This window comes from Streptomyces sp. NPDC045021, assembly GCF_056432645.1.
Genome location: NZ_JBWKIQ010000002.1, coordinates 115,344 through 170,493, shown reverse-complemented (window position 1 = coordinate 170,493; position 55,150 = coordinate 115,344). Strand labels below are relative to the sequence as shown.

General features: G+C 70.8%; 55 protein-coding genes and 1 pseudogene (2 of these 56 only partly in view). 30 read left to right on the top strand and 26 right to left on the bottom strand.

Annotated features, from left to right (window positions below; genetic code table 11):
- Together AC07DC_RS07810 and AC07DC_RS07805 are read left to right on the top strand one after the other, a co-directional pair.
- Positions 1-675, top strand: partial view of a carbon-nitrogen family hydrolase gene (locus tag AC07DC_RS07810; RefSeq protein WP_478912949.1) — the 3' portion only. 102 nt of this gene lie to the left of the window's left edge; 675 of the gene's 777 nt are visible here — the last part of the coding sequence; its start codon lies off the left edge, out of view; its stop codon occupies positions 673-675.
- A gap of 99 nt (positions 676-774) precedes the next feature.
- On the top strand, positions 775-1,611 hold the full coding sequence (locus AC07DC_RS07805; RefSeq protein WP_478912947.1) for an SGNH/GDSL hydrolase family protein: 837 nt from the start codon (positions 775-777) through the stop codon (positions 1,609-1,611).
- Positions 1,612-1,662: 51 nt separating this feature from the next.
- On the opposite strand, the gene AC07DC_RS07800 is transcribed toward AC07DC_RS07805, so the two are convergent.
- The gene (locus AC07DC_RS07800) at positions 1,663-2,157 is read right to left on the bottom strand and encodes an LURP-one-related/scramblase family protein (protein WP_478912945.1); all 495 of its coding nucleotides are present in this window, start codon (positions 2,155-2,157) and stop codon (positions 1,663-1,665) included.
- 39 nt (positions 2,158-2,196) lie between these two features.
- Between AC07DC_RS07800 and AC07DC_RS07795 the strand changes: the two genes are divergently transcribed.
- Positions 2,197-4,020: an NHL domain-containing thioredoxin family protein gene (locus AC07DC_RS07795; protein WP_478912943.1), complete on the top strand. Its 1,824-nt coding sequence runs from the start codon at positions 2,197-2,199 to the stop codon at positions 4,018-4,020.
- 43 nt (positions 4,021-4,063) lie between these two features.
- Here the strand turns inward: AC07DC_RS07795 and AC07DC_RS07790 are convergent, their stop codons facing one another.
- The 3 genes from AC07DC_RS07790 to AC07DC_RS07780 form a co-directional block, all read right to left on the bottom strand.
- The gene (locus tag AC07DC_RS07790; protein ID WP_478912941.1) at positions 4,064-4,288 is read right to left on the bottom strand and encodes a DUF6458 family protein; all 225 of its coding nucleotides are present in this window, start codon (positions 4,286-4,288) and stop codon (positions 4,064-4,066) included.
- A 169-nt stretch (positions 4,289-4,457) separates the two neighbouring features.
- Positions 4,458-5,747 (bottom strand): M18 family aminopeptidase, encoded by a 1,290-nt coding sequence (locus AC07DC_RS07785; protein ID WP_478912939.1) that lies wholly within the window; start codon positions 5,745-5,747, stop codon positions 4,458-4,460.
- A 142-nt stretch (positions 5,748-5,889) separates the two neighbouring features.
- Positions 5,890-6,417 carry a GNAT family N-acetyltransferase gene (locus AC07DC_RS07780; RefSeq protein ID WP_478912937.1) on the bottom strand — a complete coding sequence of 176 codons (528 nt, stop codon included), beginning with the start codon at positions 6,415-6,417 and terminating at the stop codon, positions 5,890-5,892.
- 140 nt (positions 6,418-6,557) lie between these two features.
- Between AC07DC_RS07780 and AC07DC_RS07775 the strand changes: the two genes are divergently transcribed.
- The gene (locus AC07DC_RS07775) at positions 6,558-6,812 is read left to right on the top strand and encodes a hypothetical protein (RefSeq protein ID WP_478912935.1); all 255 of its coding nucleotides are present in this window, start codon (positions 6,558-6,560) and stop codon (positions 6,810-6,812) included.
- Between the two features lie 55 nt (positions 6,813-6,867).
- Entirely contained in the window at positions 6,868-7,710 is an 843-nt protein-coding gene (locus tag AC07DC_RS07770) for a hypothetical protein (RefSeq protein ID WP_478912933.1), read from the top strand.
- A gap of 30 nt (positions 7,711-7,740) precedes the next feature.
- Here AC07DC_RS07770 and AC07DC_RS07765 read toward each other — a convergent pair whose 3' ends face one another.
- From AC07DC_RS07765 to AC07DC_RS07755, 3 genes are all read right to left on the bottom strand, one after another.
- Positions 7,741-8,373: a hypothetical protein gene (locus tag AC07DC_RS07765; protein ID WP_478912931.1), complete on the bottom strand. Its 633-nt coding sequence runs from the start codon at positions 8,371-8,373 to the stop codon at positions 7,741-7,743.
- Between the two features lie 40 nt (positions 8,374-8,413).
- The gene (locus AC07DC_RS07760; RefSeq protein WP_478912929.1) at positions 8,414-9,901 is read right to left on the bottom strand and encodes a PE-PGRS family protein; all 1,488 of its coding nucleotides are present in this window, start codon (positions 9,899-9,901) and stop codon (positions 8,414-8,416) included.
- A 209-nt stretch (positions 9,902-10,110) separates the two neighbouring features.
- On the bottom strand, positions 10,111-11,937 hold the full coding sequence (locus AC07DC_RS07755) for an acyl-CoA dehydrogenase (protein ID WP_478912927.1): 1,827 nt from the start codon (positions 11,935-11,937) through the stop codon (positions 10,111-10,113).
- A gap of 140 nt (positions 11,938-12,077) precedes the next feature.
- Between AC07DC_RS07755 and AC07DC_RS07750 the strand changes: the two genes are divergently transcribed.
- Together AC07DC_RS07750 and AC07DC_RS07745 are read left to right on the top strand one after the other, a co-directional pair.
- Positions 12,078-12,515, top strand: coding sequence for an SseB family protein (locus AC07DC_RS07750; RefSeq protein ID WP_138351254.1), 438 nt, complete (start codon positions 12,078-12,080; stop codon positions 12,513-12,515).
- 100 nt (positions 12,516-12,615) lie between these two features.
- On the top strand, positions 12,616-13,569 hold the full coding sequence (locus AC07DC_RS07745; protein WP_478912925.1) for a pirin family protein: 954 nt from the start codon (positions 12,616-12,618) through the stop codon (positions 13,567-13,569).
- 83 nt (positions 13,570-13,652) lie between these two features.
- Here AC07DC_RS07745 and AC07DC_RS07740 read toward each other — a convergent pair whose 3' ends face one another.
- Positions 13,653-15,713 carry an ATP-binding SpoIIE family protein phosphatase gene (locus tag AC07DC_RS07740; RefSeq protein ID WP_478912923.1) on the bottom strand — a complete coding sequence of 687 codons (2,061 nt, stop codon included), beginning with the start codon at positions 15,711-15,713 and terminating at the stop codon, positions 13,653-13,655.
- A gap of 122 nt (positions 15,714-15,835) precedes the next feature.
- On the opposite strand from AC07DC_RS07740, the gene aspS reads away from it, so the two are divergent.
- From aspS to AC07DC_RS07720, 4 genes are all read left to right on the top strand, one after another.
- Complete coding sequence (gene aspS / locus AC07DC_RS07735; RefSeq protein ID WP_478912921.1) at positions 15,836-17,602, top strand: aspartate--tRNA ligase; 1,767 nt, start codon at positions 15,836-15,838, stop codon at positions 17,600-17,602.
- Positions 17,603-17,708: 106 nt separating this feature from the next.
- Positions 17,709-18,227 carry a SigE family RNA polymerase sigma factor gene (locus AC07DC_RS07730; protein WP_478912919.1) on the top strand — a complete coding sequence of 173 codons (519 nt, stop codon included), beginning with the start codon at positions 17,709-17,711 and terminating at the stop codon, positions 18,225-18,227.
- Complete coding sequence (locus AC07DC_RS07725) at positions 18,214-18,987, top strand: hypothetical protein (RefSeq protein WP_478912917.1); 774 nt, start codon at positions 18,214-18,216, stop codon at positions 18,985-18,987. Before AC07DC_RS07730 ends, AC07DC_RS07725 begins: the two co-directional genes overlap by 14 nt.
- Positions 18,988-19,048: 61 nt before the next feature.
- Positions 19,049-19,834 (top strand): L,D-transpeptidase family protein, encoded by a 786-nt coding sequence (locus AC07DC_RS07720; protein WP_478912915.1) that lies wholly within the window; start codon positions 19,049-19,051, stop codon positions 19,832-19,834.
- 70 nt (positions 19,835-19,904) lie between these two features.
- Here AC07DC_RS07720 and metG read toward each other — a convergent pair whose 3' ends face one another.
- Complete coding sequence (gene metG / locus AC07DC_RS07715) at positions 19,905-21,632, bottom strand: methionine--tRNA ligase (protein ID WP_478912913.1); 1,728 nt, start codon at positions 21,630-21,632, stop codon at positions 19,905-19,907.
- A gap of 306 nt (positions 21,633-21,938) precedes the next feature.
- Here metG and AC07DC_RS07710 point away from each other — a divergent pair, with 306 nt between their 5' ends.
- A complete protein-coding gene (locus tag AC07DC_RS07710) occupies positions 21,939-22,172 on the top strand; it encodes a DUF397 domain-containing protein (RefSeq protein ID WP_478914058.1) in 234 nt (77 codons plus the stop codon).
- 12 nt (positions 22,173-22,184) lie between these two features.
- On the opposite strand, the gene AC07DC_RS07705 is transcribed toward AC07DC_RS07710, so the two are convergent.
- Entirely contained in the window at positions 22,185-22,676 is a 492-nt protein-coding gene (locus tag AC07DC_RS07705; RefSeq protein ID WP_478912911.1) for an ATP-binding protein, read from the bottom strand.
- Positions 22,677-22,857: 181 nt separating this feature from the next.
- Here AC07DC_RS07705 and AC07DC_RS07700 point away from each other — a divergent pair, with 181 nt between their 5' ends.
- The 4 genes from AC07DC_RS07700 to AC07DC_RS07685 all read left to right on the top strand — a co-directional run bounded on the left by AC07DC_RS07700 (position 22,858) and on the right by AC07DC_RS07685 (position 27,998).
- The gene (locus AC07DC_RS07700) at positions 22,858-23,724 is read left to right on the top strand and encodes a helix-turn-helix domain-containing protein (RefSeq protein WP_478912909.1); all 867 of its coding nucleotides are present in this window, start codon (positions 22,858-22,860) and stop codon (positions 23,722-23,724) included.
- A 64-nt stretch (positions 23,725-23,788) separates the two neighbouring features.
- Entirely contained in the window at positions 23,789-25,246 is a 1,458-nt protein-coding gene (locus tag AC07DC_RS07695) for an aldehyde dehydrogenase family protein (RefSeq protein WP_478912907.1), read from the top strand.
- 236 nt (positions 25,247-25,482) lie between these two features.
- On the top strand, positions 25,483-25,881 hold the full coding sequence (locus AC07DC_RS07690) for an STAS domain-containing protein (protein ID WP_478912905.1): 399 nt from the start codon (positions 25,483-25,485) through the stop codon (positions 25,879-25,881).
- A gap of 125 nt (positions 25,882-26,006) precedes the next feature.
- Positions 26,007-27,998 carry a transglycosylase domain-containing protein gene (locus AC07DC_RS07685; RefSeq protein WP_478914056.1) on the top strand — a complete coding sequence of 664 codons (1,992 nt, stop codon included), beginning with the start codon at positions 26,007-26,009 and terminating at the stop codon, positions 27,996-27,998.
- Positions 27,999-28,073: 75 nt separating this feature from the next.
- On the opposite strand, the gene AC07DC_RS07680 is transcribed toward AC07DC_RS07685, so the two are convergent.
- Positions 28,074-29,345, bottom strand: coding sequence for a polysaccharide deacetylase family protein (locus tag AC07DC_RS07680; protein WP_478912903.1), 1,272 nt, complete (start codon positions 29,343-29,345; stop codon positions 28,074-28,076).
- A gap of 123 nt (positions 29,346-29,468) precedes the next feature.
- Here AC07DC_RS07680 and AC07DC_RS07675 point away from each other — a divergent pair, with 123 nt between their 5' ends.
- Positions 29,469-29,642 (top strand): hypothetical protein, encoded by a 174-nt coding sequence (locus AC07DC_RS07675; RefSeq protein ID WP_478912901.1) that lies wholly within the window; start codon positions 29,469-29,471, stop codon positions 29,640-29,642.
- A 210-nt stretch (positions 29,643-29,852) separates the two neighbouring features.
- Here AC07DC_RS07675 and AC07DC_RS07670 read toward each other — a convergent pair whose 3' ends face one another.
- Positions 29,853-30,725: a YhjD/YihY/BrkB family envelope integrity protein gene (locus tag AC07DC_RS07670; RefSeq protein WP_478912899.1), complete on the bottom strand. Its 873-nt coding sequence runs from the start codon at positions 30,723-30,725 to the stop codon at positions 29,853-29,855.
- Complete coding sequence (locus AC07DC_RS07665) at positions 30,722-30,961, bottom strand: hypothetical protein (protein WP_478912897.1); 240 nt, start codon at positions 30,959-30,961, stop codon at positions 30,722-30,724. The genes AC07DC_RS07670 and AC07DC_RS07665 overlap by 4 nt, the downstream gene beginning before the upstream one ends.
- Positions 30,962-31,178: 217 nt before the next feature.
- Between AC07DC_RS07665 and AC07DC_RS07660 the strand changes: the two genes are divergently transcribed.
- Genes AC07DC_RS07660 through AC07DC_RS07650 form a run of 3 tightly spaced genes read left to right on the top strand, consistent with a single transcriptional unit; the run spans position 31,179 to position 34,108 of the window.
- Complete coding sequence (locus AC07DC_RS07660) at positions 31,179-31,598, top strand: DUF6325 family protein (RefSeq protein ID WP_478912895.1); 420 nt, start codon at positions 31,179-31,181, stop codon at positions 31,596-31,598.
- Between the two features lie 52 nt (positions 31,599-31,650).
- Entirely contained in the window at positions 31,651-31,947 is a 297-nt protein-coding gene (locus AC07DC_RS07655) for an SHOCT domain-containing protein (protein ID WP_478912893.1), read from the top strand.
- Between the two features lie 34 nt (positions 31,948-31,981).
- Positions 31,982-34,108 (top strand): SpoIIE family protein phosphatase, encoded by a 2,127-nt coding sequence (locus tag AC07DC_RS07650; RefSeq protein ID WP_478912891.1) that lies wholly within the window; start codon positions 31,982-31,984, stop codon positions 34,106-34,108.
- Between the two features lie 26 nt (positions 34,109-34,134).
- Here AC07DC_RS07650 and AC07DC_RS07645 read toward each other — a convergent pair whose 3' ends face one another.
- Positions 34,135-34,359: a hypothetical protein gene (locus AC07DC_RS07645; protein ID WP_478912889.1), complete on the bottom strand. Its 225-nt coding sequence runs from the start codon at positions 34,357-34,359 to the stop codon at positions 34,135-34,137.
- Positions 34,360-34,371: 12 nt separating this feature from the next.
- On the opposite strand from AC07DC_RS07645, the pseudogene AC07DC_RS07640 reads away from it, so the two are divergent.
- The 3 genes and pseudogenes from AC07DC_RS07640 to crcB (AC07DC_RS07630) form a co-directional block, all read left to right on the top strand.
- Positions 34,372-34,629, top strand: a pseudogene (locus tag AC07DC_RS07640) (hypothetical protein); the annotation flags it as partial.
- A 145-nt stretch (positions 34,630-34,774) separates the two neighbouring features.
- A complete protein-coding gene (gene crcB / locus AC07DC_RS07635) occupies positions 34,775-35,254 on the top strand; it encodes a fluoride efflux transporter CrcB (protein ID WP_478912887.1) in 480 nt (159 codons plus the stop codon).
- Positions 35,251-35,625, top strand: a complete 375-nt coding sequence (gene crcB / locus AC07DC_RS07630; RefSeq protein ID WP_478912885.1) for a fluoride efflux transporter CrcB — start codon at positions 35,251-35,253, stop codon at positions 35,623-35,625. Before crcB (AC07DC_RS07635) ends, crcB (AC07DC_RS07630) begins: the two co-directional genes overlap by 4 nt.
- A gap of 30 nt (positions 35,626-35,655) precedes the next feature.
- Here the strand turns inward: crcB (AC07DC_RS07630) and AC07DC_RS07625 are convergent, their stop codons facing one another.
- Positions 35,656-36,810, bottom strand: coding sequence for a magnesium and cobalt transport protein CorA (locus AC07DC_RS07625; protein ID WP_478912883.1), 1,155 nt, complete (start codon positions 36,808-36,810; stop codon positions 35,656-35,658).
- A gap of 240 nt (positions 36,811-37,050) precedes the next feature.
- Between AC07DC_RS07625 and AC07DC_RS07620 the strand changes: the two genes are divergently transcribed.
- Positions 37,051-37,455: a DUF6344 domain-containing protein gene (locus tag AC07DC_RS07620; RefSeq protein WP_478912881.1), complete on the top strand. Its 405-nt coding sequence runs from the start codon at positions 37,051-37,053 to the stop codon at positions 37,453-37,455.
- 216 nt (positions 37,456-37,671) lie between these two features.
- Positions 37,672-38,286, top strand: coding sequence for a hypothetical protein (locus tag AC07DC_RS07615; protein WP_478912879.1), 615 nt, complete (start codon positions 37,672-37,674; stop codon positions 38,284-38,286).
- Here the strand turns inward: AC07DC_RS07615 and AC07DC_RS07610 are convergent.
- A complete protein-coding gene (locus tag AC07DC_RS07610) occupies positions 38,274-39,377 on the bottom strand; it encodes a hypothetical protein (RefSeq protein ID WP_478912878.1) in 1,104 nt (367 codons plus the stop codon). The genes AC07DC_RS07615 and AC07DC_RS07610 overlap by 13 nt on opposite strands.
- A 163-nt stretch (positions 39,378-39,540) precedes the next feature.
- On the opposite strand from AC07DC_RS07610, the gene AC07DC_RS07605 reads away from it, so the two are divergent.
- Complete coding sequence (locus AC07DC_RS07605; RefSeq protein WP_478912876.1) at positions 39,541-40,434, top strand: RNA polymerase sigma factor SigF; 894 nt, start codon at positions 39,541-39,543, stop codon at positions 40,432-40,434.
- A 64-nt stretch (positions 40,435-40,498) separates the two neighbouring features.
- On the opposite strand, the gene AC07DC_RS07600 is transcribed toward AC07DC_RS07605, so the two are convergent.
- Positions 40,499-41,002, bottom strand: a complete 504-nt coding sequence (locus AC07DC_RS07600) for a DUF5949 family protein (protein ID WP_478912874.1) — start codon at positions 41,000-41,002, stop codon at positions 40,499-40,501.
- Positions 41,003-41,380: 378 nt separating this feature from the next.
- Between AC07DC_RS07600 and AC07DC_RS07595 the strand changes: the two genes are divergently transcribed.
- Positions 41,381-41,638, top strand: a complete 258-nt coding sequence (locus AC07DC_RS07595; protein ID WP_478912873.1) for a chaplin — start codon at positions 41,381-41,383, stop codon at positions 41,636-41,638.
- Between the two features lie 107 nt (positions 41,639-41,745).
- Here AC07DC_RS07595 and AC07DC_RS07590 read toward each other — a convergent pair whose 3' ends face one another.
- A complete protein-coding gene (locus tag AC07DC_RS07590) occupies positions 41,746-42,615 on the bottom strand; it encodes a tyrosinase family protein (protein ID WP_478912871.1) in 870 nt (289 codons plus the stop codon).
- Between the two features lie 20 nt (positions 42,616-42,635).
- Entirely contained in the window at positions 42,636-43,109 is a 474-nt protein-coding gene (locus tag AC07DC_RS07585; protein ID WP_478912869.1) for a tyrosinase family oxidase copper chaperone, read from the bottom strand.
- Between the two features lie 413 nt (positions 43,110-43,522).
- Between AC07DC_RS07585 and AC07DC_RS07580 the strand changes: the two genes are divergently transcribed.
- The 3 genes from AC07DC_RS07580 to AC07DC_RS07570 all read left to right on the top strand — a co-directional run bounded on the left by AC07DC_RS07580 (position 43,523) and on the right by AC07DC_RS07570 (position 47,057).
- Positions 43,523-45,430: a glycoside hydrolase family 26 protein gene (locus tag AC07DC_RS07580; protein WP_478912867.1), complete on the top strand. Its 1,908-nt coding sequence runs from the start codon at positions 43,523-43,525 to the stop codon at positions 45,428-45,430.
- A gap of 150 nt (positions 45,431-45,580) precedes the next feature.
- Positions 45,581-45,991 (top strand): rodlin, encoded by a 411-nt coding sequence (locus AC07DC_RS07575; RefSeq protein ID WP_478912865.1) that lies wholly within the window; start codon positions 45,581-45,583, stop codon positions 45,989-45,991.
- Between the two features lie 295 nt (positions 45,992-46,286).
- Positions 46,287-47,057, top strand: a complete 771-nt coding sequence (locus AC07DC_RS07570) for a hypothetical protein (RefSeq protein WP_478912863.1) — start codon at positions 46,287-46,289, stop codon at positions 47,055-47,057.
- 112 nt (positions 47,058-47,169) lie between these two features.
- Here the strand turns inward: AC07DC_RS07570 and AC07DC_RS07565 are convergent, their stop codons facing one another.
- The 7 genes in view from AC07DC_RS07565 to AC07DC_RS07535 are tightly spaced (at most 27 nt apart) and all read right to left on the bottom strand, a layout consistent with a single transcriptional unit that may run on beyond the window.
- Positions 47,170-48,324, bottom strand: a complete 1,155-nt coding sequence (locus AC07DC_RS07565) for a GNAT family N-acetyltransferase (protein WP_478912861.1) — start codon at positions 48,322-48,324, stop codon at positions 47,170-47,172.
- Positions 48,324-48,989: a YveK family protein gene (locus AC07DC_RS07560; protein WP_478912859.1), complete on the bottom strand. Its 666-nt coding sequence runs from the start codon at positions 48,987-48,989 to the stop codon at positions 48,324-48,326. Before AC07DC_RS07560 ends, AC07DC_RS07565 begins: the two co-directional genes overlap by 1 nt.
- A gap of 27 nt (positions 48,990-49,016) precedes the next feature.
- Positions 49,017-50,132 (bottom strand): glycosyltransferase, encoded by a 1,116-nt coding sequence (locus tag AC07DC_RS07555; RefSeq protein WP_478912857.1) that lies wholly within the window; start codon positions 50,130-50,132, stop codon positions 49,017-49,019.
- A complete protein-coding gene (locus AC07DC_RS07550) occupies positions 50,129-51,037 on the bottom strand; it encodes a polysaccharide deacetylase family protein (RefSeq protein ID WP_478912855.1) in 909 nt (302 codons plus the stop codon). The genes AC07DC_RS07555 and AC07DC_RS07550 overlap by 4 nt, the downstream gene beginning before the upstream one ends.
- Positions 51,027-52,739 (bottom strand): murein biosynthesis integral membrane protein MurJ, encoded by a 1,713-nt coding sequence (gene murJ, locus AC07DC_RS07545; RefSeq protein WP_478912853.1) that lies wholly within the window; start codon positions 52,737-52,739, stop codon positions 51,027-51,029. Before murJ ends, AC07DC_RS07550 begins: the two co-directional genes overlap by 11 nt.
- Positions 52,736-54,166, bottom strand: coding sequence for an O-antigen ligase family protein (locus AC07DC_RS07540; protein ID WP_478914055.1), 1,431 nt, complete (start codon positions 54,164-54,166; stop codon positions 52,736-52,738). Before AC07DC_RS07540 ends, murJ begins: the two co-directional genes overlap by 4 nt.
- Positions 54,163-55,150, bottom strand: the 3' portion of a protein-coding gene (locus tag AC07DC_RS07535) for a sugar transferase (RefSeq protein ID WP_478912851.1). Its footprint extends 488 nt past the window's final position; 988 of the gene's 1,476 nt are visible here — the last part of the coding sequence; its start codon lies off the right edge, out of view; its stop codon occupies positions 54,163-54,165. Before AC07DC_RS07535 ends, AC07DC_RS07540 begins: the two co-directional genes overlap by 4 nt.

The following is a 55,150-nucleotide window of genomic DNA, read 5'->3' as shown; positions in this document are numbered from 1 at the left end:
CTGGTCGTACTGCCGGAACTGTGGCCCGTCGGCGCCTTCGCGTCGGACACTTTCGCGACGGAGGCCGAGCCGCTGGACGGGCCGACGGCCGACGCGATGTCAGCGGCGGCGCGGGACGCGGGAGTCTGGCTGCACGCCGGTTCGATCGTCGAGCGCGACCCTGACGGCCCCCTCTACAACACCTCGCTCGTCTTCGACCCCGACGGGGAGCTGCGGCACACCTACCGCAAGATCCACCGCTTCGGCTTCGACCGGGGCGAGGCCGCGCTGATGGCCCCCGGCGAGGAGATCGTCACGGTCGCCCTCCCGGAGACCGTGCTGGGCCTGGCGACCTGTTACGACCTGCGCTTCCCCGAGCAGTTCCGGCTGCTCGTCGACGCGGGCGCCCAGATGCTCGTCATCCCGGCCGGCTGGCCGGCGAAGCGGCTGGAGCACTGGCGGCTGCTCGCGCGGGCCCGCGCGGTCGAGTCCCAGACGTACGTCCTGGCCTGCGGCACGGCAGGCACCCACGCCGGTGTCGAGCTCGCCGGCCACAGCATGGTCATCGATCCGTGGGGCGACATCGTCGCCGAGGCCGGCACCGCCGAGGAGACCCTCACCGTCGACCTCGACCCCGCTCTCGTCGCGAAGACCCGCCTCGACTTCCCGGTGCTGCGGGACCGCCGCCTCGGCTGAGCCGCGGCGCGGCGGTGGGGAGGGTGCTTGACTCGCACGTGGCGCGACAACACGATCACGCACAGTAATGATCGTCGTTCCAGCGTCAGGAAGCCCCTCGTGCCGCACACCCTGTCCCGAGCCGCCGCCCTTCTCGCCGCCCTCGCCGCGGCCGCACTGATCGGCGTCCCCACCGCCGGGGCGTCGGCCGCCCCGCCGCCCGTCCGGTACGCCGCCCTGGGCGACTCCGCCGCCTCCGCGCCCGGCGTACCGGACGAGGCGGACGCGAGCTGTATGCGCTCCACGCACAACTACCCGCACCTGGTGGCCGCGCGGCTCAAGGCGGCCGCGTTCGCGGACGTCACGTGCGCCGGCGCGGACACCGGCACCCTCGCCTCCGAGGGCCAGTTCGACGCGCTCACCAAGGACACCAACCTGGTGACGCTCACCATCGGCGGCAACGACGTCGGGTTCACCGGGATCATCGTCAAGTGCAGCGCCCTGGGGCTGCTCGACCCGTCGGGCCAGCCCTGCGCCAACAGCTACGGCAGGGGGCTCGACGACCGGATCAGGGCCGCCGAGCCGAAGGTCGCCGCCGCGCTCCGGACGATCCATCAGCGCTCCCCGGGCGCACGGGTCCTGCTCGTCGGTTACCTCAACCTCATCCCCGACGACGCCAGGACCTGCCGCCCGCGGGTCCTGTTCACCGGCGGCGACATGGCCTTCCTGAACGGCTTCGAGAACACCCTCAACGACATGCTGGCCCGCGTGGCCGTCGCCGGGGGCGCCGACTTCGTCGACAACCACCCGGCCGGCGCGGCCCGCGACGTCTGCCGCGACGACGCCACCCGCTGGACCGAGGGCCTCATCCCGACCAACCCGTCGATCCCGTTCCACCCCAACGCCCGGGGCGAGCAGGCGATGGCCGACGCGGTGCTGGCGGCAGCCGCGCGGTAGCGCGGCGGTCGTGGGGGAGGGCGCAGGCTCTCCCCCTCAATTTCAGCCGGCTCAGTCGTCCCCGTGCTCCTTGTCGACCATCCGGTCCACGCACACCGCGATGGCGATGAGCATCCCCGCGTCCGCGTCCTCGCGCTCCACATCGATCGCGTACGTGTCCCGCATCCGGAACCACTTCCGGGAGATCCGCGCGAGCCGCTCCCCCTCGTACTCGATGTCGAACTCCTTGTCGACGATGTCCCCGCGGACCTCCAGCTCCTCCCCCGAGGCCAGCTCCGCCCGGAACACGTCGCGCAGCAGCGTCAGCCGCTTCTTCCTGACGGTCACCAGCACGTCCCCGCCGCGCTCCACCGTCATGGTGTCCCGCAGGCTCACCAACTTCTTCCGGATCACCGCGACCTCGTTCCCCCGGGCGTCCCGCAGCTCCAGCGTCTCCCGGACCCGCATGACCTTCCCGTCGACGTAGAACGCCCGTTCACCGCGGTCGTCCTCGATCCAGTAGTCGTCACCGATCGCGAACAGCTTCTCCCTCACGAGGTATTTCATGGAGGAATGTCTACCCCGAGCGTGCTGTTGGATGGGGGTATGACTGCACGTGCGCGCGTCCGGGCCCCAGAACTCATCGGCAAGGGCGGTTGGCTCAATACCGGTGACCAGCAATTGACCCTCGCTGACCTGCGAGGACGCATTGTCATTCTGGATTTCTGGACGTTCTGCTGTGTGAACTGCCTGCATGTGCTCGATGAGCTGCGCGAGCTGGAGGAGAAGCACCGGGACACCGTCGTGATCATCGGGGTGCACTCGCCGAAGTTCGTGCACGAGGCGGAGCACCAGGCGGTCGTGGACGCGGTGGAGCGGTACGAGGTGCACCACCCGGTGCTCGACGATCCCGAGCTGGCGACGTGGAAGCAGTACACGGTGCGGGCGTGGCCGACGTTGGTGGTGATCGATCCGGAGGGGTACGTCGTCGCGCAGCACGCCGGCGAGGGGCATGCGCACGCGCTGGAGGCGCTGGTCACGGAGCTGGAGGCGGAGCACGGCGCCAAGGGGACGCTGCGGCGCGGTGACGGGCCGTATGTGGCACCGGAGCCGGTGGCGACGCATCTGCGGTTCCCGGGCAAGGCGCTGGCCTTCCCCGACGGCGGTTTCCTCGTCTCGGACACGACCCGGCACCAGCTGGTGGAACTGGCCGCGGACGGCGAGAGCGTCGTTCGGCGGTTCGGCGACGGGGAGCGCGGGCTGGTGGACGGCGCGCCGGACGTGGCGCGGTTCAGCGAGCCGCAGGGGCTGGCGCTGCTGCCGGACGGCTCCGTCGTCGTCGCGGACACGGTCAACCACGCGCTGCGCCGGCTGGATCTCGCGACCGGTGCGGTGACGACGCTCGCCGGGACCGGCGGCCAGTGGTGGCAGGGGTTCCCGACGGCGGGGCCGGCCCGTGAGGTGGCGCTGTCGTCGCCGTGGGACGTGGCCTGGTTCGCCGGCCGGGTCTGGATCGCGATGGCGGGTGTGCACCAGCTGTGGGCGTACGACCCGGTGACCGACACCGTCGAGGTGGCGGCCGGCACGACCAACGAGGGACTGGTCGACGGGCCCGCCGACGAGGCGTGGTTCGCGCAGCCGTCGGGGCTGGCGGCCGCGGGGGACCGCTTGTGGGTCGCGGACTCGGAGACGTCGGCCGTGCGCTACGTCGAGAGCGACGGCGACGGGTTCGTGGTGCGGACCGCGGTCGGAACCGGGCTGTTCGACTTCGGGCACCGGGACGGCGCCGCCGAACAGGCGCTGCTGCAGCACCCGCTGGGCGTCACCGCGCTGCCCGACGGATCGGTCGCGATCAGCGACACGTACAACAACGCGCTGCGCCGCTTCGATCCGGAGACCGGCGAGGTGACGACGCTCGCGACCGATCTGCGGGAGCCGTCCGACGCGGTGCTCGTCGGCGGTGATGTCGTGGTGGTCGAGTCGGCCCGGCACCGGCTCACCCGGCTGCGACTGCCCGAGGAGGCGGTGCGGGTGGAGTCGGCCGCGCACCGGACGCAGCGGCCGGCGACCGAGGTGGCCGCGGGACCGTTCCGTCTCGAAGTGGTCTTCACCGCGCCCGCGGGCCAGAAGCGCGACGAGCGCTACGGCCCCTCGACCCGGCTGCTGGTCAGCTCGACCCCGCCGGAACTGCTGGTGGAGGGCGAGGGGAAGGGCACGGACCTGGGGCGGGACCTGGTGCTGAATCCCGAGGTCGCCGAGGGTGTTCTGCATGTGTCGGCGATGGCCGCCTCATGCGACGACGACCCCGACAACGAGTACCCGGCCTGCCATGTGCACCAGCAGGACTGGGGTGTTCCGGTCCGGCTGGCCGCCGCCGGCGCGGGCCGGCTGGCGCTGGTGCTGGCGGGGATGGACGAGCCGGACGAGTGAGACGAATGAGGGGACCGGGGCCGCATGACGGCCCCGGCGGTCGTCACTCGTAGTACCGGCGTTCCTCGACCATCGGCTCCACGCCGCCCCGTACGGTCTCCAGCCGACGCCGCTTGAAGATGCTGACGTAGGCCGCGACTCCGAGCGCCCCGACGGCCATCATGATCAGTCCGACCAGGTCGAGATTGACGCCCGACATGTGCCAGTCGGTCGCGAAAGTGAGGATCGCGCCGACCGCGATCAGTGCGATGCAGCCGCCGATGCCCATGGTGTCCGCCTCCGTCGTGCCTCGGCCGTTCCGGTTGGTTCCGGTTGGTTCCGGTTGGTTCCGAGGGGGCGCCTACCCCCGACCGGAACGGCCATGCGCGGCAGCGGAGTTGGCAGGGCCCCAGGGGGCCGCCCCGGGGGTTCGTCCCGTGGCGCCGCCGAACCGGCGCTCAGCTCTCGACGAAGGACTTCAGCGCGCTCGCCAGCAGGTGCGGGTCGTCCGCGCCGCTCAGCTCGCGGGCGGAGTGCATCGACAGGATCGGCACACCGACGTCGACGGTGGTGATGCCGTGCCGGGCCGCGGTGATCGGACCGATCGTCGTGCCGCACGGCATGGAGTTGCTGGACACGAAGTGCTGGAACGGCACCCCGACCCGCTCGCAGGCGGCGGTGAAGATGCCGCGCCCCGAACCGTCGGTGGCGTACCGCTGGTTGACGTTGGACTTGAGGATCGGACCGCCGTTGGCACGCGGGTGGTGCGTGGGGTCGTGCCGCTCGACGTAGTTGGGGTGCACCGCGTGCCCGGAGTCGGACGAGACGCACACCGTGCCGGCGAGCGCGCGCTGCCGGTGCTCGTAGTCGCCGCCGCGCGCGTGCACCGACCGCGACAGGACGTTGCCGAGCAGCGGGCCCTGCGCGCCGGTGTCGGACTCGCTGCCGTTCTCCTCGTGGTCGAAGGCGGCGAGGACGGGGATGTACGTGAGCTCCTGCCCGGCGACGGCCGCCAGGGCGGACGTGGCGGCGTGCACCGAGAGCAGGTTGTCCATCCGGGGCGAGGCCAGCAGTTCGCGGTCGCGGCCCAGGTAGGCGGGCGGCTGCACGTCGTGCGCCATCACGTCCCAGCCGACGACCTCGGACGCGGTCACCCCGGCCTCGTCCGCGAGGAAGTCGACCACGTCGCCGTCGTTGACCTCGCCCAGGCCCCAGATCGGCTGCATGTGCCGCTGCTTGTCCAGGTTGAGGCCGTTGTCGGTGACGCCCCGGTCCAGGTGGATGGCGAGCTGCGGGACCCGCAGCAGCGGCCGGTCGACGTGCACCAGCCGCGAGCTGCCGTCGCGCAGCGTCAGCCGGCCGGAGAGCCCGAGGTCCCGGTCGAGCCAGCTGTTGAGCAGCGGCCCGCCGTACAGCTCCACGGCGATCTGCCGCCAGCCGGCCGAGCCCATGTCCGGGCGGGGCTTGACGCGCAGGTTCGGCGAGTCGGTGTGCGCACCCATGATCCGGAACGGTGTTTCGGGGCGTGCACCCTCGGGGACGTACCAGGCGATGATCGCGCCGCCGCGCAGCACGTACTTGCCGCCCGTCTCGCCGTCCCAGGAGTCCGTCTCCCGGACCTGGCGGAACCCGGCCTTCTCCAGCCGTTCTGCGGCGCTCGCCACCGCGTGATAGGGCGACGGGCTGGCCTGCACAAAGGCCACCAGGTCATCGGTGTGGGCGCGGGTGAAGTGAGGGTGGACGCTCATGGGGCCCAGCATAGAAGTCCCACGTCGCCGGGTGCTTCCGGCGGGGTCCCCGGCGCGGTACTCAGGGGTCCCCTACCTGCCAGGACGTCCGGATCCGGCCCGGTGCGGTGTGATCCGGCCGAATTCGCGCCGGAGCGTGGCGCTACGGGCGGATCCGGAACAGCACGTTCGGGCGCAGCGGGCCTTCGGGGGCGTCCGGGTCGTCGAAGTCGTCGGCCGGATCGCAGGTCATGCCGATCCGGCGCATCACGGCCTGGGAGCGCAGATTGCCGGCGGTGGTCACCGCGAGGATCTCCGGCAGGGCGAGGGTCTCGAAGCCGAAGGCCAGTACGGCCCGGGCGGCTTCGGTGGCGTAGCCGTGGCCCCAGGACTCGCGGGACAGCCGCCAGCCGATCTCCACGCCGGTGAAGGCGAAGCCTTCGTCGACCGGGTCCAGCCCGGCGAAGCCGATGAACCGGCCGGTGGCCGGCACCTCGACCGCCCACCATCCGAACCCCCGCTCCTCGAACCCCTTCTCGAAGCGGGCCACCGAGGCCGCGCTCTGCTCGGGGGTGAGCAGCTCACCGAGATGTTCCCGGACCTCGGGATCGGCGTTCATCTCCGCCCAGGGCACGAGGTCGGAGTCCCGCCAGCGGCGGAGCAGGAGCCGGTGGGTACGCAGTTCGGGCATGCGCGCGACGCTAACCCGCCGCCGCGGTCGGGGCGATCGGTTTTCGTGCGCCGGCGGGAGTCCGGCAGGCCGTGCCGTGCCCCGGGTCACGCGTTTGTCACGCTATCGTGAAAGCGTATGACTCACGGGGAGGACATGTCATGCCGTCACCGGATGTGCAGGAGTTGAACTCCAAGGCCGTCCAGCTCCGCAGCCTCGCGGAGCACGTGGAGTCGCTTCCCGAGAAGGCGCGCCTCTTCGCCACACAGTCGATGAAGGACTGGCAGGGGCCGCACGCGGACCGGATCAGGACCGAGATCAACGGATGGCGCACGGCGTGCAAGAACGCGGCCGAGGCGTTGCGCACCGAGGCCGGTCAATGCGAGCAGGACGCCAAGGACCTGCTGAAGAAGTAGAGCCGCTCGCCCCACCTGCCCGCCGGCCAGAGACTCACAGGGAGCCCTGAACCACATGCCCTCGTACGACAGTTCCCGACACCGACTCCGGCTGGCCGACCGGCACATCGCCGTACTCGGATATCTCGCGGAAGCCGCCGATCTTCCCGAGGAGCTGGCGGAGTCGCTCGGCGAGCTCTCGGCCGCGGGGCTCGTGGGGGAGTCCGCCGAGGTCTCACCGGTGCTCGGCGACCTGGTGCTGACGCTGGCCAACCCCGTCGTGCTCGTCCAGACCGAGATCACAGGTGATCACGGCCTGCTCACGGCGGGAGTCGTGGTGGGCGACGACGCCACCGTCGCGCACGAGGGCTGGCCGGGCGAGGAGGAGTCCGAGTACTCGGTCATCGCACCGGCCACGCTGGTGTGGGAACTCGCCCGGCAGGTCGATCTGCGGGACAAGTCGGCCCCGGAGACCGCGCAGCCGGGGGCGGCACAGATCGAGACCACGATGGGTGTGCTCGACGCCGCGTTCGTCGCGGGGGGCGCGCTGCCGCCCGAGGCCTCCGCCGACCTGGCATCGGCCCGGCTCCGTGAGGTGCTCGCGGAAGCGGGGGGTGTGCGCGAGCCGCAGCTCTCCCAGTTCGCCGACCTCGTGACTCACCTCACCTGCACCTGGCGGATCACCACCGCGTGGCGGGGCCGGGAGGGCGAGCCGGAGACGCGAGTCCGGGGCATCGCGGTCTGGGACTGCGGCCCGTACGGCTACTGGCAGCGTGAGCTGCCCGCCGAGCCGGTTCTGGAGGGTCAGGTCGGGCCGGACAGCGCCCTGCGGCTGGCCCACGTGCCCGCCGGGAAGCTGTGGGACATGATCGCCGACCTGCTGCCGGACGCGGCGGACCTGCGGCGTCCCGGGGCCTGAGGGGCCCGACGGGACGGGTCCCGCGGGTTCTCACCCCGGCGTCTCGCCGTTCGAGCGCAGGAGCCGCAGCGGGAGGTTGAGCGCGGTACCGACCACGCCGAGCAGGTCGATGTCCACCTGCTCGAAGAGGACGGCGAGGGCGATGTCCGTCGGATCGACGGGTCCTTCGGCGACGCCCGCGGTCGCGAACGCGCCATGGGGAACTGGCCTGCCGACCGTGCAGGTGATCCGCACGTCGTCCCGGCGCAGTTCGCCACCCTTCATGAGGCCGAGTGTCCGGTAGGTGTACTCGCGCTCCTGAAAACTGATCCGGAGTGCCCTGGCCGAGTCGGTCAGCCCCTTCCAGTTGCGGGTCATCTGCACCGGACGGGTGTCGAGGGAGAGGCGGGCCCGCTCCAAGGAGGGCCGTACTCCCTCCTTCCGCCCCTTGAGTTCGGCCATCGGAAAGCCGAATCCGCTCGTGAACGCCCGCTGCATCCGGTTCACGTCGGGCTTGCCGCCGAGCGGGTTCTCAACGGTGATCTCCCCGAACGCCCCCACGGTGCCGCGACGGCCGAGGCGGCCCGGACCCAGGGGTTGCTTGCCGGCCCAGACGCCGGCACGCCGAGCGGGCGGCTCGGGCGGGTCATGGAACGGGATCAGTTCGAACTCGAAGCGTTGCATGGCGCTCTTCCGTGGTTGCGGCGGACGGCGGCCGACAGGGCTACCAGTGGAACGGATTGTGTTTCTTCGCGAAGTCCTTCGCCCCGCCGGCGAGGTTCTTGGCGGTGTTGCTGATGGCTTCCCCGGCCTTCTTCGTCCCGGCCTTGATGTCGTCCCAGTGCTCGACGACCTTGATGGTGCCGTAGACCAGTCCGGTGCCGACGGCCAGGCCGATGGTGACCGGGTTCGGCGCGATCAGCGCCGCCGTCATGGTGGCGTCGAAAGCCGTCTGCGCCACGTCTCCCGCGTAGCCGAGCTTGTCCCGTTTGAACGCGTCGACCGGATTGCCCTGGGAGACCAGGTTGGCGACGTCGAAGCCGGTGGACACGGCGGAGAGCGCGACGTTTCCGGTCCTGAGGAAGCCGCCCGCGCGGGTGGCGGTGGTCACGCCCCGCAGGAAGGGGGACGCGCCCTTGGCGGCGGGCATCAGCTCGTTGGCGTACCGCTGGGCGTTCGCGGCGTTGCGCCCCACGCGGAACAGGTTCGCCTGTGCGGCCCGGCTGACCTCCTGGCCGGAGTGGGTCAGGCCGCCGTAGGTCTTGGCGAGATCGTCGGATCCGACGATGGCGTTGATGATGTTGTTCGGGGTCACGCTGCGGAACAACGGGCTGTTCATGTAGGGGCCGCGCCGGAACGCGTTCCACGCGGTGCCCCACTTGTCGCCGAGGTAGCCCCCGGTACCCGGGATCCCGGCGACCCGCTGGTACTCGGCACTGTTCCCCATGACGCCCGCGAGCTTGCCCGGGAGCCACGTTCCCGGGGCCGAGAGCGAGCGGATGGGGAGTTCCTTGAGGACATTGGTGTCCTCGGTGAGCATCTTCGTGCCGACCCACTTCAGCAGCGGATTGGTACTGCCGGCCTTCCAGCCGCGGGCGAGCGTGGTCATGCGGGCGCCGAGCGGTTCGGTCGACGTCAGTTGCGTCTTGAGCGCGTTGCCGCCCAGCGTGATCGTCATCGCCGTGCCCTGCACGGTGACGACCTTCGCCGCGTGCAGGGTGCTGGTGACGTCGCCGTAGAGCTTGACGTACTCCGTCAGGGTCGCTTCCGGGATGTCGAGCCCGGGTATCTCGAGAAGCGCGTGCGCCTTGAGCCGGTCGATCCAGTCGTCCAGGGACTCGTCGCCCTTGCGCTGGAACTCGTAGGCCTTGGGGTCATCGCTGGTGGCCACCGAGTTGGCGAGGAGCAGGTCCTCCGCGCTCAGCGGGGTCTTGGTCTTCGCCATCTCCTCGGGCGTGAACCCGGCCCAGAGCAGCCCGCCGGAGAGGTCGCCGCTGTCGGCACGGAGCAGGCCCGCACGGCGGCGCAGGTCCGGTGCGGTGGTCGAGACCCACTGGGCGAGGGGGCGGATCGCGCCGAGCTTCGACGCGACGCCCAGCGTGGAAGCGCGTCGGAACGCGTCGTCGAGTCTGCTGTCCAGGCTGGTGTGGTCCTTGCCGTCCAGCAGTTTGGCCAGCTGTTCCAGATCGACGGGATCGGCCTGACGTCGCACTCTGCCCCCGCTGAGTCGTTTCGTGGTGCCCACACCGGGCTCTGGGAATTGTCGATGCTACCGGTTCGTGTTCGGCCGGCCCCGGACGGACATTCGCCCGGGGATCCGTCCGCCGTCCTCAGCGCCCGACGCGAAAGGCCGCGCCGCCCGCCCGGGGAATCGGGGGCGGACGGCGCGGCCTGTCACTGGGTGGAGCTGGGCCGTGGGCGTCAGAAGGCGTCTTCCGGCAGGTCCATCACGTCGAGCGTGACGGTCTCGGCCAGCGAGCGCTGGACGCCGACGTTCGGCAGGATGTTGGCGGCGAAGAACTTCGCGGCCGCGATCTTGCCGGTGTAGAAGGCGGTGTCCTTCGGGCCCGCGGACGGCAGCTTCTCGGCGGCCACGGCGGCGCCGCGCAGCAGCAGGTAGCCGATGACCACATCGCCGGAGGCGAGCAGCAGGCGGGTGGAGTTCAGGCCGACCTTGTAGATGGACCGGACGTCCTTCTCGGTGCCGGCCAGGTCGGTCAGCATGGTGCCGACGATGGCCTCCAGGTCCACGGCGGACGTGGCGAGCTGCTCGCGGGCGGCGGCCAGCTCCTCGCCGCCGACGGCCTCGGCGAGGAACTTCTTGATCTCCTCGGACAGGGTGGTCAGCGCCTGGCCCTGGTCGCGGACGATCTTGCGGAAGAAGTAGTCCTGGCCCTGGATCGCGGTGGTGCCCTCGTACAGGGTGTCGATCTTCGCGTCCCGGATGTACTGCTCGATCGGGTACTCCTGCAGGTAGCCGGAGCCACCGAAGGTCTGCAGGGACTGGGCGAGCTGCTCGTAGGACTTCTCGGAGCCGTACCCCTTGACGATCGGCAGCAGCAGGTCGTTGAGGCCGATCAGCGCCTTGGCGTCCTCGCCAGCCGCCTCCTGGACCGCGATCTGGTCCTGGACGGAGGCGGTGTAGAGCACGAGGGCGCGCATGCCCTCGGCGTACGCCTTCTGCGTCATCAGCGAGCGGCGCACGTCCGGGTGGTGCGTGATGGTGACCTTCGGCGCGGTCTTGTCCATGAACTGCGCGAGGTCCGGGCCCTGCACGCGCTCCTTGGCGTACTCCAGCGCGTTCAGGTAGCCGGTGGAGAGGGTGGCGATGGCCTTCGTGCCGACCATCATGCGGGCGAACTCGATGATGCGGAACATCTGGCGGATGCCGTCGTGCTTGTCGCCGAGCAGCCAGCCCTTGGCGGGGTGCTGGTCGCCGAACGTCATCTCGCAGGTGTTGGAGGCCTTGAGGCCCATCTTGTGCTCGACGTTCGTGGCGTAGGCGCCGTTGCGCTCGCCCAGCTCGCCGGTCTCCCAGTCGAAGTCGTACTTCGGCACGATGAAGAGCGACAGGCCCTTGGTGCCGGGGCCGGCGCCCTCGGGGCGGGCCAGCACCAGGTGGATGATGTTCTCGGACATGTCGTGCTCGCCCGAGGTGATGAAGCGCTTCACACCCTCGATGTGCCAGGAGCCGTCCTCCTGCTCGACGGCCTTCGTGCGGCCCGCGCCGACGTCGGAGCCCGCGTCGGGCTCGGTCAGCACCATCGTGGCGCCCCACTGGCGGTCCACCATGAGCTGGGCGACCTTGGACTGCTCCTCGGTGCCCTCCTCGAAGACGACGCCGGCGAACGCCGGGCCGGAGGAGTACATCCAGATGGCCGGGTTGGAGCCGAGGATCAGCTCCGCGTAGGACCAGATGAGGGAGGCGGGGGTCTTGGTGCCGCCGATCTCCTCGGGGATGCCCAGGCGCCAGTACTCGGAGTCCATGAAGGCCTGGTAGCTCTTCTTGAACGTGTCCGGCACGGGGGCGGTGTTGTCCGACGGGTCGAAGACCGGCGGGTTGCGGTCGGCGTCGGTGAAGGACGCGGCCAGCTCGTTCTCCGCGAGGCGCGAGACCTCGCTGAGGATGCTCTTGGCGGTCTCCACGTCCATCTCGGCGAACGGGCCGGTGCCGTAGAGCTTGTCGCGGCCGAGCACCTCGAAGAGGTTGAACTCGATGTCGCGGAGGTTGGACTTGTAGTGGCCCATGACGACGGCTCCGTATCGCACTCGATCAGTTACGTGGCAGTACTACAGCAAGCAGTAATACAGAATGATGCTACCCGCCGGTAATAAGAAGCAACCCCTTCCCGCCCGGATGTGACGGGACACTCGCTAGTCTTGGGTACGTGTACGGCTACGACCAGACCTCGCATCCCGGCCCACCGCCCGGCGCTGCCCCGATGCCGGGGGTGTACCCCGAGCCGTCCCCACCCTCGCTCGCGGACGCCGTACGGGCCTTCACCACGGGTTCGCTGTCCGCCGAGGACTTCCAGGCGATCTTCTCGACGTCGAAGGTCTACTGCCCGCGCGGCGAGAACCCCGGATTCCTGGCGCTGCACGACACGCAGCAGCCGGTGATCCCGATGTTCACCTCGCTCAAGGAGCTGCGGCGGTACGCGGGCAAGGAGTCCAAGTACTTCGTCATCACCGGTGCCGAGGTGCTCGACCTGCTGCCGACCGGCTACGGCTTCGTGCTCGACATCGACGGCCAGCACCGGATGGTCTTCGATGCCAAGGCCGTCGAACAGATGGTCGAGTTCACGATGCGCCGGATGTATGGCTGATCTGAGCTGAACCCACCGCGCTGAGCTGCGGGAATATGGCATGCCTTGCCGAATGTTCACTATTCAACTAAGTTGGATCCAGAACACGAGGAGGACCGCCATGCCCGCCGTGACCGTCGAGAACCCGTTGACCCTGCCGCGCGTCTCCGCGCCCGCCGGTGCGGTGCCGCGTCAGGCACTGGCCGTGTCCACCGCGCCGAGCGGCTTCGAGGGCGAGGGCTTCCCCGTCCGCCGCGCGTTCGCGGGCATCGACTACAAGAACCTCGACCCGTTCATCATGATGGACCAGATGGGTGAGGTGGAGTACGCGCCGGGCGAGGCGAAGGGCACCCCCTGGCACCCGCACCGCGGCTTCGAGACCGTCACGTACCTGATCGACGGCACCTTCGTGCACCAGGACTCCCACGGTGGCGGCGGCGTGATCAACGGCGGCGACACCCAGTGGATGACGGCGGGCAGCGGCCTGCTGCACATCGAGGCGCCGCCGGAGGAACTGGTCGTCACCGGCGGGCTCTTCCACGGGCTGCAGCTGTGGGTCAACCTGCCGAAGAGCGACAAGATGATGCCGCCCAAGTACCAGGACATCGGCGGCGGCCAGGTCAGGCTGCTGACGTCCGCGGACGGCGGCGCGCTCATCCGGCTGATCGCGGGCGACCTCGACGGCCACGCGGGCCCCGGGGCGACCCACACCCCGATCACGATGATGCACGTCTCGCTGAACCCGGGCGCCGAGCTCACGCTGCCCTGGCGGCCGGATTTCAACGCCCTCGCCTACGCTCTCGACGGCCGCGGTACCGCCGGCCCGTCGGGCCGCCCGTTCCACACCGGGCAGACGACCGTGTTCGGCCCGGGCGAATCGCTCACCATCAGGGCGGACGAGAAGCAGGACTCGCGCAGCCCGAACTTCGAGTTCGTGCTGCTCGGCGGGCAGCCGATCCGCGAGCCGATGATGCAGTACGGGCCGTTCGTGATGAACACCCACGCCGAACTGGCGCAGGCCTTCGACGACTTCCAGGCCGGCCGCCTCGGCCGGATCCCGGCAGGCCAGGCCTGATCACCACCGAATGACCGCCGCCGACTGATCAACGCCGACTGATCACGGCAGACTGATCACGGCGCCTGACCACGGCCGGCCGATCACGGCCGGTCGCCGGCGGTGGCCTCGTGGATCTCGAACCAGATCGCCTTGCCGTCGCCCCGGGGATCGACGCCCCAGGCGTCCGCCAGTTCCTCGATCAGCAGCAACCCGCGCCCCGACGAGGCCATCTCGCCGGGGCTGCGGCGATGCGGCATGTCGTCGCTGCGGTCGCCGACGTCGATCCGCAGCCGGCGCTTGCCGGGCACCCCCATCAGGCGGGCGGTCAGCACCGCGTCCTCGTCGGTGTGCACCAGCACATTGGTGATCAGCTCGGAGACCAGCAGCACCGCGGCGTCCACCTGGTCCGGGACGGCCCAGTCGTGCAGCAGCGCGCGGATCTCGTGGCGGGCCTCGCGGATCTGCCGCGGTGCGCTCTGCGAGACGGTCAGCACCGTCCGGCGCACCGGTACGTCGCAGGTCGGCCCGTCGGGGTCGCGGCGCAGCAGCATCAGCGCGATGTCGTCCTCGCGGCGGTCGGCGAGCGGCCCGGTGGTGTGGTGCGACGCCGGTCCGTGCACGGACCGCACCAGGTGGTCGGCGAGCTCCTCCAGATCGTCCGACGGCCCGGTCTCCAGCGCGGCCCGCAGCCGCTGCCAGCCGGTCTCCAGGTCGTGGCCGCCGGTCTCGATGAGCCCGTCCGTGCAGATCAGCAGCACTTCGCCGGGCTCCAGCACCAGCCGGGTCGTGGGGTAGTCGCTGTCGGGGGCGATGCCCAACGGCAGGCCGCCCGCGGTGCGGCGGATGATCGTGGTGCCGTCGCCCATCCGGATGGCGGGCTCAGGATGCCCGGCTCTGACCACGTTCAGGGTGCCGCTCGCCGGGTCCGCCTCCAGGTACAGGCATGTCGCGAACCGGTCGTCGTCGCGGTGGTCGGGGTCGCTGAGTCCGGCCAGGAACCGTGAGGTGCGCGACAGCACCGCATCGGGGTGGTGGCCCTCGGCGGCGTAGGCGCGCAGCGCGATCCGCAGCTGGCCCATGAGCCCGGCGGCCCGTACGTCGTGGCCCTGCACATCGCCGATGACCAGGGCGGTGCGGCCGGACGGCAGGTCGATCGCGTCGTACCAGTCGCCGCCGACCTGCAGCCCGCCGCCGGTGGGCACGTAGCGGGCGGCGACCGTCATGCCCTCGATGCCGGGACTGCGGGTGGGGAGCATGGTGCGCTGCAGGCCGTCGGAGAGCTCCCGCTCGGATTCGTGCAGGTGGGCACGGGAGAGCGCCTGGGCGAGCATCCGGGCGACGGTGGTGAGGACGGAGCGCTCGTCCGGAGTGAAGTCCACCGCATCGCGGAAGGCCGCCATCCACGCGCCGATCGTGTTGCCCGCGACCACCAGCGGGAGAAAGGCCCAGGAGGAGCGGCCGAACGGCTTGGCGAGCGGCCAGGTCGCCGGGAAGCGCTGCTCGTACGCCTCGGGGGTCGGCAGATAGACGGCCCGGCCGGTGCGGACCACCAGCGCGGCCGGGTAGTCGGTGGCCATCGGCATGTCCATGAACGGGCTCTCGGTGCCGACGGAGTGGCCGTGGTGCCCGATGATCGACAGCCGGTCGCCCCGGACGCCGAAGACGGCCAGGCCGTCGGGCGAGAACCCCGGCATGGACAGCGTCGCGGCGACCCGCAGCACCTCGGCGGTGCTGTCCGCCTCGGCCAGCGCCCGCCCGGCGTCCAGCAGAAAGGCCTCCCTGGCCCGCCGCCAGTCGCCGGAGGGCGCCGCACCGCCCGAGGTGGCGGCGCGCGCCTCGTGCAGCGTTCCGGCCATGGTGAGCCGGCCGGTCGGCCGCATCCGGATGCGCACGGTCCGCAGGATGCTGCCGTCGTCGCCGATCACCCGCATCAGGGACTCCACCACGGTGCCCTCGGCGCGGGCGAGGGCCAGCCCGCCGTTCAGCGCCACGAAGTCCTCGGCGTGCAGGCACGCGCGCACGGCGGAGGACCGGGACGTGACGGGGTCCGCCGGCAGCCCCAGCAGCACGGCCGCCGTCGCGTCCAGCGCCACGGTGCCCGCGGTCTCGTCCCAGTGCCACAGCCCCGTACCGACGGCTGCCAGAACGTCCTCGGTGCGCATTGCGACAGTTTATGAGGGTTTGGGCGACTCATACGAATGGGGGCGGACGTCCTGGCGCCGGTAGGCTGTGACGGGCCCCTTCTGGGCTCCCTCCACCGACATTCCGACGACTTGGATGAACGATGCATCCGTACCGGTCCCACACCTGCGGCGAGCTGCGCGCCACTGACGTCGACACCGACGTCCGCCTCTCCGGGTGGCTGCACAATCGCCGCGATCTGGGCGGCGTCCTCTTCGTCGACCTCCGGGACCACTACGGCTTCATCCAGCTGGTCGTGCGCCCGGGCTCGCCCGCGTACGAACAGCTCAGCAGCCAGTCCAAGGAATCCGTCGTCCGCGTCGACGGCCGGGTGCTCGCGCGCAGCGCCGAGAACGTGAACCCGGACCTGCCGACCGGCGAGATCGAGATCGACGTCACCTCCTTCGAGGTGCTCGGCGCCGCGGACCCGCTGCCCTTCCCGGTCTTCCCGGAGGACAACGCCAACGAGGAGGCGCGGCTCACCAACCGCTTCCTGGACCTGCGCCGGCAGCGCATGCACAAGAACATCATGCTGCGCTCGGCCGTCATCTCGTTCCTCCGCAAGGAGATGACCGCGCTCGGCTTCAACGAGCTGGCCACCCCGATCCTGTCGGCCACCTCCCCCGAGGGCGCCCGCGACTTCCTGGTGCCCTCGCGCGTGCACGCCGGCAAGTTCTACGCGCTCCCGCAGGCCCCGCAGCAGTTCAAGCAGCTGCTGATGATCGCCGGCTTCGACCGCTACTTCCAGATCGCGCCGTGCTTCCGCGACGAGGACTCCCGGGCCGACCGCTCGCCTGGCGAGTTCTACCAGCTCGACATCGAGATGAGCTTCGTCGAGCAGGAGGACGTCTTCGGCGTCATCGAGAAGGTCATGACCGACCTCTTCACCGAGTACGGCGGCGGCCGCGAGGTCACCTCCCCCTTCCCGCGCATCCCGCTGCGCGAGTCGATGCTCAAGTACGGCAACGACAAGCCGGACCTGCGCGCCAAGCTCGAACTCGTCGACGTCTCGGACGTCTTCGCCGGCTCCGGCTTCAAGGCCTTCGCCGACAAGCACGTCCGCGCGCTGGCCGTGCCGGACACCGCGGCCCAGCCGCGCAAGTTCTTCGACCAGATGGGCGAGTACGCGGTCGAGCAGGGCGCCAAGGGTCTGGCCTGGGTCCGCGTCGGCGAGGACAACGCCCTCACCGGCCCGATCGCCAAGTTCCTCACCGAGGACGACGTCAAGGGCCTGCTGGCCGCCGTCGATGCCAAGCCCGGCCACGCGATCTTCTTCGGCGCCGGCGAGTTCGGCGAGGTCTCCAAGATCATGGCGGCCGTCCGCGTCGAGGCCGCCAAGCGCGCCGGCCACTTCGAGGAGAACGTCTTCCGCTTCTGCTGGGTCGTCGACTTCCCGATGTTCGAGAAGAACGAGGACACCGGCGCGATCGAGTTCTCCCACAACCCGTTCTCCATGCCGCAGGGCGGCCTGGAGGCGCTGGAGACCAAGGACCCGCTCGACATCCTCGCCTGGCAGTACGACATCGTCTGCAACGGCATCGAGCTGTCGTCCGGCGCGATCCGGAACCACGAGCCCGCCGTCATGTACAAGGCGTTCGAGATCGCCGGCTACGACCAGGCGACCGTCGAGAAGGAGTTCGGCGGCATGCTCCGCGCCTTCCACTTCGGCGCCCCGCCGCACGGCGGCATCGCCCCGGGCGTGGACCGCATGGTCATGCTGCTCGCGGACGAGCCGAACATCCGCGAGACGATCGCCTTCCCGCTCAACCAGCACGCCCAGGACCTGCTCATGGGCGCGCCGAGCGAGGTCGAGGAGAGCCGGCTGCGCGAGCTGCACATCCAGCTCCGCAAGCCGCAGCCGAAGGTCTGACCGGCGGCCCCGGGCACCCGACGCAATCCGTCCGGTGCCCGGGGCAACCCGCAAGGGGAGTCATCGCGTTCCACTGGTGTGGAAGGGACACGATGGCGAGTAGACGATGCTGACGCCCCCGGACTTCGAGGAGTTCGTGGCGGCGCGCGGCCCCAGGTTGCTGCGGGTCGCCTGGCTGCTGACCGGCGACGCGCATCTCGCGGAAGACCTGCTGCAGACCGTGCTGGCCAAGGCCTGGCCGAAATGGCAGCGGATAGCCGACGGCAGCCCCGAGGCATATCTGCGCAAGGCGCTGATCACCACGCATGCCTCCTGGTGGCGGCGCCGCTGGCGCGGCGAGGTCCCGCACGGCGAAGTGCCGGAGTCCGCGGACCGGGCGGACGCCTTCGCGGGGGTCGATCTGGAGCAGACGCTCGCGGTGGCCGTCCGGCGGCTGCCGGTGCGGCAGCGCGCGGTGGTGGTGCTGCGGTACTTCGAGGACCTGAGTGTCGAGGAGACCGCCGAGGTGCTGGGCTGCGCGACCGGCACCGTCAAGAGCCAGGCGTCCAAGGCGCTGCGCAGCCTGCGCGGTCAGCTGCCCGCCGCGGAACTGGTGGACGGTGGTGAACGTCATGACCGAGGCTGAGACCGAACGGGAACTGCGCGTCCTGCTGGAGCGCGTGGTGCCGCAACTTCCCGCACCCGCCCAGCGGTTGGACGGTGTCCGGGACCGGGTGCGGCGCCGTCGCCGCCGCCGTGCGGCCGGTACCGCCACGCTGGCGGTCACCGCGGTCGCGCTGGCCGGAGTGCTCGTGCCCGGCCTCGTGCGGGACCGGTCGCGGTCCGAGTCCGTACCGCCCGCCTCGGCCCCCGCGACGGGCGCGCTGCCGGCCCCGGAGGCCAAGGTGCCGGACCCGGGGAGCAGCAGCAGCCTGCCCCCGTCGATCGCCACTCCCACTCCCACGCTCGACCCCAGGACCCGGTACCCCGAGATCGGCGGGATGTCGGTCTCGCTGTCCAAGGAGTGGCAGGTGCTGCGGATGGCGGAGACCGGCTTCGCCGCCACACAGCCCATGTCGGCGTACAAGGAGCCGTGCCCGGACGAGATCGACGGCTACTGCTCGCCGCTGAAGGAGTCGCTGCGCCCCGACGGCGCGGTGCTGATCTTCCAGATCGCCGACCGATCCGGGAGCCTGGCGGCGAAGATCCGCGGGTTCCACAAGGTGGAGAGCGTCGAGCTTCTGAAGTCGTGCCGGCGCCTCGGCGCCGATGAGCAGCTCGCGGCGGCGGCCGGCGCCACGGACCGCTCCTCCGACGTGGTGGTGACCGTCACGGCCTGCCTGTACCGGGCGACGCCCGTACGGCTGAGGCAGGTCCGCGAAGCGATGACGTCCGTCACTCTCTGATCTTCCGAAACCTTCTGCGATCTTCCGAGGACATTCCGAAAGGCCCCTGTTCATGCACGCGATGTACAGCAGGTACATACGCACCACGGCCGTGTGCGCTGCCGCCGCGGCCGTCCTGGCCGGACTCGCCGGATGTGGCGGCGCCGGTGGCGCCATGGCCTCTCCCGGCGGTGACGTCCGGACGGTGGTGCCGTCCCCGTCCGCCGACGCCGTCCCGGCGGCCGGCCGGGCCGGCCGCTCCGCGCCCGCTCCGCTGCCGCAACGGCTCCCCGGGCTCGGCCCGAAGACCCTCGGCCTGGTCCCGGACGAGGCCCGGCAGGCCGTGGTCGTAACTGGCGACGGGCCCTCGTCGTCCCGCTCGACCGTCATCCTCTACCAGCGGACGGACGCGGGCTGGACCGCCGGCACCGCCTGGCCCGCCCACAACGCTCTCAAGGGGTGGACCGACGACCACCGCACCGGCGATCTCCGGTCGCCCATCGGCGTCTTCACCCTCACCGACGCGGGCGGTCGGCTTGCCGACCCCGGTACGAAGCTCAGCTACGACCACGCCCCGCGCGGATTCAGCATCTCCGGCACCGGCTTCCAGGACGAGCCGCTGGCCGGCTCCTTCGACTACGTCATCTCCATCAACTACAACCATGTGCCCGGCACCACCCCGCGGGACTGGACGCGCCCGCTCGGCGGCTCCCGGGGTGGCGGCATCTGGTTCCATGTCGACCACGGCGGCCCCACCCAGGGCTGTGTCTCGCTCGCGCCGGACGTCATGAAGCAGCTCCTGCGCACGCTGGACCCGGCCCGGCACCCGGTGGTGGTGATGGGCGACGCCGCGGCACTGAGCCGCTGATCCGCCGTACGTCACCGGACATGACGAAGGCCGCCCCGATGGGGCGGCCTTCGCCGTCGAGCGGTGCGAACTACTCGGCGGTGTCCGGGTTGCCGCCGAAGCGCTCGCGGTAGGCGTCGAGGTCCTCATCGGTGATCTTGGCGAAGAGCACCGGCGGGACGGTGAACGGGGTGCCGGGCGGCAGGAAGGACAGCGACCTGGCCTCGTCCTGGCTGACCCAGGTCCGGTTGTCGTCGGCGAGCGCGAAGGCGCTGCGCATCGCGGCGGAGGAGGACGGGATGAAGGGCTCGGAGACCACCGCGTACAGGTGGATGAGGTTCATCGCGGTGCGCAGGGTGAGCGCCGCGCCGTCCGGGTCCGTCTTGATCTCCATCCAGGGGGCCTTCTCCTCCAGGTAGGAGTTGCCCGCGCTCCACAGGGCGCGCAGCGCGGCCGCGGCCTTGCGGAACTGGACGGTCTCCAGGTGGCCTTCGTACTCGGCCAAGAGTCCGGCGATCTGCTCGCCGAGCTTCGCCTCGGCCTCTCCTGCCGCGCTGCCGGCCGGCACGTCGTCACCGAAGCGCTTGCGGGAGAAGGACAGGACGCGGTTGACGAAGTTGCCCAGGGTGTCGGCGAGGTCCTTGTTCACGGAGGAGGAGAAGACCTCCCAGGTGAACGAGGTGTCGTCGGACTCCGGGGCGTTGGCGATGAGGAAGTAGCGCCAGTAGTCGGCCGGCAGCAGCTCCAGCGCGGCGTCGGTGAAGATGCCGCGGCGCTGGCTGGTGGAGAACTTCCCGCCGTAGTACGTCAGCCAGTTGAAGGCCTTGACGTGGTCGACCTTCTTCCACGGCTCGCGGGTGCCCAGTTCGGTGGCCGGGAACATCACCGTGTGGAACGGGACGTTGTCCTTGGCCATGAACTGGGTGTACGTGACGTCGTCCGCCTCGTACCACCAGGACTTCCAGTCCCGGGTCTCCCCTTCGGGAGCGGCGTCCTCCCACTCCTTGGTGGAACCGATGTACTCGATCGGGGCGTCGAACCAGACGTAGAAGACCTTGCCGTCCGCGGCCAGCTCCGGCCAGGTGTCGGCCGGGACCGGAACGCCCCACTCCAGGTCGCGGGTGATCGCGCGGTCGTGGAGACCCTCGGTGAGCCACTTGCGGGCGATGGAGGAGGCGAGAGTCGGCCATTCGCTGCTCGCCTCGTCGATCCACGACTCGACCTCGCCGGCCAGCTTCGACTGCAGGAGGAACAGGTGCTTGGTCTCGCGGACCTCCAACGCGCTGCTGCCGCTGATCGCGGAGCGCGGGTCGATCAGGTCCGTGGGGTCCAGGACCCGGGTGCAGTTCTCGCACTGGTCGCCGCGGGCCTTGTCGTAACCGCAGTGCGGGCACGTGCCGACGATGTAGCGGTCCGGCAGGAAGCGCTCGTCGGCGAGGGAGTAGACCTGGCGGATCGCGCGTTCCTCGATGAAGCCGTTGGCCTGGAGGCGGCGCGCGAAGTGCTGGGTCAGCTCGCGGTTCTCCGGAGAGGAGCTGCGGCCGAAGTAGTCGAAGCGCAGCCCGAAGCCGTCGTAGATCGCCTTCTGTGCCAGGTGCTGCTCGGAGCAGAAGGTGTCGACGGGCAGGCCGGCTTCCTTGGCGGCGAGTTCGGCGGGAGTGCCGTGCTCGTCGGTGGCGCAGATGTAGAGGACGTCGTGCCCGGTCTGGCGCAGGTAGCGGGCGTAGACGTCGGCCGGGAGCATCGACCCCACCATGTTGCCCAGGTGCTTGATCCCGTTGATATAGGGCAGGGCGCTGGTGATGAGGTGTCGAGCCATTGCAGGCTGCTCCCAATTCGTTACGCGGGGTGAGTGATTGATCTACGGACCGTCAATATCGTATCCGACCCCCCGGGCACCCCTTCTTGTTTTCTCCTGGAGGGCGGATCGGGCCGGCAGGCGACAGGTGCAGCCCGGGAGCACCGCGGGGGGAAGGCGGCCGGGAACGCGGGGGGCCGGCGCTCCGTTGTTGATCACAGTGGGTGACTGCACGTGCGCATGCACGTGCACATGCACGTGCTGGTGGAACCGGTTATCATCTGGCTTACCCAGCAAGGCAGTTACGGGGAATGTGGGGAGCGTCTTATGCGCCGGACACACAATGGCATGGCCTCGACAGATCTCCAGGGAGTCGTCTGGCAGAAGAGTTTGCACAGCAACGCGAACGGTACGTGCGTTGAGCTGGCGCAGCTGCCCGACGGCGAGGTGGCGGTACGCAATTCACGCTTTCCGGACGGACCGGCGCTGATATATACGCGGGCCGAGATCGAATCACTGATTCTCGGGGTCAAGGATGGTGAGTTCGACCACCTTATGTGACCGTATACCAACCTATAGCGACGGGTCTTCGTTCATTCCGATCGGCGAATGGAAGAGGGCCCAGACGACTTTTCCCGCCCCGGTGAGCGGATGCCAGCCCCAGGTCTCGCTGTAGGACTCCACCAGGTGCAGCCCCCGTCCGGACTCCGCGACGAAGTCGGGCGTCCTGGCCACCGGGCCTATGGCGCTGGGGTCGCGAACGGCACAGACCACGCGTGAGGTCCAACGCACCAGACTGAGGTGGACCGGCGCGCCGCCGGTGCCGGGGGGCACGGCGTAGCGCAGCGCGTTGGTGACGAGTTCCGAGGCGACCAGTTCGATGCTGTCGAAGAGTGGTGCCAGATCCCAACGCTGAAGTGTCGCCCGGGTGAATCTTCGGGCGTCGCGGACGGCTTCGAACCGTCCCGGTAGCTCGCACGTGGCGCCGCTGGACGCGGCCAAGCCCTCGGGGGCGAGCACTCCATCCCATAACGGCTCAAGCACAGTTGCGGCCTCAGTCCTCATGCGCGCCCACGGGGTATCTGCACGAACCCCATGGTCCCCAACGCCCACACGGTATGCAAGGGCGTATGCACGTGCAGATGCAAGGAATGATGCACGTGATGGTGCTGTGTGACCGAGTGAGTACTCAACGCAGCGCAGAAGTGGCAGACTGCTGACGACCTAGGGGCGGAGCGTGACGTAAATGACCACAGGGCAGCCGGGAGGCGGGTCCATCGTGCGACGAATTCTGCTGGGAGCTCAGCTGCGACGACTTCGCGAAGCGGGAGGAATCACCCGCGAGGCCGCCGGTTATTCGATCCGCGCGTCCGAGTCGAAGATCAGCCGCATGGAGTTGGGACGCGTGAGCTTCAAGGAACGGGATGTGGCCGACCTCCTCACTCTCTACAACGTGGTCGACGACGAGGACCGTGCGGCCCTCCTCGGACTCGTGCGCGAGGCGAACGTGGCCGGCTGGTGGCACGGGTACGGGGATGTCCTCCCGGCCTGGTTCCAGACCTATGTGGGGCTGGAGGAGTCCGCCTCGCTGATCCGGACCTTCGAAGTCCAGTTCATCCACGGCCTGTTGCAGACCGAGGACTACTCCCGCGCGGTCGTCGAACTGGGGCACCCCGGTGCGGCGAAGTCCGAGATCGAGCGCCGGGTCGGCCTGCGCATGGAGCGGCAGAAACTGCTGGTCTCGGAGCGGGCGCCGCGATTCGTCGCCGTCATGGACGAGGGCGCGCTGTACCGGCCGTTCGGCGGGCGCGACGTCATGCGCGGGCAGTTGAGCCATCTGATGGAGATCGCGCAGCAGCCCAATGTGACCGTCCATGTCCTGCCGTTCGAAATCGGCGGCCATGCAGCGGGCGGCGGTGCGTTCACGCTGCTGCGATTCCCGGAGTCGGACCTGTCCGATCTGGTCTATCTGGAACAGCTCACCAGCGCGCTGTACATCGACAAGCGTGAGGAAGTGGACTTCTACGACAAGACCATGGAAAGGCTCTGCGTGGACAGTCTTTCCGCCGAGCGTTCCCTTGAGCGAATCCGCAAGATCCATCAACAGGCTTGATGCGTAGGTAATATGACACAGCATCACTAACGCGTGCCGCATCGGCCACCGCGAAAGGGATAACGTGTCGTACTTCTCCGAGTTGGCTCTCCAGTACATCGATGGTGAGTGGCGCTCCGGTTCCGGCTCCTGGGACATCGTCGATTTCAATCCCTACAACGGGGACAAACTCGCCTCCATCACGGTGGCGACGAAGACCGAGGTGGACCAGGCCTACCGGGCGGCGGAACGGGCTCAGACCGCATGGGCCGAGACCAACCCGTACGCCCGCCGGCTGGTCTTCGAGCGCGCGCTGAAGGTCATCGAGGAGCGCGAAGCGGAGATCACCGAGGCGATCATCGCCGAGCTGGGCGGCACGTATCTCAAGGCCGGTTTCGAACTCGCCCTCACCAAGGACATGTTGCGGCAGTCGATGCAGCTCGCTCTGCACCCCGAGGGCCGCATCCTGCCGTCCCCGGTGGACGGCAAGGAGAACCGCCTCTACCGGAAGCCGGTCGGCGTCGTCGGGGTGATCAGCCCGTTCAACTTCCCGCTCTTCCTGGGTCTGAAGTCCATCGCCCCGGCGCTGGCGCTCGGCAACGCCGTGGTGCTCAAGCCGCACCAGAACACCCCGGTGGTCGGCGGCACGCTCATCGCCAGGATATTCGAGGAGGCGGGCCTGCCGGCCGGCCTCTTCAACGTCGTCATCACGGACATCGCCGAGATCGGCGACAGTTTCATCGAGCACCCGGTGCCCAAGGTCATCTCGTTCACCGGTTCCGACCACGTGGGCCGGCATGTGGCCACGGTCGCCGCCTCGCACTTCAAGCGGACGGTGCTGGAGATGGGCGGCAACAGCGCGCTCGTCGTCCTGGACGACGCCGACCTGGACTACGCGGTCGACGCCGCGGTCTTCAGCCGCTTCGCCCACCAGGGCCAGGTGTGCATGGCGGCCAACCGGGTGCTGGTGGACCGCTCGGTGGAGCAGGAGTTCACCCGCAAGTTCGTCGCGAAGACAGCCTCGCTGATCGTCGGCGACCCGGCCGACCCGGCCACCCAGATCGGCCCGCTGATCAACACCGTCCAGGCCGAGCGCATCACGGCCGAGGTCGCCCAGGCCATCGAGGCGGGCGCCACGGCGCTACTCCTCGGCGAGACCGACGGCGCCGTCGTGTCACCGACAGTGCTCGGTGACATCCCCGCGGACGCCGCGATCCTGCGCCGTGAGCTCTTCGGACCCGTGGTCATGGTGGTGCCCTTCGACGGCGAGGACGAGGCGGTCCGGATCGCGAACGACACCCCGTTCGGGCTCAGCGGGGCCGTCCACACCCGGGACATCGAGCGTGGTGTGCGCTTCGCCCAGCGCATCGAGACCGGCATGATGCACGTCAATGACGGCACCATCGCGGACGAGCCGATCGTGCCCTTCGGCGGCGAGAAGGCCTCCGGTGTGGGACGGCTCAACGGCGATGCCACGGTGGACGCCTTCACGACCGTGAAGTGGATCTCCATCCAGCACGGACGCAGCCGCTTCCCGTTCTGATTCCCGCTCCGCGGCGTGCGCGGCGTGGACCGATTCCTGTTCCGACCAGCACTCCGATGCCCCGGTAGCCCGGCTCTCCACGGTCCGTCAGATCGATCTTCACTCGAACGGGTGAAGATTCCCATCTGTTCCGGGCTACCGCCTCCCGTGTGCGAATTTCCGCCGGATACGGTGACCGTAGGTCACCCCAGGCCCCGGTGGTCGCTCGCACGGTCGACCGCGGGAGGGGGACGCCGGTGCAGGACGATGCCCGCGACGATCTGCCGTTCGGCCGTCCGCCGCAGTTGGTCCCCCCGGCCAATCCGTACGCCCGCACGTACCGGATCGCCGAGTTCACCGTCGTGGAGCTGCGCGGCGAACTGGACATCGACACCGCGCGGTTCGTGGCCCCGCATCTGGATCTCGTCTCCGGCGGTCCGCCGCCGCTCCGGGTCGTCGTCGACCTGTGCGGGCTGGAGTTCCTCGACTGTTACGGCCTGTCCCTGCTCTGCCGCGTCCGCCGCCGCGTCCAGGCCGGTGGCGGGGAGCTGAGAACGGTCTGCGACCGCCCGTCGACGCTGCGGCTGCTGGGGCTGACCGGTCTGGCCGAGGCTTTTCAGCCGGTGTCAACCCTCGCGCGTGCCATGGGCGGATGAGCGGAGGTCGCCCCAGTTGTGGACGACTGTTACAGAGTTGTGTGGATGCTGTCGGAGGAATGTATCTCTCTCGAACATAAGCTCGCGCAGTGCTGTGGCAGGAGTGGTTCCAGGGCCTGAAGAAAATGCCGCGACTGAAGTTGCGGAGGCCCCGACTTCATCGCCGGCCACGGTTCCGGCTGGAGTACCCACGGCCGGGCAAGCGGGGTTTTCGCCGCTGGCTGCCCTCCTGGCGACAGCAGCTGCTCGTCCTGTTCCTCTGCACCGCCGCCCTGACCGGGGTCGTGGGGTACGCCTACGCGCATACCGAGATCCCCGCGGACCTCAACTCCTTCGCGACTCAGCAGGACAACGTCTACTACTGGGCCGACGGCTCGGAGATGGCCCGCACCGGGCCCGTCGACCGGCAGGACATGCCGCTGGCCAAGGTGCCGGAGCAGGTCAAATGGGCGTTCCTCGCCGCCGAGAACCAGACCTTCTACGACGACGGCGGAATCTCGTACAAGGGCATCGGCCGCGCCGTGCTGAAGATGGGCACCGGCGGTGAGATGACCGGCGGGTCCACCATCACCCAGCAGTACGTGAAGAACGCCTATCTGAACCAGGACCGGACGCTGTCCCGCAAGATCACCGAGATGTTCATCTCGGTGAAGCTCGACAAGAAGATGACCAAGGACCAGATACTCGAGGGTTATCTCAACACCAGCTGGTTCGGCCGGGGCACCTACGGCATCCAGCGCGCCGCCCACGCGTACTACGGCAAGGACGTGTCGCAACTCAGCGTCAGTGAAGGCGCGTTCCTCGCCTCGCTGCTGCGGGGCGCTGGGATGTACGACCCGGCGCTCAGCGCCGCCAACCACAGCCACGCGCAGGCCCGGTGGAGCTGGATCCTCGACCAGATGGTCGGTCTGGGGAAGCTGACGCCCCAGGAGCGGGCGAAGTACACCGTCTTCCCCGAGCCGATCGACCCGCCGAAACCGGCCGGGCTGACCGGGCAGAGCGGCTATCTGGTGGAGACCGCCAAGGCGTACGTCCTCGCCCACTCCGACATCGACGACGCCGCATTCGACCTGGGCGGCTACCAGATCCACACCACGTTCGAGAAGCCGCGGACGGAAGCGCTGGCGGCGGCGGTCAAGAAGCAGCTCGGCGGCCTCGACCCGGTGAACCGGCCGGCCAGTGACAGCAACGTCCGGGTCGGAGCCGCCTCGGTGACCCCGGACGGCCGTCTGGTGGCCCTCTACGGCGGCCCCGACTACCTCAAGCAGGGGTTCAGCGACGCCAACTCCTCGATCGTGCCGGCCGGGACGGCCTTCACGCCCTTCGTGTACGCCGCCGCGCTGCGCGACGGTGTCCAGCGCGAACGCGGCGCGGCTCGTACGCCGGTGACCCCGGCGACGCTCTACGACGGCAACGACAAGGTGCCGCTGGTGACTCCCGAGGGCCCCTACTGGGACCGCTCGGGAAAGATCGTCAAGTCGGCCAACGACGGCGGCCGGTCCTGGGGTTCCATCAGCCTGCGCTCGGCGGTGGCGAACTCCGTGAACGGCCCTGTGATGCAGCTGGGCATGGATGTCGGCCTGGACCGGGTGCGGAGCGCCGCGACCGACGCCGGGCTGCTGCCCGCCAGCTTCGGCGCCCAGGTGCCCGCGTTCTCGCTGGGCACCGCCACGCCGAGCCCGATCCGGATGGCGAGCGCCTACGGGACGTTCGCCGCACAGGGGATGCGCACCGACCCGTACTCGGTGCTCGGCGTCACCCGCAACGGCGAGCCGGTGTCGGTGGAGAAGCCGCCCGCCGTCCGGACCTTCTCACCGGAGGTCGCGTCGCAGGTCACCGACGCGCTGGAGGACGCCGTCACGGAAGGCACCGCGAAGGCCGCGGCGAAGGCGGGGGCGGGGACCGCGGGCATGACCGGGACCGCGCAGGGCAACAAGGCGGCCTGGTTCGTCGGGTACACGTCGGAGCTGTCGACCGCGGTCGAGGTGTTCCGGCTGGACCCGAAGACCCAGGGTCTGCTGCCGCTGACCGGAATGGGCGGGGCCGCCAGGTCGGCGGTGGGCAGCGCATATCCGATCAACATCTGGACCGGCTACGCGAAGGCCACCGGCCACTGAACTCCGGGCCTGACGGCGCCGGGCGGGACAGCGCCGCGCGGGCTGCGGGCCGCGCGGGCTACGGCTTCGCGCGGGCTACGGCTTGAGGAAGGTCGCCCAGTTCGGGGATTCCGCCGGGTCCAGTCCGCGCAGCTTCGCGAGCACCGCCGGGTCCTGCACGTCCATCCAGTCGGCGAGCTCCTTGAAGCTCACGCATTTCACGCCGTCCCGGCGGCAGACGTTCTTCATCACGTCCTCGATGGCCTGCATGTAGATGCCGCCGTTCCAGGTCTCGAAGTGGTTGCCGATGAACAGCGGCGCCCGGCTGCCGTGATAGACCCGGTCGAATCCGTTCAGATATCCCTCGCGGGTCTCCTTCTCCCACGCCGGATACTTCGTCGGGTCGCCCGCGACGCTGTCGCCCGATTGGTTGTAGAGGAAGTTGAAGTCCATCGAGAGGACCTGGAAGGTCTTCTTCGGGTAGGGCACCAGCTGGAGCGGGAAGTTCCAGACTCCGTCGATCTTCGAGGGCCAGATCTGGAAGTCGCCGGGTGAGCTGGCGTCATAGCGCCAGCCGAGCGACTTGGCGGCGGGGATCAGGTTCTTCTGGCCTTCGAGGCAGGGCGCACGGCCTCCGACCAGCTCCTTCTGGTAGTCGAAGGGCAGCGGTGGGATGTCCTTGAAGCCGGTGTTCGTCTTCCAGTTCTCGACGAACGAATAGGCCTGCGCGATCTCGCTCTTCCATTCGTCGGTGCTCCAGTCACCGCCACCCTTGGCCCCGCAGAAGTGGCCGTTGAAGTGGGTGCCGATCTCGTTGCCGTCCAGGTAGGCCAGCCGCACCTGTTCCAGCGTCTCCCGGATGTGGGCATCGGTCGGGAAGGAGATCGCCGCCGATCCGACGGGGTGCTGGGGCGGATGGTAGAGCGAGGCCTTGGACTCCGGCAGCAGATACATACCGCTCAGGAAGTACGTCACCTGAGCGTTGTTCTCTTTGGCCACATCGCGGAAATGCGAGAACAGATGGTCGTCGTTCTCCAGGGCACCGTCCCAGGAGAAGACCACGAACTGCGGTGGTTTCTCACCGGGTTTGAGTTTCTCCGGCTTCGGCTGCTTGGGCTGCGGCCCGGTGTCGGAGGTGGAGCCGTCACCGAGGACCTTCACCTTGCCGTCCCAGGGGACGTCGTGCTTGCCGCCCTTGGGAGCCGGCGTCACCGGTTTGGCGGGTTTGGCGCCGAGCTCCTGCTTCGCCGCCTTCGGGGAATCGTCGGCCGATTCGTGTCCCGAGCCCCCCATCGACAGAACGAGCACCAGGGTCGCGGCGACCCCGGCCGCGGTTATCGCGGCCACGCCATGTGCGGTTCTCACCATCAACCTCGTTCTCCGGGAGGTTTCCAGTAAAGCCGTACTCCCTGGCTGCGCCGGTAGCGGGTCCACTGGAATGGTGTTTGCCTGAGGTAGTCCGAATTGGACACCTTTCAGGAGGAAATGGTCATGTCCAAGCACACAGCCCGCAGCGCCCACTCCAAGGGCATGAGGCATGCCGAGCAGGTGGATGCCGCTCAGGCGAAACACCGCGCCAACGAGGTGCGGGAGGACCTGGACGCTTTCGAGCACAACGAGAGCCCCAAGGCCGAACGGCGGCACGCGCGCGAGCCCCAGGAGTAGCGGTCGGCGGATGAGGGACGGGCCCGCACAACGGCCCGCCCCTCATCCTTGCGCGGCGCCCGGAGGGCTCGTCCACATGCTCGCTTCGCTGCGCGACAGCCGGGGCAACACCACTGTCGAGGCCGTCACCCACGGGGCCGGCCTACGCCGCGCTGGGCGCGGCCATGGCGGAGGCGTACGGGAAGCAGAAGTAGCCGCGGCGGGAACGGGTCACGCCGCGGAGCCGACCACGGACGGTCCGGTCGGCCCAGGCGGTCCGGCCGGCGGGACCGGAGGGGCCGGTGTGCCCAGCCGCCGGGCCACCGCCTTCTCGTTCGCGATCACGTAGCCGATACAGATGCCGATCGTGACGACGGTGAAGAGCACGATCAGCCAGGACAGCAGGACGAAGAGCGACCCGAACGGGCCGAACTGCCGCAGGCTGCGTTTGATGGCCCCCGGCATGTAGATCGCCGACCAGGCGGCGACCCCGAGGACACCCGCCGACACCAGGACCGCGCCCGGCAGCAGCGGCAGCCAGGGAATGCGGGAGCCGAGCAGGAAGCGCTGGGTCCACCACCACAGGAGCGTCGCGGAGAGAAACTGCAACGGGACGCCGAGTGACGGGCCCACGCCGAAACCGTTGTGCAGCGGGCCCTGGAGCAGCAGGTCGACGAGCCAGACCGCCAGCCAGACCACCCAGCGCCAGGCGACCAGTCGGGCGCTCGCCCTGGGTATCTGCCAGGCCCGTTCGCAGGTCCGCTGCAGGGCGCGGCTGCAGGCCGTGGCCGAGATCAGCGTGACGAGGACGCCCGCGATGCCGAAGGAGCTGGTGTCGGCGGCGCTGTCGTCGGCCGCGTAGACCTGTCTGACCTGGTCCAGCGCGTCGTCCGGCAGTCCGAGCATGGAGTGCAGCGAGGAGACGAGCTGGTCGCGGACGAGCTGGGGCGCGAACGCGGCGATCACGAACAGTGCGGGCAGGGCGCCGAGGAACGCCTGCGCGGCGAGCCGGGTGGCGCAGTCCAGGACGTTCACCGTGGTGAATTCGTGGATGAGGCGCCCGATGAAGGGAGCCCTGCGCAGTACCCGGTCGACGACGATCACAGGCGCGGGGGGTCCTCGTAGTACCGCTGCTCGTAGACGCGCTCGGTGTCGTGGCGCCGGTCCGTGCGCCGGCGGCGGCTGAAGGACAGCACCAGCCCGACGAGCAGGCCGACGGCGCCGCCGAGCATGGAGATGGCGCCCAGGGCGCTGAGGTCGATCCACCGGGCCTGCCAGGTGATCGCGTATCTCAGGATCGCCCCGATGATGATGAGGGCGAGCCCACCGGCTGCGGTCATGACGAGGTCCCTTCCTGGCATGGACGGCGGCGGTCGTCACCGGCTCTCCGCCCAGCCTGCGGGGCCCCGCTCCCGCTGTCCTGTCGGGAGACGTCGCGTTGGGCCGTTGGGGGGCCCGGAATGCCATAGTCTGAATGCAGACAAATACTCTCAAAGTTATGCTGGCGGTCCGATCCCGGGATCGGACTCGGACACCAGACCCAGGAGAGGACGGACCGTGGGAATCGGACCCGTCGAATACCTTGTCGTCGCATTTCCCGGCAGCCGGTTCACCGGCCGCATCGCACCCGCGCTCGCCGACATCGTCGCGTCCCGCACCGTCCGGATCCTCGACATCACCTTCGTCCGGCGGGCGGAGGACGGAACGATCGAGCATGTGGAGCTCCAGGACCTCGACCCCGACGACCTGGTCTCCTACGACCCGGTGGAGGGCACCATCGCCGGGCTCTTCAACGACGCGGACGTCCAGGCGCTGGCCCAGAGCGTGCCGCCGGGCAGCTCGGCGGCGCTCATCGTCTGGGAGGACCTGTGGGCGGTGCCGCTCACCGACGCCGTCCGCGGCGCCGGCGGTATCACCGTGGCCCACGAGCAGATCCCGGCGGAGGTCGCGGAACGGGCCCTCGCGGAAGCCCGCTGACGCTGCGACGACTCGGAAAGGACGTCCCGACATGCCGTTTCGCAGAGGAGCCATGAACCGCAGGGGCCCCGGACTGCTCGGCGCCGTCGCCCGCACCGCCGTGGTGGCCGGCACCGCCTCCGCCGTCAGCGGTCGGGTGCGGCAGCACCAGGAGCAGAAGTTCGCAGGACAGGAGGCCGCACCGGCCGCGCAAGCCCAGGCGGTGCAGCAGCCGCCGGCTCCGCAGCCGGTGGCGGCGGCCGCCGACGACACCCTCAGCCGTCTGGAGCGGCTGGCCGGACTGAAGACCCAGGGAATCCTCACGGAAGAGGAGTTCGCCGCCGAGAAGGCGAAGATCCTGTCGGGTTGACCGGCGGGAACCGCGACATCCCGGGAGCACGGATATGCCCGAACAGGACCGGCCGCCCGCCCGCGGTGAGCCCCCGGGCACCGCCACGCCCCGCACCGGTGCGGCCGAACGCCTCGCCCTGAACCACATGGGCAGCTTCGACTGGAACCTCAGGCTCGGCACCCTGGAACTGGACGCGGCCGGCCTGGAGGTCTTCGACCTGCGGCCCGAGGAGTTCAACGGGCGGCCCGAATCCCTGATCACCCGGGTGTCGCCCCAGGAGGGCGCACGGCTCGAGTCCGTGCTCAACCAGGCCCTGCACGAGCGGGCGTCGTCGTACGGCATGTACTTCCAGGTGTTCCTCCGGGACGGCACCCCGCGCTGGACGCACACCCAGGGCCGCATCCTGCGCGACGAGGAGGGCAAGGCCCAGCGCGTCATCGGCATCATCCGTGACGCGACCGCGGAGCTGTCGCACTCCACCATGCTGCGGACCCTGGAGGAGGACCGTAAGCGCCAGACCTCCATGGTGGAACGGACCACCCAGGCCCTGTCGCGGGCCGTCACCGTCGATGACGTCACCGCGACGCTGACCGGCAGCGGCGGGCTGGAGCGGTTCGGGGCCGACGGCCTGGCGCTGGGCCTGGTCGACGGCAGCATGCTCAAGATCATCGCGCTGACCGGCCGGTCGATGGAGGTCCTGTCAGACCTGCGGCTCACCCGGATCGACGACGACCTCCCGCTCTCCGAAGCGATCCTCAGGCAGCGCCCCCGGTTCATCAGCTCGCTGTCGGAGCTCGCCGACCGCTTCCCCCGGCTGCGGCCGTACCTCGGCGAGTTGGAGATCGAGGCGGCGGCCTACCTCCCGCTGGTGGCGCAGGCGCGCTCCATCGGCGGCCTCTGCCTGTTCTACCGGGACCGCACCCACTTCACCGCCGAGGACCGCAACCTGTGCCTCGCCCTGGCCGGCATCGTCGCCCAGTCGCTGCAGCGCGCCATGCTCTTCGACCAGGAGCGCGAGTTCGCCACCGGGCTGCAGGCGTCCATGCTGCCCCGGCGGATCCCCGAGGTCGTCGGCGGCGAGATCGCCGTGCGCTACCACGCGGCCTGGAGCGGCCGGGAGGTCGGCGGCGATTGGTACGACGTCATCCCGCTGCCGCAGGGCCGCATCGGCGTCGTCGTCGGCGATGTCGAGGGCCACGACACCCATGCGGCGGCCATGATGGGCCAGCTCCGCATCGCGCTGCGCGCCTACGCCGCCGAGGGCCACACCCCTTCCACGGTGCTCGCGCGCGCCTCGCAGTTCCTCGCGGAGCTCGACACCGAACGCTTCGCCACCTGCACCTACGCCCAGGCCGACCTGACCACCGGCGACGTACGGGTGGTGCGCGCCGGCCACCTCGGGCCGCTGATCCGCCACACGGACGGACGTACCGGCTGGCCCAATGTCCGCGGCGGACTGCCGCTCGGCCTGGCCACCCATTTCGCCGACCACGAGTACCCGGAGACGCGGCTGGACCTGGTGCCGGGGGAGACCCTGCTGCTGTGCACCGACGGGCTCGTCGAGCAGCCGGGCAAGGACATCGGCGAGGGCATGGACGAGCTCGCCGACGCCGTACGCCACGGGCCGCACGGTGCGGCCGCGCTCGCCGACCACCTGTCCGACGGCCTGTGGGCCCGGCCGGGCGCGGAGGACGACATGGCGCTGCTCCTGCTGCGCCGGGCGCCCGACCCGGGCACCGCCCAGGCCCCGCGCATCCACCAATACGTCCACCAGGCCGACCCGGAGGGGCTGGCCGAGGCCCGCGCGGTGCTGCGCCAGGCGCTGGTGGACTGGGGTGCGGGCGAACTGGTCGACGACATCGAGCTGGTGGCCGGTGAGCTCCTCACCAACGTCCTGCTGCACACCGAGGGCGGCGGCGTGCTGACCCTGGAGATCGTCCCACCGGCACGGAGCCCGGACACGCGCCGGGTCCGGCTCGTCGTCCAGGACCGCTCCAGCGTCTGGCCCCGGCGCAGGACCCCGGGCGAGGCGGCGACCTCGGGCCGCGGCCTGCTGCTCATCGACTCCCTCGCCTCCCGCTGGGGCGTCGAGCCGCGCGGGGAGGGCAAGTCCATCTGGGCCGAGTTCCGTTGGCCCTCGGCGGAGGACCAGCCGTCGGCGGGCTTCGCGGCTCCCTGATCGGCCCGTTCTTCGGGCCGTCCGCGTCAGATGTGTTCGGGCAGGCGGGGAGGTGGTCCCGGCATCCCCGGCAGGTCGGCTCGCCCCTGGAGATGGAGGGCGCGGAGCACGATCTCGGTGGCGAACCGGGCGTCGGGATCGGAGAGTTGGTCACCGAAGGCGCGGTCGGTCCCCGCGCCCGGCCGGCGGCGCCGCGTCACCAGGTTCGCGATCGTCGCCGGGCTGCTCGCCGTACTGCTGCTGGCGGGCACCGGACTCCTGATGTGCGGCAGGCGCAGACCGTGACCACGGCGAAGGTGCTCTCCGGCTCGGTGACCGAGCTGGACGTCCGGGCCGGAAAGGCGAGCGTGATGGTGGCGCTGCGCATCACGGTCACCGCGCCCAAGAGCCGGCCCTCCGCCAAGGAGAGCCGGCTGCTCGGCGAGCTGACCCGTACGCCCGACGGCTGGAAGCTCAGCGCCCTCGGCCAGGCGCCGGTCGGGGACACCGCCCCCACCCCGCAGCCTTCCGCCGCCGGTTAGCCGGACCGCGAGGAGACGACCTACGCGGCGGCGATGTTCGCCGTGGACGCGGTCCACCAGGACGGCACCTGGAAGATCACCAACATCGACACCTTCAGCCGGTGACCTGCGGGCCCTCGGGGCCCGGCAGGTATTGTGACGCGCGATGTCCCGTCGCCAGGTGGTGAACGAGCCCACCGACCCCGATGTCGATCTGCACGTGCCGGCGCAGCGCGACGAGCTGCTGCGCCACCATGTGTCGGTACTCGCCGTGATCTCGCTGGGCGGCGCGGCCGGCGCCTGCGCCCGGTACGGCGCCGCGCTGCTCTGGCCCACCGCAGCCGGCTCCTTCCCCTGGACGACGCTGCTGGTCAACGCCGTCGGCTGCGCCGTGATCGGGGTGTTCATGGTGCTGATCAGCGACGTGTGGACCGTGCACCGGCTGGTGCGGCCGTTCTTCGGGACCGGCGTGCTGGGCGGTTTCACCACCTTCTCCACGTACGCCGTGGACATCCGCAACCTGCTGGAGGACGGCGAGGCCGGGACCGGTCTGGCCTATCTGGCGGCGACGGCGTTCGCCGCCCTGGCGGCCGTGTGGGCCGCCGCGACCGTGACCCGCCGGCTGGCCATCCGGTCCGCGGTATGAACTGGCTGCTCGTCATCGCCGGCGCCGCAGTCGGCGCCCCGCTGCGCTATCTGACCGACCGCTTCGTCCAGGCCCGGCACGAGACGGTCTTCCCCTGGGGGACGTTCACCGTCAATGCGGCCGGCTGCCTGGTGTTCGGCCTCGTCACCGGCGCGGTGGCCGCCGGGGCCGCCGCGTCCTCCGTGCAGCTGCTGCTGGGGACCGGCCTGTGCGGGGCGCTGACGACGTACTCGACGTTCTCCTTCGAGACGCTGCGGCTGGCCGAGCAGGGGGCCCGGTTCTTCGCCGCGGCGAACGTGCTGGTGAGCATCACCGCCGGGCTGGGCGCCGTCTACACCGGCGTGGCCATCGCCCAGACGCTGTGGACATGACGCCTGGCCCGTCCGGCCCGGCGGTGCCGTTCACAGCCAGTTGCGCCGCTTGAAGACCATGTACAGCCCGACGCAGACCACGCCCATCAGCCCGATGGCGAACGGATAGCCGAAGATCCACTTCAGCTCGGGCATGGTCTCGAAGTTCATGCCGTAGACGGTGCCGATCAGGGTTGGGGCGAAGAGGATGGCGGCCCATGACGAGATCTTCTTGATCTCGTCGTTCTGGGCGTTGCTGGCCTCGGCGAGCTGCTTCATCTCCTCGTTCTGCGCCTGGGTGACCAGGGTGGCGTTGACGGCGAGGATGTCCGCGATCATTTGCCGGAAGCCGTCCACCCGCTCGACGACGGTTGTGGCGTGGTCGTCGACGTCCCGCAGATAGCGCTGCAGCTCCTGGTCGGTGCCGTACTTCTCGAATCCGGCGGTCAGGGCCGACAGGATGCTCAGCAGCGGACGGGTGGCGCGCTGGAACTCGACGACCTCGCGGGACAGCTCGTAGATACGGCGCGAGACCTTGGGGTCGCCGCCGAAGACCTCGGTCTCGATCTCGTCGATGTCGTTCTGCAGGCCCGCGATGACCGGCGCGTACCCGTCGACGACGGAGTCGAGCACGGCGTAGAGCACGGCCTCGGGCCCCAGCCGCAGCAGCTCCGGATCGGCTTCGAGACGGGCGCGCACGGTCGACAGGTCGGGCGACTGGCTGTGCCGGACGGTGAGGACGAAGTCCGGGCCGACGAAGAGGTGCAGCTCGCCGAAGTCGACCTCCTCGGAGTCGTCGAGGTAGCGGGCGGCGCGCAGTACGACGAAGAGGGTGTCGCCGTAGCGCTCCAGCTTCGGCCGCTGATGGGCGACGACGGCGTCCTCGACGGCCAGCTCGTGCAACCCGAACGCCGCTGCCGCGGCCAGCAGCTGGTCCTCCGCCGGCCGGTAGAGGCCGATCCAGGCCATGGCGTCCGGTGTGTCGGGCAGCTTCCGGTAGGCCTCGGTGAGGGTGGCCGGGGTGTCGATGCGGCGGCCGTCGCGGTAGAGCGCCGCGTCGATCACGCTGTTCTCCACAGGACCCGACTCCGCCGCGTCCTCCGCCGGGTGCCGGGGCTCCATGGAGCGCTCGGGGGACGCGTCCGTGGCCTGATGGCGCTGGTCACGCTTGTGCGGGCGCAGTCCCCGGGGACGCCGGTCCGACATGGCGGGCTCTTTCCTGGCGGAACGGATCTGCTCGGACGGGCATCACGCTACGGCCGCTCGTCGCGGATACACGGTAGCCCGCGGCGCGGGCCCCGGCGCGGGCGTCCGCCGGACCCCGGAACGGGTCATTGGCCCGTCCGGGTGGTGTTCATACGACAAGCGGCGCGGATCCCGCGATCGTGGCGCCCCGTCCACATGATGAGGGACATACGCAGACCAACCGATCGAAAGCGAGGGGCCGTGGCCACCACCGTAAGCACCGCAACCGCCGCAACTGCCGCAACCACCAAGGTCGCGCAGCTCTGGACCGTCTTCCTCGGCGTTCTCGCCGGGATCCTCACCGCGCTCCGTCTCACCGCGCCGTCCCGTGCCGCCCGCCGCCCGCTCGAAGCGTCCGAGCGCCTCGCGCCGGTCGTCCCGCTGTCACCCCTCGCGGCGTTCGCCGGGAGCGCGCCGCGCAGCGAGCGGTCCCTGCCGCCGACTATCAAGCAGCGCATCCGTGCCGAGGCCCACGGCGCCTCCCCCGTCTCCCGGCAGCGCACCGCCGGCATCGGCGACACGAGCCTCACCCTCACCGGCGACGCCCTCGCCGACTCCCTGGCCCCGGCGGCCGACCGCTTCGAACGCTTCCCCTGCGCGGCCTGAACGAGCCGGAGACGGTCCGAACCGGTACGTCTGAACCAGAACGTCCGACAGTGAGCTCGAAGCAACGCCGCTCCACCAACACCCCTGAACCAACACCCCAGTTCGCGTGTCGAGACCGCCTCTCCGGAGTGCGGGAATCTCCACGCCCCAGAACGTACGACCCTGAGATGCGGCAGGCGCTGTTCGCGCCGGGGGTATGCCTGGTAGGCATGGCCCGTGCGATTCGAGACAGTGCCGATGCCGTCGACCGTCCGGGCCAGGCCGCGTGACCCTCGCGGCTATCCCGTGCCGGCCATTACCCCGTGGGACGGGGACGAGCCGCAGTTCGCGCTGACGGACTACGGACGCAGCGCCGACTGCGCGCGTATGCGGCGGTGTTCCGTCTGCGACACGGTGATGCGGCCGGGGCCGGTGTGGCGCGTGGTGGGCGCCTCCGAGAGCGCCGCGATCGCCGACGCGCTGGCCGCCGGGCGGCCGTACCGCAACCTGGCCCCGACCCTGGAGGGGCCGGGGCATCGTGCCTGCATGCTCTACGCCTCGATGGTCTGCCCCTACCTTGCCCGCCCGAACGCGCGCCGCGGTCTGTCGGCGCAGCAGCCGGACGACATGACGGAGCATGTCGTCCGGGGCGCGGTGCGGGGTACGACGGGCGCGGTGGTGGGCTTCGGCGACTACGAGTTCGCGGTCACCGGAACCCAGGTGCTGTTCCGCTTCTTCGACATCGTGGAGTTCCTGCCGCACGACACGACCGACGCGCACCTCGAAGAGCTGCGCGCCGAACTCGCCGCCCGGGACCGACCCCGGGACCAGCCGGGGGATCAGCCCCGATAGGACGGCAGGCCGGTGTAGGTGGAGACCAGCTTCGGCGCGGCGCTGCTCTTGGTGGAGAGCGTGACGATACCGGCCGGCGTCCTGGCGGCGATGGTGGTGCCGTCGGGGGCCCAGGCGGGCTCGGTGTAGTCCGTGGTGGCGTGCGGCGTCAGGTCCTTGTAGACGGGGCCGGCGTCCGTCGAGCGCTCCAGGAACAGGTGGTCGTGGCCGCCGACCGAGCGGACGAAGACGATCTCCTCGACCTCGGAGTGCGACATCGCGGGCTGCGATCCGTGGGTGAGCGCCCCGCCCTCCACGCGGAGGTAGTCGTCACGGATGTAGACCTCGCCCGTGTCGGCGTTCGCGTACACGGAGCTGCCATGGGTGCCGCCCGCGCTCGGCCAGACGTTGCCGGTCTGCGGAATCTCCGGCACGTCGGGCCCGGACTCCCCGCGCACACCGAGCTTCTTCGGCGCCGCGTCGACGGCGTTCGAGGGCACGGTGTCCAGCTGGGAGACGCCGTTCTTCCGAGCGGCGAACAGGATGTTGCTCCGCCGGGACAGCTCCGGAATCGTGTCGTACCCCGTCACCTGCCACGTCGGGTGCGACCAGTTCTGCCCGCCCGGGTTCCTGGCGACGGTGACGCGCCCGGTGCCGTTCGGGTTGGAGACGGCGAGGTTGCCGGCGCCGTCGATGAACGCGGCCTTGCGCCCGTCCGGCGACCAGGCCAGGTCCCTGACCGCGGTGCCGAAGTCCACCCTGGTGCCGTTCATCAGCACGTACCGGGTGCCGTTGCTGATGGTCAGTCCGTTGTTCGCCGTGCCGTTCAGCACCGGGGCGGGCTTGCTGCCGCCCGTGGGGTTCGACCCGCCGGCCGGGGTGGTGGAAGCGCTGGTGGTCGGCGCGGTGCCGGTCGTCTGCGACGGCGTCGCACCGCCGGACGGAGCGGCTGAAGTGCCGTTGCCCGGAGCGCCGGTGGAGGCGGGGGGAGTGGTGACCGCTGCCGCGCCCGATGTCGGGCCGCAACCGGTGAGCAGGGCCGCGGTGGCCGCGGTGAGGGTGGCGGTGAGAGCGACGGCGACGGCGGTGCTGCTGCGGGTGCGAGCGGACATGAGCGGTTCCCCCCCAGGGACGTTGATAGGAGAAGCATGACGATTCAACGTCCGCGACCGGTGTGACCGCTGTCACGGACGTGCAACAGCGATCGTGGGAACTCGGGGTGTGGGACCGATTGCCCGGGGTAGGCGGGTGCCATTGCCGGTTGCTCCTGGGAGGATGAGGAACATGACAGCATCAGTGAATTCGGCCGACACGCCTGTGGTTGATGTCCCGAACGCGGCTGGCTGTGCCTCTTCGGTGCCGGAGCTCCCGTGGATCGAGGAGGCCGGGAAGGTCGCCCCGAAGGATGCGCGGGCCATTTCGAAGCTGTTCTTCGACCGTCTCCAGGACCTGGAGGAGGGCACGCGCGAGCACCAGTACGCGCGGAACACCCTGATCGAGCTGAACCTGTCGCTGGTCAGGTTCGCCGCCGGCCGGTTCCGCAACCGGTCGGAGGACATGGAGGACATCGTCCAGGTCGGGACGATCGGCCTGATCAAGGCGATCGACCGGTTCGACCTGTCGCGCGAGGTCGAGTTCACCACGTTCGCCATTCCGTACATCACCGGCGAGATCAAGCGCTTCTTCCGGGACACCAGCTGGGCCGTCCACGTACCGCGCGGCCTCCAGGAGCGCCGGATCGCGCTGGCGCAGGCCAAGGACGCGCTCTCCCAGCGGATGGACCGCTCCCCGACCACCGCGGAGCTGGCCGCATACCTGGACCTGACCCCGGCCGAGGTGAACGAGGGGCTGGTGGCGAGCAACGGCTACACCGCCGGGTCCCTGGACCTCCCCGCGGGCGAGAACGGCGAGGAGGCCGCGGGCAGTTCCTTCGTCGACCGGCTCGGTGACGAGGACCCGGGCATGGAGGCGGTGGAGAATCTGCACGCTCTCAAGCCGCTGATGGACGAACTCGGCGACCGCGACCGCGCGATCCTGCGGATGCGCTTCGGCCAGGAGATGACGCAGTCCGAGATCGGCGCCGAACTCGGTGTCTCCCAGATGCATGTGTCCCGGCTGCTGACCCGGACGCTGAGCCGGCTGCGCACCGGGCTGCTCACCCAGGCATAGACCGCAAAACCCCCGTACGAAGGTCCCCGCCGGGCACTGCCCTGCGGGGACCTTACGTGTGCGGTCACGCCACGAGGGAGCCGACCGGGACGAAGCAGTGTGCGGAGCCGGCCAGCATCGACTCGTCGCCCACGAAGGACTTGAGCTCCTCCTCGCTGACCGCGGTTCCCGGCGTCGCCTGCGGCCACGGCCGGGTGGCGAACATGAAATACACCATGCCGCGCTCGCGGGCCGCTGCCACCCACTGCTCGGGCACGGGGCAGGCCGCGTGCAGATACGGCATGCTCAATACGGCCTGGCCGCCCTCGACAAGGAGCTTCACGGGGGCCTTGGGCACCTGGGCGATGTCCAGGATGGTCCCGCCGATCGGCAGGCCGACCTCCTCGATCGCCGCCGTGATGGCCGCCTCCGCGGCCTCCGGGCCGCCCTCGACATCGCCGAGGGAGTAGGCCAGGAGGAACGCGATGTCACGTTCGTCCTCGAAGTGCTCGCCGGCCCAGGGGATCACCGCGAGGGTGCCCATGTGGCTCTGACGCGTGGTGTCCGGAGCGGTGCTGGTCTGACTCATGGCAACGGACTGTAACGGCGGGCCGCGCCCGACCGGGCCCGCATGTCACCTGTGAGAGCGAGTCCGGGCCACTAAACCCACCGAACGAGGTCTTGTCGATCGCACATGCGATACGAGGGTATGTCCGTAGAACCACCGCGGTGCACCACCGCCGCCCGTGTCCCGCCGGGCCCATCGTCGTTGAACAGGCAGCATCACCCCCGCGCGAGGGCTCCGGAGCGTCCAAGCTCCGGAGCCCTCGGTGTCAGGGCCGCCATCACCGGCGGTGACGTTCATCAGTTCGGCTCAACCTGCGTGACTATGCGCTTACATACGCGTTGCGCAGGGCGTCAATTGCCGCAGGTCCTGCGGTTGGGTTTCATCATCAAGGAGATTTCGATGTCGCGTATTGCCAAGGCAGCCGCCATCACCGCCGCGGCCGGTGCCGTTCTGGCAGCGGGCGCCGGCATGGCTGCCGCCGACGCCGGTGCCCAGGGTGCTGCGGTCGGTTCCCCCGGCGTTCTGTCCGGCAACCTGGTCCAGGTCCCCGTTCACGTGCCCGTCAACGTCTGCGGTAACTCCGTCAACGTGATCGGTCTCCTGAACCCGGCGTTCGGCAACCACTGCGAGAACGTCTCGGGCCACGACGGCTGGTAGTCCCGGCGCTTCAGCTGGGGAACACCCCCCATCTCACTGGTGCGGCCTCCCGCGATGTCCTCGCGGGAGGCCGCACTCGTACGTTCACCGTTCGATTCCGGTGCGGATCAGTTCTCCTCGTACCGGTAGATGTTCTGCAGGTTCATGACCGAGGACGGCTTCACGTTCCACGGCGGCATGGGCTCGGTGAGGCTGATGACGCGGCCGTGCTGCGCGTCGGAGCCGGCCAGCGGCTTGGCCGGCAGGTAGCCCGACTTCGGGTGCTTGCGCTGCCAGCGCAGCCACACGAGGTCGATGAAGGCGTGGTGCAGCCAGAAGACCGGGTCGTTGGGCGAGGTGGCGCCCGTCATATGGCCGCCGACCCACTGGTGGACCCGATTGTGCAGGAACCCGCCCTGCTTCTCGCTGACCGTCCACCCTTCGATCTTGTTGCGGAACCCGCGGGTGGTGGCGGTGGAGTTCCAGGGGGCGGTGTCGTAGACCGGGTCCTCGGTCGCCTTGTCGAGCTCCGCCTTCGTGGGCAGCCGGATCGGTCGGTCCGGGCGGCCGAACTGCCGCGTCAGATACTCCTCGTCCGTGACGCCGACGGTGATCGGCCAGTCGCCGTTGATGTAGGCGAAGGGGCCGGTCATGACCTGGCCGTCCGACCTGCGTCCGTCGCCGCCCAGGAAGTTCGACGCCCAGATCGACGAGGACGGCGAGTTGTCCCGCGTCCAGTCCCAGTAGGGCAGGGTGACGCTCGGGTCCACGGACTGCAGCTTGCGTTCGAACTCCAGGATGAGCCTGCGGTGCCAGGGGAAGAACGAGGGCGTCATGTGCCCGACCCGCAGCCCGGTGTCCCCGTCGGAGACGTAGTACTGACCGTGTATGCGGACGAATTCGTCGTAGACGCCGTTGCTCTTGAGTTTCAGGACCGCGCGGACGAACCTCGCCCGCTGGGCGCTCGTCATGTTCTTCTGGTTCTGGCGGGTGTACACCGTTGTCGGCCCTTCTGCGGTCAGTGGTGGAAGCTGCCGCCGGCGAGCGACAGCTTGGCTCCGCCGATCACGTCGACCGCGCCGCGGGCGGCGTCGAGCGGGGTGGCGTACGGCTGGTAGTGGTTGGCCACACTCAGATAGCTGCCGTCCGCGCGCCGCATGACGTGCAGGAGCCGGCCGTCGATGAGAATGACGACAGGAGAGCCCTCGGCGGCGCGGTCGGCCGTGCCGGTGGGCACACCCTGGATACGGCGGCCCCGATATATCTCGTCGAAGGCCCCGGCGGCCGGATCCGGGCCCGGCCCCGCCGGGCCGCTGCCCCTGCCGGATTCGGGCTTCCCGGCCTGCGACGTCCCGGCCGTGATGATCGGGTGCAGCGCCGCGGTCGTGCCCGTGACCGCGACGGCGGCGGTGAACGCCGCCCGCAGCACCCGACGGCGGGTGTGGGCGGATGGCGACGCTTTGCTGCCGCCCTTTTCTCTGGCTTCGCTCATGCTCAGCTCTCCTCGATATCGGCCGAGACGGCCGGACCGTGTGAGGAGCGGCGGTATAGCGCCGCATTCCGCCCGGATGGGCGGCGCCGACTGTCCGTCAGCTATGCACCATCATCCTGCTCCCGGCGTGAGGCGCTCGCTCATCCCGGCAGCCGGAGTACAGAACTCCATTCGTGCGGGTGGCGTTTGCCTCCGACCCGTGACGAACGAAGATTCGGTAGCCGTCGGCGGAAGTCAACCTGGAGTTGGATATTCACCCGATCTGACGCTCCGACGGATTCCCGGACGGTTCTGACCGGCGCACGTTTCCTAATGGACTATCAGAAGAGGCCCGGTCGTCCGGCTGCTCCTACTTTCTGAATTACCGTCCGGAGAAAGTGCTCCGCGCCGGTAACGTCGCAGGAGGAGCAATTATGGCCCACCGACGCCAGAGGCTGACTGGTGCGTGTGTCGGAGCGGTCACCGCCGGTCTGCTCATGCTCGGGATGACCCACACCGCCGTCGACGACATGCGCAGCGCGGCGGACACCTCCGATCCGGCACCGCCGTCACCGGCCCCCGGACCGCCGGGGCCCGGATCGGCCGGAAGTGCGCCCCCCGCGTCGACCACCGGGTACACGCCGATGGGGGCGTTCACCTCCTCCGGAGCCGACGGTGTGCAGCGGATCGCCGATCTGCAGCAGTGGCTGGGCGGCACCCATCTCACGGTGGGGCACACCTACCTCCCCGGTGACAACTGGGACAACATCGAGGGCGAGCCCGAGCTGCTGCAGCCGTGGGCCAAGTGGAAGAAGGCGGAGCCGGACCGGCTCTTCGTCCTCAACGTGCCGATGCAGGAGCGCAACGAGCGGCACGTCTCCGACGACCAGGTGCGGTCGCTGCTGCGCTCCGGCGCGGCGGGCCGCTTCGACAGCCACTTCACCGAGCTGGCGCGCCGGCTGGTGGCGCTGGGTGTGCCCGACACCGTTGTCGTGCTGGGCTGGGAGATGAACGGCACCACGTACACCCACCGCTGCGGGCCGGATCCGGAGTCCTGGAAGACGTACTGGAACCGCATCGTGACGGCCATGCGGGCCGTGCCCGGCCAGAAGTTCCGGTTCGACTTCACCCCCAACCGCGGCCAGGACGCCATCGGCTGGACGTCGTGCTACCCGGGCGACTCCGTCGTGGACATCATCGGCATGGACTCCTACGACCAGCCGCCGGGCGACTCCTTCTACGACCAGGTCGAGGAGCCGTTCGGCCTCCAGACGCAGGTGGACTTCGCCGCCCAGCACGGCAAGCGGGTCTCCTACCCGGAGTGGGGACTCTTCCGGAACGGCGACAATCCGGACTACATGCGGATGATGCTGCAGTGGATCACCGATCACCGGCCGGTCTACCAGACGCTCACGGACTACTGCCCGCACGGTGTGTGGCAGTGCACGGACAACCCCAAGTCGTCCAAGGTCTTCCGCTCGTTGAACTTCGCCCGCATCGAACCGACGCCGACGCCGACGCCGACGCCCGTACCGACACCGAGCGTGACGTCCACGCCCACGACCACACCGAGCGTGACGCCGACGCCCACGGTCACGCCGAGCGGGACGCCGACGGACAGCACCACCCCGACGGAGTCCCCGGACCCGACCGCGACCGTGACCCCTGCGCCGGGCGACGTCGCGCCGCCGAAACCGACCGTGACGCCGCCGCCGGCGACCTCGACGGAGACGCCGACGGAGACCCCGTCCGCTGCCGCGCCGGTTCCTTCCGACGTGACGGCGCCGGTGGTCACGCCCGCGCCGGTGGACACGCCGGCGGCCACCCCGACCGTCGATCCGGTCCCGGCTGCCACTCCGCTGCCCGCCGCGGTCGTTCCGGTGGTCGCCCCGGCGCCCGCCCCCGGTCTGAGCCCGGTGCCCGGTCTGAGCCCCGCCCCGACCCTCAGTCCCCTGCCGACTCCGGGTACCGAGCCGGGTACGGCCCCGGCGCCTGCCATCGCCCCGACCGTCATGGTGCCGGTGCCGGTGACTCTCCCGATCGGTGCGCCCTGCACGCCGACAGCGGAGCCCGCCTTCAGCCCCGCCCCCAGCCTGTCGCCCGCCCCGCTTCCGCCGTCACCGTCGCCGTCGTCCGTGACGCCGTCGCCGATCGCCACGGCGGCCGGGCCTGTGTGCACCGCGGTGCCGGTCGGGCTCTTCAAGCCCGCTCCGACCCTCAGTTCACCCGTGGCGCCCGCCGAGGTCTGCCTGCCGCTCGACATGGGAGATGAGTTCAAGCGCCAGTTCGGCACCGGAAAGCTGTGCTTCCGCGTCGAATGGCAGACCCCGAAGAAGAGCTGACCGGCACGCGATTCGCCCGGCGGCAAGCCGCCGGGCGTCCGCATGGGTGACCGGTTGGGCCAGTGGAGTGACATCGCGGAACCAAACCGGAGATGGGCAGTTGATCAGTTCGCTTCAGTGACAGGAACATAGTTTCAAGAAGGGCGAACCGTGCTTAAGAAGTTCATGGCCAGTGCAGCAGTTGCCGTCTCCATCGTCGGTCTCTCCGCCATGGCTGCCCCGCAGGCGCTGGCCATCGGTAACGACGGCGCAACCTCCACGACGAACGGCAACGGCTCCGAGCAGAGCTACGGCAACACCCACACCGACGGCCAGATGAGCCCCCAGGTGGGCCTGGTCCAGGGCTCGGTCAACAAGCCGTGCATCGGTCTGCCCGTCAAGGTCAACGTCGGTTCGCTCATCGGCTTCGTGCCGATCACCGCCCAGGACATCAACGTCCTGTCGTCGCCGCAGAACCAGCAGTGCACCGAGAACTCCTCCCAGATCAAGGGTGACGAGCCGCTCTCGCACATCCTCAGCCAGATCCCGGTGCTCTCCGGCAACGGCGTCGGCAACAACTGACAGCCGACTTCTCATCGCCTGACGGTGGCCGCGTACCCGGTACGCGGCCACTGTCATGTTTTCGGGACGTCTTCGCCTTTCCCGGGCACCCGGTTGGCTCACCCTGTAGCCGCCAATCCCTTCCTGGCGGGCGCAGGCGTCGAATGCGCTGCGCTCAGGGGCTGTTCGCCGTCGGCCCCGACCGAACCGGACAGTGCGACACGCCGGTGCCGATAGTTGACAGGTTGCGGCCTCACCGTTCGCTTTCGACGGTTGACGAGTACCCCCGTCTGTTCAGCGAAGGGAAATCATCGTCATGCGCACCCACCGGACGACCGGCGTGATCGTCTCCACCGCCCTCGTCGGCGCACTCGCATTCGGCACTGCCGGAACGGCATTCGCCTCCCCCGACGTCGCTCCCACCGGCACCTTCGCCGGTCGCACCGCCCCGGCGGCACCTGATCCCGCGGCCCTCCTCGCCCAAGTCACCTCCCTCGGCAACGTCGGCGCTGTGCTGACGCCGGTGACGGACGCGGTCAAGGCCGTGCTCGCGGCCCCCGGCAACAAGCTGACGCCGGAAGAAGCCACGAAGCACGCCGACGCGGTCAAGGCCGCGATCGACGCCGCGGCCAAGGTCCCCGCGGCGCCGGCGGCCGTACCTGCCGCACCGGCCGCGCCGGCCGTCCCGGCGGCACCGGCAGCCCCGGCAGTCCCGGCCGTCCCGGCAGCGCCCGCGGTACCCGCCGTGCCCGCGGCGCCCGCGGTACCGGCCCTGCCCGGCGTGTCGACGCACGGCGTCAGTGCCGCGCACACCTCGGCACCGCGTGCCAAGGACCTCGCGGGCGACGCGCTGGCCGGTCTGCAGAAGGCCGTCGACAGCCTGCTGAAGGCGGCCACGTCGGGTGACGTGGCGGGTGTCCTGACCAGCGCGCTCGCGACCGTGACCGGCCTGGTCAACTTCCTGGTCTCCACGGTCCTCGGCGGTGCGCTGCCCGTGCCGGACCTGCCCGGCCTGCCGACCCTCCCGGCGCTTCCGACCCTCCCGGTCCCGCTCCCGCCGCTTCCCCTCAAGGGTGCGACCGGCTGACACCTTCAGGACCCCCGACGACCTGCGGCGCGCGGATGGACGCGCGCCGCAGGTCGTGGTCTTTGCCGGTGCCGCGGGAGTGCCCGCAGGGATGCCCGCCGGGCAGGACGTCTCAGACCTGCTTCGCCCGCCAGTTGTTCAGCCGCGACCGCCAGGTACGCACCACCGGCAGGTAGCGGCGCACCAACCCGGCCGCCCGGTCCCGGAGCGCGGCCCGCGCCACCTGGAGTTCGAGGACGGGCGCGTGCAGCGGTGACGTCATCAGTAGCCGCTGGTTGCTGACGAGGTCGGGGCACCACGGGAGCTTGTTCGGTTCGTTGCCGCGCAGCAGGCTCAGCGCTCCGCCGCCGCCGGAAGCGGTCGCGTGACCGGCTCCGTTCCTGATCAGCATGGTGGTGAGATCGGCCTTGGTGGCGCGCAGCCGGGGGTCGGCGCCGAAGAGGTAGCCGCCGACCAGCTGCGGCGAGAGCACCTTGAGGTCGGCCGCCAGCACCTCGCCGTCCAGCCGGTATTCGGTGAGGACGGCGTCGCCGCCGGCGACCATGTGCCGGCCGGCCCGTTTGAGGTGGTCGGCGAAGCGCGGCCTGACGTGCTCCGGGGTCACCCCGCGCCCCTCCCACTGCAGGATGTGGAGGCGGAGCAGGTTCTCGACGGCCGTGGGCACCTCGTGCTCGGGAACGACGTGCTCCTCGATGCCCAGGGCGTCGAGCTTGCGCACGTAGGCCCGCGTGCGCTGGCCGCGGGAGGTGGACATCCGGGTGATCAGCTCGGCCAGCGGAACTCCGGGCAGCTCCATGCAGACGGAGTCCGCCAGCCGCCGCTTCGGTCCCTGCCAGCAGTCGTAGAGCCGTTCGGCCGCGGCGCCCGGCCGGACCTCGCGCAGGTCGATCAGCGCGCCGCGGGCCGCGCGGCGCAGCCCGGCGGCCATCGCGGTGGCGGCGTCGTCGGTGACGTTGTCGTCGAGCAGCACGTCGGAGAAGTCGGTGATGCTGCCGCCCAGCGGCACCAGGACGGGCAACGGCCGGTGGGCCAGCATCAGCGGGGCGGCGCCGATGAGTACGCCGTCCTGCCGGACGAGCAGGACCCGCAACCGGCGCGGCCGCCCGTACGACGTCCACCAGGAGTGCAGCCAGGAGTGGCTCTGGAACGGGGTGGCGGTCCTGCAGTGCCGGTGCAGTCGCCCCCATTCCTCGCGCAGGTCGGCGAAGTGCCGCGGGTCGCGGCACATCGTCACCGAGCGGAACGCGGTGGTGTCGCCCCCGGTCATCAGGCCATTTCCTTGACCGGCGGGTGGATTTCCTGGGCCGGGGCGGGAACGACCGCGTGGCCGGCCGCCCGGCGGCCGCGGTTGCCGGGGCGGACCAGCAGCACCAGCGCGCCGACCAGCCCGCCGGCGCTGCCGCCGACGGCACCGGACAGCGCCGTCGAGGGCGAGGCGGGCGACGCGGGCACGGCGGCCGGGGAGAACATCAGCAGCCGCACCCCGGTGTTGGCGGCGTTCCGGTTGCCGGTGCCCGTCAGCGCGTTCGCCACGGCGTTGGCGATGTCCGAGGCGTTGCGGGCCCGGGAGCCGGTACCGGTGATGGCGATCATCGGGGCGTCGGGCGAGGTGGCCACCTGCACGTTGCGGCGCAGGTCGGCGAGGGGCACACCCGCGTCCTCCTGCGCGTCGGCCAGGACCGTGGAACCGGTGATGACGCGCCCGTAGGCCTGCGCGAAGCCCAGCGCGGTGGCCGGGTCGGAGTGCTGCTCCGGCACGACGATGACGTAGCTGGTCGCGGAGTACTGCGGCGGGGTGACCAGGCCGTAGCCCAGGCCGCCGGCCAGCCCGAGGCCGATGCAGAGCGGCAGCGGCCACCAGCGCGGCAGCCGCCGCGACGCGTCCCGCAGCCGGGTCGGCGCGCTGGGGGCGTGGGTTCGGGTCTCGTCCATGGGATCGCTCTTTCTGTGGGCTCTGGGTCAGGGCCGGGCGGCGGCGAGTGCGTACAGGGCGGCCAGGCGGCCGGCGGTGCCGGCGATGTCGTAGTGCCCGACGGCGGACGGCACCGGAAGGCGGTGCGGTCCGGCCTCCTGGTGCTGCCGCAGGGCGGCGCCGAGCGCCTCGGTACCGGCGCCGATTCGCCGTGCGCCGGGCGCGTGCGCGGCGGGCAGGTCGTCGATGGCCGGGCAGGTGACGTACAGGACGGGCAGCCCGGCCGCGAGGGCCTCCAGGACGGCGAGCCCGAAGGTCTCCTCGCGCGAGGCGGAGACGAACAGGTCGACGGCACAGAGCAGCGCGGGGAGGGCCGGCGCCGTGCCGGGGTCGTCACCACCGCCGGTTTCGCCCAGCAGGTGGATCCGGTCGGCCGCGCCGAGCCCGGCGGCCAGGTTCAGCAGGGCGTCGTGCTCGGGGCCCGCGCCGGCCAGCAGCAGATGGGCGCCGGGGCGGCCGGCGATCGCGCGCACCAGGAGGTCGAAGCGTTTGCCGGACACCAGCCGGCCGACGCCGCCCACCACGAAGGCGTCCTGCGGAAGTCCGAGTCGGGTCCTGGTGGCCGCCCGGACCTCGGCGTCGAAGCAAAACGCTCCGGCGTCGATGCCGTTGGGCACCGTGTGGATCCGCGGGCCGGGGATGCCCCAGGCGCGGAGCCGTTCCGCGACGGTGTCCGAGACCGCGACGGTCGCGCTGCCCAGCCGCTCGGTGCCCCGGTACAGGGCGCGGGTGCCGCGGGTGAGGGGGCGGCCCTCGATCGTGCTCTCCCCGAGGGAGTGCTCGGTGGCGACCACGGTGCGCACCCCGGCCAGCCGGGCGGCGATCCGCCCGTAGACGCAGGCACGGTAGAGATGCGTGTGCACGACGTCGTAGCGGCCGGCGCGGATCAGCCGGGTGAGCCGGGGCAGCGCGGTGAGGTCCCGGTTCCCGGTCATTCCCAGGTGGGTGACGGGCGTGCCGTCGGCGCGGATGCCCTCGGCGACCGGGCCCGGATGGGTGAGGGTGATGACCTCGCAGGACAGCGGCAGATGCCGCAGCAGCAGGCGCAACTGCTGCTCGGCCCCGCCGATGCCGAGCCCGGTGATGATGTGCAGGACCTTCATCGGCCGTCCTGCTCGACCCGGGGTTCTGGGGGGACCGGCGCACCCTCGGTGGCGCGGACGTCCGCGGACTCCCGGGTGCCGGCGGCGTCGCGGGCGTACGGCAGCGCGGCGTAGCGGGCTTCGACGGGCAGCGGGTGGCGGCGCAGCAGGTGCTGCAGGCGCTTGAGGTGAAGGCGCAGGGCGGTGTCCCGCTCACCGACGTAGGCGCGGGGCAGCGCGTGCGTCCCGATCAGCGGTCCGGCTCCGACGGCGCAGGCGTAGGTGTATCCGGCGGCGCGTACGGAGTTGACGACGCGGGCGTCCACCGTGCCGTACGGGTAGCAGAAGCCTTCGGGGGCCTTCCCGGTGATCTCCTGGAGCAGGTCGCGGCTGCCGCGTACCTCCTCGGCCAGCACGTCGTCGGCGGTGGCCGTCAGGTTCTGATGGACGAGGCCGTGGGAGCCGATCTCCATGCCGGCGGCGGCCGCGTCACGGATGCCCTCCTCGGTCAGCAGCGGTTTGCGCGGCCCCAGTTCGTCCCAGTCGTTGCCGCCGCCGAGCCTGCCGGGCAGGACGAAGACCGTGGCGGAGTGCCCGTACCGGCGCAGCAGCGGTACCGCGTGCTCCACGAAGTCGGTGTAGCCGTCGTCGAAGGTCAGCCCGACCATGCGGTTCCCGCGCCCGTCCGCGCGGGCGCGCAGCAGCTCCGCCATGCCCACCCCGGCCAGACCGCGCCGGTTCAGCCAGCGCAGTTGCTGCTCCAGCCGGTCGGGGGTGACCGTGACCTGGTACGGATCGTCGGCGCACTCCCCGACGGAGTGGTACATCAGGACCCACGGCGCGGTCCGTCGGCCTCGTCTGGAGAGTTGGTCGCGTCCGGCGGGACGGTGCGGGGGTACGGGGGCAGGTGCGATATCAGCGGACATGGGGCAGCTTCCGTTTCACGGTGGCGAGCAGGTGCGGGACTTCCGGCACCCGTACGGCGGCGGCGGCCGCGGTGAAAATGGCGGGCACCACGAGACAGCAGACGGCGGTGGACACGAGCGGTCCCGGCAGCAGGCGCGCGGTCGCCCAGCCGGCCCCGGTGGCGGCCGCGGCGGCCACGACGAGCCGGCCGAGACCCGCCGCGACCGTGCGGGTCCTGATGGCGATCACCTGGGCGCCGAGGCCGCGCAGCAGTAGCACGGCGGTGGCCGTGATGCCTGCGGCGTTGGCGCCGGCGATGCCGTAGATGCCCCAGTGCCCGACGGTGACGGCTCCTGCGGTGATGGTGATCAGCAGTCCTGCGCCCATGGCGGCGGCCGGGTACCAGGTGGGCCGGGCGGCCGAGAAGAACGGCCGGACGAGGGCTCCCACCATGCTCTGGCCGAGCAGGCCCAGTGCGTAGACCCGCATCACGGACGCGGTCGCGGCGGTGTCCGCCGCGTCGAATGCGCCGCGCTGGAACAGGAGTTGGACGATCTGCGGCGCGCAGGCGATGACGAAGGCGGTGCCCAGCAGCACCACGATGCCGGCCAGTGTCAGATCGCGTTCCACCCGGCGCCTGGCCCGGTCCTGTTCGCCGTTGGCCAGCGCCTGCGCGACGACCGGGAAGGTGACCGTGACGATCATCAACGAGAGCACCATCGGCAGTTGGGCGACCTTCTGCGCGTAGTTCAGATGCGAGATGGCGCCCGCGGGGAGCGAGGCGGCGAGGAACCGTTCGATCAGCACCTGCGCCTGGCGGCAGAGGCTGAAGATGATGACGGGCGCCAGCAGCGCGACCCCGAGGGGCGCGGGACCCGCACTTCCGGCGGCCCGCGCGGCGGCCCGCACGGAGCGACGTGGCCGCGTGCCGCGCGGCGGCAGCCGCCGGAGACACGACCGGAGTTGGACGAGCACCATCAGCAGGCCGCCGACCGCGACACCCGCGGCGGCGGCGCGCACCCCCCAGCGGGCGTGGAGCAGCAGCAGGGTGGCGATGATGCCGACGTTGTAGACGACGTAGATGGCCGCCGGCGGGACGAACCGGCGGTGGGCGCGCAGCGCGGCGCTGAAGTAGCCGGTGACGCCGAACGTGAGGACGGTGGCGGCGGTCAGCCGGGTGCAGTCGACCGCGAGGGCGGGGTCCTTCAGGCCGGGCGCGAGGATCCCGACCAGCACGGGCGCGCCCAGTTCGAGCAGCACCATCGCCGCGGCCAGGATGAGCAGCAGCCGGGGCAACGTGGCCGCCAGCAGCGCCCGCACGGGGTCGGGACCCGGTCGCGGTCCTGGTCCCGACCCTTCTGCCTGCTCACGCCGGGCCAGGGCCAGGCTGAACGCCGGGATCAGCAGCAGGGCCATCGCGTCCTCGATGAGGACGGTGGAGGAGAGTTCCGGCACCGTCCAGGCGACCAGGAAGGCGTCGGTGGCGGGCCCCGCGCCGAAGAGGTGGGCGATCGTCTGGTCGCGGATCAGCCCCAGCAGCGAGCCGAGCGCGGTGAGCGCGGCGGTGAGGGCCGCGGCCCGCGCCAGCACCCGCCCCAGGCCCGACGGTCGGGGCTGCTCCTGCGCCGGGACGACGGCGGGGACAGCAGCCGTGACGGCAGCGGTGACGCCGGTTCGGGCCGGGTGCGCGGGGGGTTCTGGCGGCGCCGTGGTGTCCGTCATCGGGCGGCCCCCGGGCCGCGCCGTCCGACGTCGCCGCCCGCGCCGGCCGCACTGCCCATGCCGTCCGCCGGGCGCAGCGCCCACGCGGCGGCCAGCCCGAAGAGCATGGCGGTCAGCACGGTCGAGGGGCCGCCGATGTCCGCGTACAGGAAGTCGACGCACTGCCAGAGGAGCAGCCCGGTCGCGATCAGCCCGCACTCGGTGCCGCGGCCCGCGCGGCGGGCACCGGCGAGCCGGCTCAGGCCGCCCGCCAGCAGGGCCGCCCAGCTGCCGACGATCAGGGTGACTCCGATCAGCCCCTGCTCGCTGAGGATGAGCAGGTACATGTTGTGCGGCGACAACAGGGGTTCGCGCGCGAACTCCTGTCCCGCGCCCGCGGTGTCGCTGCCGGACGACAGGGCCAGCGCGGCATGCCCGTCGCGGTGGGCGGGGAAGCCCTTGAGGCCGACGCCGGTGGCCGGCCGCTCGCGCCACATGTCGGTGGCGGCGGCCCACAGGCTGTACCGGTCGGTCACCGACGAGTCGGGTGCGTCGGTCACCTGCGTGATGCTGGCGACCCGGTCGCTGATCAGCTGGGAGCCCACCCCGGCGCCGCCGACCAGCACCACGCCTGCGGCGGCCGTCACCGCGAAGATCCGTACCGCCTGCCGCCGGCCGGCCAGCACGATCATCACCGAGCACGTCAGCACGGTGGCGATCCAGGTGCCGCGGCTGAAGGAGAGCACCAGCGGGACCACGAGCGCGGCGGCGCACCCCAGTGCGGCCGGGCGCAGCCCGCGGGGGGAGCCGGGCGCCGCCGGTGCGAGGGCCACGCCGACGGCGATCACCAACCCATAGGCGACCACCGTGGCCATGCCCATCACGTCCGACGGCCCGAAGGTGCCGACGGCGCGGATGTTCTCGCCGACGTACGAGGCACCGGTGCCCGTCGCGTACTGGTAGACCCCGACCGCGCCCTGCACCAGGGCGAGCAGGACGACGGAGCCGGCCACCACCAGGAAGTCGCGGCGGGTGCGCAGCAGGAGCACCAGCGCGGTCGGCACGAGGACGAACACCTGCAGGTACCGCACGAATCCGGCGACGCTGGCGGCCGGATCGCCGGAGGTGACGGTGGCCACCGCGACCGCTACGGCGGGCGCGCCCAGGACGAGCGCGGCGGCCGCGGTCAGCGGACGCGTCCGCGCGCGCAGCGCCCGGACGGCGCAGAAGGCGACCAGCACGCCCGAGGCCGCGTCGGCGGGCGTCATCTTCCCGGAGGCGCTCACATCGCCCGCGCCGATGGGGGCCGCGAGCAGCAGCACGGTCGCGACCGCGGGCAGCAGCGGCCCCAGCCAGGCCCATCGGTGGCCGGCGCGGCCCGCCGCGGGACGGGCCGACGCGTGCCGGGCGGGGCGGAGCGCGGTCTCCGGGACGGCGGTCACGGTCAGCTCCCCCCGAACCGGAAGAGCGCCGTCGCGGTGCGCAACAGGATGCGGATGTCCTGCCACAGCGACCAGCTCTCGATGTAGTGGTTGTCGAAGCGGGCCCGGTCCTCGATGGAGGTGTCCCCGCGCAACCCGTGGATCTGCGCGAGGCCCGTGATGCCGACGGGCATCCGGTGCCGGTCCTGGTACCCGGGGTACGTCTGCCCGAACTGGCGGACGAAGTAGGGCCGTTCGGGCCGCGGGCCGACCAGGCTCATGTCACCGCGCAGGACGTTCCACAGCTGCGGCAGCTCGTCCAGCGAGGTGCGGCGCAGGAAGTGGCCGACGGCGCTCATCCGCCGGTCGTGGGAGACGTTCCACCGGGTGGCGGACTCCCGTTCGTCGCTCGGCCGCAGGGTGCGGAACTTCAGGAGGGTGAACGGCCGTCCGCCCAGGCCGACGCGCTCCTGCCGGAAGAGCACCCCGGGGCCGTCGGAGAGCCGGACGGCCAGCGCGCTGACCGCCAGGATCGGGGCCGCGGGGAGCAGCGCGAGGAAGGCGAGCACGGCGTCCAGGACCCGCTTGGCCACCAGACCGACGCCGGGGCGCGGGTAGGGGTCGAGGCGGGCGCAGGCGAAGCCCCACAGATGGCCGGCCGCGGGCCGGCCCGCGGTCCTGGAGCCTGGCCCCGACGTGACCTGCCACAGGCAACAGCCCCGGGCGGCGAGCAGCCGGACCAGGTTCGCGGCCGCCGGATTGCCCGCCGGGGTGCCGGCGAACACGGCGTAGCGCACGGAGTTCTGGATGATCGCCCGGCGGATGTCCCCGACGGAGGTGAGCACGGGCAGCGGCGAGTCCGCGGCCGCGGTGCTGTACCGGTACGGGTGCACCACACCGACCGGCCGCATGCCGTACTCGGGGTGCGCGTACAGCACTTCGGCCACCTGCTGGACGACGGGACCGGCCCCGATGAGCAGCGTCGAGCGCGGGTGGCGCCCCGCCGACCAG

Bases quoted from the DNA above. Each gene is read 5' to 3' on its own strand.
- AC07DC_RS07800 (WP_478912945.1), bottom strand. From the start codon at position 2,157: ATGAAATACCTCGTGAGGGAGAAGCTGTTCGCGATCGGTGACGACTAC.
- AC07DC_RS07795 (WP_478912943.1), top strand. From the start codon at position 2,197: ATGACTGCACGTGCGCGCGTCCGGGCCCCAGAACTCATCGGCAAGGGC.
- AC07DC_RS07790 (WP_478912941.1), bottom strand. From the start codon at position 4,288: ATGGGCATCGGCGGCTGCATCGCACTGATCGCGGTCGGCGCGATCCTC.
- AC07DC_RS07785 (WP_478912939.1), bottom strand. From the start codon at position 5,747: ATGAGCGTCCACCCTCACTTCACCCGCGCCCACACCGATGACCTGGTG.
- AC07DC_RS07780 (WP_478912937.1), bottom strand. From the start codon at position 6,417: ATGCCCGAACTGCGTACCCACCGGCTCCTGCTCCGCCGCTGGCGGGAC.
- AC07DC_RS07775 (WP_478912935.1), top strand. From the start codon at position 6,558: ATGCCGTCACCGGATGTGCAGGAGTTGAACTCCAAGGCCGTCCAGCTC.
- AC07DC_RS07770 (WP_478912933.1), top strand. From the start codon at position 6,868: ATGCCCTCGTACGACAGTTCCCGACACCGACTCCGGCTGGCCGACCGG.
- AC07DC_RS07765 (WP_478912931.1), bottom strand. From the start codon at position 8,373: ATGCAACGCTTCGAGTTCGAACTGATCCCGTTCCATGACCCGCCCGAG.
- AC07DC_RS07755 (WP_478912927.1), bottom strand. From the start codon at position 11,937: ATGGGCCACTACAAGTCCAACCTCCGCGACATCGAGTTCAACCTCTTC.
- AC07DC_RS07745 (WP_478912925.1), top strand. From the start codon at position 12,616: ATGCCCGCCGTGACCGTCGAGAACCCGTTGACCCTGCCGCGCGTCTCC.
- AC07DC_RS07740 (WP_478912923.1), bottom strand. From the start codon at position 15,713: ATGCGCACCGAGGACGTTCTGGCAGCCGTCGGTACGGGGCTGTGGCAC.
- aspS (WP_478912921.1), top strand. From the start codon at position 15,836: ATGCATCCGTACCGGTCCCACACCTGCGGCGAGCTGCGCGCCACTGAC.
- AC07DC_RS07730 (WP_478912919.1), top strand. From the start codon at position 17,709: ATGCTGACGCCCCCGGACTTCGAGGAGTTCGTGGCGGCGCGCGGCCCC.
- AC07DC_RS07725 (WP_478912917.1), top strand. From the start codon at position 18,214: ATGACCGAGGCTGAGACCGAACGGGAACTGCGCGTCCTGCTGGAGCGC.
- AC07DC_RS07720 (WP_478912915.1), top strand. From the start codon at position 19,049: ATGTACAGCAGGTACATACGCACCACGGCCGTGTGCGCTGCCGCCGCG.
- metG (WP_478912913.1), bottom strand. From the start codon at position 21,632: ATGGCTCGACACCTCATCACCAGCGCCCTGCCCTATATCAACGGGATC.
- AC07DC_RS07710 (WP_478914058.1), top strand. From the start codon at position 21,939: ATGCGCCGGACACACAATGGCATGGCCTCGACAGATCTCCAGGGAGTC.
- AC07DC_RS07705 (WP_478912911.1), bottom strand. From the start codon at position 22,676: ATGAGGACTGAGGCCGCAACTGTGCTTGAGCCGTTATGGGATGGAGTG.
- AC07DC_RS07700 (WP_478912909.1), top strand. From the start codon at position 22,858: ATGACCACAGGGCAGCCGGGAGGCGGGTCCATCGTGCGACGAATTCTG.
- AC07DC_RS07685 (WP_478914056.1), top strand. From the start codon at position 26,007: ATGCCGCGACTGAAGTTGCGGAGGCCCCGACTTCATCGCCGGCCACGG.
- AC07DC_RS07680 (WP_478912903.1), bottom strand. From the start codon at position 29,345: ATGGTGAGAACCGCACATGGCGTGGCCGCGATAACCGCGGCCGGGGTC.
- AC07DC_RS07675 (WP_478912901.1), top strand. From the start codon at position 29,469: ATGTCCAAGCACACAGCCCGCAGCGCCCACTCCAAGGGCATGAGGCAT.
- AC07DC_RS07665 (WP_478912897.1), bottom strand. From the start codon at position 30,961: ATGACCGCAGCCGGTGGGCTCGCCCTCATCATCATCGGGGCGATCCTG.
- AC07DC_RS07655 (WP_478912893.1), top strand. From the start codon at position 31,651: ATGAACCGCAGGGGCCCCGGACTGCTCGGCGCCGTCGCCCGCACCGCC.
- AC07DC_RS07650 (WP_478912891.1), top strand. From the start codon at position 31,982: ATGCCCGAACAGGACCGGCCGCCCGCCCGCGGTGAGCCCCCGGGCACC.
- crcB (WP_478912887.1), top strand. From the start codon at position 34,775: ATGTCCCGTCGCCAGGTGGTGAACGAGCCCACCGACCCCGATGTCGAT.
- crcB (WP_478912885.1), top strand. From the start codon at position 35,251: ATGAACTGGCTGCTCGTCATCGCCGGCGCCGCAGTCGGCGCCCCGCTG.
- AC07DC_RS07625 (WP_478912883.1), bottom strand. From the start codon at position 36,810: ATGTCGGACCGGCGTCCCCGGGGACTGCGCCCGCACAAGCGTGACCAG.
- AC07DC_RS07610 (WP_478912878.1), bottom strand. From the start codon at position 39,377: ATGTCCGCTCGCACCCGCAGCAGCACCGCCGTCGCCGTCGCTCTCACC.
- AC07DC_RS07605 (WP_478912876.1), top strand. From the start codon at position 39,541: ATGAGGAACATGACAGCATCAGTGAATTCGGCCGACACGCCTGTGGTT.
- AC07DC_RS07600 (WP_478912874.1), bottom strand. From the start codon at position 41,002: ATGAGTCAGACCAGCACCGCTCCGGACACCACGCGTCAGAGCCACATG.
- AC07DC_RS07595 (WP_478912873.1), top strand. From the start codon at position 41,381: ATGTCGCGTATTGCCAAGGCAGCCGCCATCACCGCCGCGGCCGGTGCC.
- AC07DC_RS07585 (WP_478912869.1), bottom strand. From the start codon at position 43,109: ATGAGCGAAGCCAGAGAAAAGGGCGGCAGCAAAGCGTCGCCATCCGCC.
- AC07DC_RS07580 (WP_478912867.1), top strand. From the start codon at position 43,523: ATGGCCCACCGACGCCAGAGGCTGACTGGTGCGTGTGTCGGAGCGGTC.
- AC07DC_RS07570 (WP_478912863.1), top strand. From the start codon at position 46,287: ATGCGCACCCACCGGACGACCGGCGTGATCGTCTCCACCGCCCTCGTC.
- AC07DC_RS07565 (WP_478912861.1), bottom strand. From the start codon at position 48,324: ATGACCGGGGGCGACACCACCGCGTTCCGCTCGGTGACGATGTGCCGC.
- AC07DC_RS07560 (WP_478912859.1), bottom strand. From the start codon at position 48,989: ATGGACGAGACCCGAACCCACGCCCCCAGCGCGCCGACCCGGCTGCGG.
- AC07DC_RS07555 (WP_478912857.1), bottom strand. From the start codon at position 50,132: ATGAAGGTCCTGCACATCATCACCGGGCTCGGCATCGGCGGGGCCGAG.
- AC07DC_RS07550 (WP_478912855.1), bottom strand. From the start codon at position 51,037: ATGTCCGCTGATATCGCACCTGCCCCCGTACCCCCGCACCGTCCCGCC.
- murJ (WP_478912853.1), bottom strand. From the start codon at position 52,739: ATGACGGACACCACGGCGCCGCCAGAACCCCCCGCGCACCCGGCCCGA.